This window comes from Clostridium celatum, assembly GCF_021412605.1.
Lineage (GTDB): Bacteria > Bacillota > Clostridia > Clostridiales > Clostridiaceae > Clostridium > Clostridium celatum.
Window position 1 is genome coordinate 1 of the sequence record NZ_JAJKGM010000028.1, and the last position, 49,223, is coordinate 49,223.

Here is a 49,223-nt window from a genome sequence, read left to right on the forward strand (position 1 = left end):
GCGTGTTAAGAGATTCGAACTCCTGGCCCACGCCTTAGAAGGGCGTTGCTCTATCCAGCTGAGCTAAACACGCTTATTAAAATCATTATTAACCGTATTACTACTGATTCCTAATGCTTTAAAATGGAGCGGGTAGTGGGAATCGAACCCACCTTTCCAGCTTGGAAGGCTGGAGTATTACCGATATACGATACCCGCGCATCGACTACGTTGTTTAGTATATTATCTTTAATTTATTTTGTCAACAATATTTTTATATTTTTTATAAAAAAATTTATTATTGGACTATATAATACAGTAAATGGTATAATGTAAATGATTAACTTATATGAGGAGATTTACTATGAAAGAAATAATTATGGCAAATGGCAATATTAAAGCATCTGAAATTGCTCTTGGATGTATGAGAATTGCTGAACTAGATAAAAACAAAGTTAATAACTTAATAAACACTGCTCTTGAATGTGGAATTAACTTCTTTGACCACGCAGATATTTACGGTAAAGGAAAATCTGAAGAAATATTTAGTGAGGCTATCTCTCTAACTCCTAGCCTAAGAGAAAAAATAATTCTTCAATCTAAATGCTCTATTAGACCTGGTTTTTATGATTTTTCAAAAGAGCATATCTTAAATTCAGTAGATAATATTTTAAAGAGATTAAATACGGATTATTTAGATATTTTATTATTACACAGACCAGATACTTTAATGGAACCCGACGAAGTAAGCGAAGCTTTTGAAAAACTTTATAATGACGGTAAAGTTAGAAACTTTGGTGTTAGCAATCATAATGCAATGCAAATTGAATTATTAAATAAGTACTTAAAAAATAAAGTTACCATTAATCAACTTCAATTTAGTATTATGCATACTGGAATTGTTGATTCCGGCTTAAATGTTAATATGAAAATAGATCCTTCTATTGACAGAGATGGCTCTATTTTAGAGTATTGTCGCTTAAAAGATATAAATATTCAAGCTTGGTCACCTTACCAATATGGATTCTTTGAAGGAACATTCTTGGATAATCCTAAATTCCCAGAACTTAATAAAAAACTTGCTGAAATATCTGAAAAGTATAATGTAAGTAAAACTGCTATTGCTACAGCATGGATACTTAGACATCCAGCAAAAATTCAAACAATAGTTGGTACTACTAATGAAGAAAGACTAAGAGATATTTGTACTGCATCAAATATAAACTTAACAAGACAAGAATGGTACGAAATATATCGCTCTGCTGGAAATCAACTACCTTAATTGTTTATTACTATAACAACTTACAATACAAAATTTTCAGGGTACTAAAAACTTTTAGTTTTTCAGTACCCTTTTTTACTTTAGTCATTCTTTTATATTTTAATAAGATATAATTACTCTAGTATTTTTTTCATAACTTCTTGTATATCAATATTATTAATTATGGTATCTTTATTTACATCATATATTTTTATTTCATTCCAATTTTTATCTTCACTATTTTTATTATAGTTTTTACTTACCAAAGCTAAATCTGCAATAGTTATAATACCATCCTTATTCACATCGCAACCATAATCTACTTCATCCTCTTCAAAAGATCTTAATGATTCATTTAAAAAGTTAATAGCATTAGATACTGTTACTATTGTAGAGTTAGTTTTCTCTATTTCTCTTTCTGCTGCTGCTATATCTGCAACTAGAGCTGATTTTAAATGTTCTATATATAAATTATCTTTATTATCTTCTATTGACTTTTTAGCTTTGTTTATTAAATCTAAAAGTTCGTTTTTTAATTCAGTTGGATTTTCTGTTTCTTCATATTTCATATCTACTAAAGCACCACCAGATATACTATTAGAATCAAATACTTTTAATGCCTTCATCATATCTTGTGCTACCCTTAAATGCCCTCTATGATTTAACCTATAATCTTCATTTAAAAATGTTTCTTTAATATGAGGATTACTTTTTTCCAATTCAATCCATGTGTTATAATGATCTACTACAGGTACATTAAATTCCTTAGCAACTTTTAATATAACATTTACATATTCAGTTATATCATTTTCTTGTAATACCGGTGTTTGCAACATTACAAGAGCCCCAATATCTCTAACCTTTTCAATTATTTCCTTTAAATTAGCTTCAAATTCTTTAGGAGTACCTTTTTCACTTCCCCCAATCATAATAGATACTATTTCAGGATCAAATTCTGCTATCCACTTATCAAAGTTAGTGTTTATACTCTCTGAGTCAGCTCCATCAACTCCGGAATTAATAACATATCTTTCTCTATTTATCATTGGGTTTCCTCTTAATTCCCAACGAATTCTCTCTTCAAAATATTCCCCATAGTTTTTATATCCATAAGTAGCACCATTTCCACTAGTCGAATTATCCCCAACTAAAACCCATGAATTTGCTACACCATTTTCAAGCGCTTTATTTCTAATTTCTGCAAAATTATTGCTGCTATCTATTTTAGAACTTATATTATTTATTTCATCACGACTTAAAATATTATCATATATTTCAACATAAGATATAGCACCATTAAAAAACCACTCTCCACCAGTATCATGAACATTTCTACCAATACTTAAATGCGTAGGTAAATTTAAGCTTGAGAAAAATATTTTATTAGTAGTTGAATGAATATTTTCTCCATCAACATAAATATTTATTGTTGATTCATCTACATTCATAACTAAAGTGTGCCATACCCCATCATTATATCCCGATCTAGATGTTGTAAAGCTAGAATTTCCATTGTCCGTTCTTCCATTTAAGAATATAGTTCCATTTGCATTAATACCAATTGCTACTTCTTTACTTGAATCTTTTGAATCTGATAAACTTATTATAGTTTGCGCAGATTGGCTTGATGTTAAATTAAATCTAGTTACAATAGAACCTGTATTCAATGATTTAATTTTATCCATATCATCAGTTCTATCTATGAAATCACTTCCATAAAACTCTCTATTAACCTTGTATGAAACAACAGGTTCTTTATTTTCAATATTTGAATACTCTGGATATTTTTTTCTTGCCGTATCTAATACAGGTTTTGCAGTACCATTTCCAGCCAATGGATAAGATAAATTTTGAGTATAACTATCATCTGTATCTAATTGAAGCTCTCTAAATATAAGCTTAGCAATCTCTAGATGTCCCTTTTCATTGGGATGAATAGCATCTCCTAACCACGCATTTGTAACGCTTTTTCCCAAATCACTCCAATACTTATTATGGTCTATTAAAAATACATCTAACTCATTAGCTACAGCTCTTGCCCCTTCCATAAATATCGGTAATTGCTCTTCTCTAGATCCATTTGTTGTATTTATAGTTTGAATTATTGGAATAGCACCCATTTCTCTAATTTTATTAACTAACGTTTTTAAATTATTTTTATATTCATCAATTGTTATAGTAGCACAATCATTCATACCAAAAGTTAAAAATACAATTTTAGGATTATGTGTTTTTACCCAAGTTTCATAGCTAGCTAATACATGTGTTGTATCAGCACTAGATACGCCCGTATTTATAACAAAATTATCACTTTTTAAATTACCACTAACAGCTTCTCCACGAATTCTCTCATTAAAATGCTCACTATAGCTTCTATACCCTTTTGTATGAAGTGGACCATGTGTTATACTATCTCCCGCAAATAAAATATTGTTACTTTCTTCACCATGTATTATATTCAAAATCTCTCTGTAATCGTTTAAGCTGTATTTACTGCTGTACTCATGGCTAAATTGTTTATTATATACTTCTACATATTCTATTTCGCCATCAAAATATGAGCTTACTTCATTATTTTTAACTATTCTTCCAATATTCATATTGTTTAAATCTTTTACTAAAGATATAAATTTATTAGGATGATTTGTAAATTCAACTAATTTTTCACCATCCATATATAATATTCCACCTAGTTCGCCACCACTTATAACTACTGTATGCCATTTATTATCATCAAAAGTTTTATTTGGTACAGTATATGACATTACATTATTTCCATTTTCTTTTGTTTCTAATCTAATTTGTCCATTTAATAGCTTTATCTCAAAATAGCTATTTGTATCATTCTTATCAGAAATTGAAAATAGTGTCTGTTCTTTATTTTTAGCACTTGTTTTAAATTTAATTGCAATTGTTCCTGAACTTAAGTCCTTTATATTTTCAACTTCATCACTTATATCAATAAATTTATCAATTCCATTAAAACTTTCTCTAACGTTAAACTGTAACAGTGGCTTGTACTGAAGATAAGATTCATATGATTGTGATCTATTACTTTCTTCGATTAACATATTCATAGTATTGTTATTTTCATATGCAATTATATTATTAGCTGGAATTATATTACTTACTAATAGACTTGATACTAGCATATTTATTAAAATCTTTTTCATAATCTTCCCCCATAATCTCGTTAATTAGCCCTTCAAGTTTTTACACTTTAATAACATACTCTTATAATATAGGGTATTGATTTAATCAATACCCTATATTAATTTTATTAATTTATTTTATTCTTTTTTGTAAGAATTCCTCCGAAAAATGCCACTATTGCTCCGAATAATCCTACTGAAACAGCCGGTGCTCCTCCAGTTTTAGGTAAGTTCGTATTACCTACTGAACTATTATTTGTACTACTATTACTAGCTACATTATTATTACTTGAGTTTCCTATGATTGAATTTTCTTTATCTTTAAGATTACTTATAGCAGTTTCTACTTCTTTTTCAGCTTCCTTTATTTGCTCTTTTGTAGCTTCTTCATTTTCAAATACTGCTTTTGCTGCTTTAATTGCATCATCAACTACCTTCCAACTTGCCTTAGTATATTTACTTGAATCTAATTGTTCAGCTTTATTTATTAAATCTTCAAGTTTATCCTTATTTGGTTTTAATCTCAATTGTAAATATCCTTTTAGTAAATTCTTATATGCTCCATCAACCTCTTCTTGACTGGCATTTTCATTAGTTGAGACTTTTTGTGCTACTTCTAATACATCTTGTAAGTTTTGCCATGTTGATAATATATACTCATCTTCCACTAATCCTTCAACTGTTACTATTAAATTATTTAACATATCTTTATTAACAGCTTCTGATACTGCCTCTAACTTGCTGAAGGCATCATATAAAGAATTATATACATTTTCAATATCAGCTTCTAAAGCATTTTCATCATTTATTACACTTTGAACTTCATTACTATTTAATACATCTTGAAGTACATTCCAACTTTCTTTTGTGAAGTCTCTAGCATTTAACTCATTAATTTCTTTAACTAAATTCAATAAATCTGTTTTATTTCCCTTATGCTCTAACATATGAATTGCTTTAGATAATCTCTCAAAAGAACTATTTACTAATTCTTGACTAATATCATTACCTACTTCTAATTGAACCAAAATATCTTTAGCTTCTATAAGTGCTTCACTAAACTCTTTCTTAACTGCAGGCACAACATTTATCATATCTTCTTCAGTTATATCCTCTGCCATTTCAATTGCAATTTCTAAATGCTTAGTAAATATACTTGCTTGCTCACTTCTCTTTAAACCTGCAATAGCTTCTTCTAATAACTCTGTAGCTAAATCTATTTCTTCTTGACTAGCATCAGTTTTGCTTATCACTGATTTTGCCATTTCAAAAGTTTCTATAAATTTACTCCAACTTTCTGATGTATACTCTTTTTCTTCTAACAATTCCCCTTGAGATATTAAAATTTCTAATTTACTAGTATCAATTACTATATTTTCTTCTACGTTAATAGAAATACTACTTCCTAGTATATTCTTATAAACCCCATCACCATCAGCACAACTACCTTCTATTTTTATCTCACTTAATCCTAAAAGTTCTTTAGCTTTTAAATTTATATTAATTATCTCTTCTCCTGATACGATTGGTGAACCTAAAGACGATATAATAACTCTAATATTTCCTGGTTCAATCTCTCTATATGAAACATAAGTCTTTTCACTATTAATAGCCTTTATACTTTCTTCACCTAATTCAAATTTTGTAGCATCATAATTTAAATTGGCATCTATAGCGAAAATGTCTTCTGTTTCTGATATATCACTTAAAGCTAATTTAATATCTAAACTTTTTCCTGATTTAACTGATTCTACTGAATTTAAAGAGAATTTTATTTCTTCTTCTAAAGCTTCTTCTTCAACTATAATAACAGATTCTGTTTCAATGTTATTTGATAAATCCATTACCTTTCCAATAGTATTAATTATTTCTAGTCTACTATTATCCTTTACTGCAATTTTATGGCTTCCTTCTTCTATATCTTCTGGTAAAATTACTGTAACTTTATATTCATTTCCACTAATTCTAGATACTTCTCCTGATATTTCTTTACCATTAATAATAAATGTTAAGCTTCTTTCTCCAATAAGACTAACTGTTTGATCAAAAGTAACTTTTAAGTTAAGTACGTCTCCTGGATTATAACTTTCAATAATATCAAGACTTGTAATTGACTTTATTTCTGCAGTTGGAGCATCAGCTAAAAGATCTGCCTTTAAATAATCAATATTCATTTGAATGAATGACATTTCTTGGTTTGCTGTTCCCTCATAGAATAATCCTATATTTCCATTATCTAATTGACTTAAGCAAGAATATGCATAATATCCTGGCTTAACTAACTGCTTATACTTCCATTCAAAATCCCAGACTGGATTTTCTTCTGTACCAATATTATTTATTAATCCAATTTGTACAGTTCCCTCTGCCCTTGAGCTTGAATTTGGATTTGCAAATATTAATGCTGGTTTTCCATCAATTTCACCTTCATAGTTTATTACGCTTAATTGACAATAAGGCTCTCTTAAATCGTTTTCATATTCTATTATATTTTCCCACGTTTCTCCACCATCTTTACTTGTTGCAACTGCTGGGTTTGCTTTTGATGGATTTCTCATAAACATTTTCAATTCTCCATTTGGCATCTCAACAACTTGAGCTTCTGTCATCTCTTCTCCTGAAGCTCCAGTAAATGTTTCACCTTGGATAGTTACTCCATTAACTATTCTATTGTCATTAACTGATTCTCCTAGTTGCCAAGTGATTCCATGATCATCACTATATATAACAGCACTAGATTGCTTTTGATTCCTATTTAATGAGTATACTGGGAATATTAATCTGCCTGCTTTTTCCCCATTTTTAATTTGATATCCTCTTCCTGGCCCAGTACCAAGGAAACTCATCCATTCTTTTTTAAATTGTCCTGAAATTAGTTTAGGTTTACTCCACGTTACACCATCGTCCTTACTTGAAATAAGAGCTAAATATGAAGTAAGATATGCCTTTAATTCACAGCTTGCTGCAAAGGTATTTCCAATCTTTACATCATCTTTATATAAATTATTTTCAGCATCTACCTTATAGTTAGTAGAATTTCCTTCTGAATCCACAACTAACCCAAATTCTGATCCAATTTCACCAGGTATTGCATAGTATTTACTTCCATCTGTATGAGTTAAATTCATAGCTCTAACAGTTTCACCATTTACCTCTATATCAGAGAAGCCACTACCCCTTTTAGCTTGGAAAGCACCTCCACCTTGTGGGAATGCATCTACCAACATAAAAATCTCACCTGTTTCTTCATCTTGTACTAATGAGCTATCTATTCCTGATGCACTATCTGGATAGTTTAATACTATTTGTCCACTATCCCAAGTCTGTCCATTATCAGTACTTCTTTTTATCCCAATATCTATATTGTTAGGTGAATCATTTCCACCTCCAACTCTTACGTCTATTCCAGCTATTACAGTACCTTCCTTTGTAGTAAATAATGATGGTATTCTAAAATTGTTTGATCCTAATTCTCCTGGAGTAAATACATCTATTGGATCTGTTTTAATAGCTCCTTCTGGTAATGGTAATTCTTCTGTAGATGTTTGGCCTGTTATTTCTTTAAGATATCTATCAGCTAAAGGTTGATCATAAAATTCAAAAAAATCTATTTTCCCTGTAAAATTATATTCATTCGATCCTGTACTTCTATCAGTTGTGCCTAATTTTAGTGTATTAGCATCATCTAAGCTTTCTAAAAAATTAGCTGTAGCTACAGTATTCTCTAATACTTTTTCACCATTTAAATATATAGAATACCCACTATTCTTTTCAGCTTTAAAAGCAATAGTATTTATTCCTTTATTTAAAGTTTTATTTACTACACCAGTAGAAACATTTCCACTTTGCTTCCTTAGTTCATAACCTACTTGTCCACTATTTATATATACATGAAAATGTTCATTTGCCTTATTGTTATTACTTATACTAAATAAGCTTTGTAATCCTGAGTTAGTGGCTTGAAATCTAATAATTGCAGTACCTTCACCTATTCTTAAAACGTTTTCTAATCGATCGGTTAAATCACCACCAACTCCATTATTTATTTGTAAGTTTTCTGATGAAACTAGTTTTAATGGTGCTTCAGTTGCTTCATATATATCTATTTCTGCTATACTTGCATATTTATTATTTGTGTCGCCTATTGTAGAAATCGCTTCTACTCTTATACTATCAGTTGCTACTGGCTCATTTAAAATTATATATTTTGTATCTGAGTCAGATTTCCATGTTCCTTCCGCAATTATAACATCACCAGCATAAATTTTATAATCTTTTATTTTTCCATTATTCCCTGATTGCCTTGGTGTTATATGAATTGATGTTACATTTCTAACCTTTCCTAAGTTTAATGTTACACTTTGTGGATTTTCCGATATATTAAGTCCGTCCCATGGTGTATGCCATAATGTTGTTGTACTACCATCAATAACTTTCTCTGCCTCTTGACCTGATTGTGCTGATGTAGCTGTTGCTATTATTTCTGATTTTGATATTAATTTTTCAGCAATAGGTTCTGATTGATACATTTGCACATATTGGCTCTTGTATTCCTTATCATTAATATCAGCCATAGCCATATTAGTCCCTAAATTAGTAACTAATAATGATGTCACTAAAAGTGCCATTATCTTCTTTTTGTTCATTACTTTTCCCCCTTAAAATATAATTTAAATATTTTTAATAACATCTTATTAAATTATTTACCCATTGCTTAATACATAAAATGTTATTATAAAAACATTTTACCTTTTATTTTCTTTAATTACAATATTTAACTTAAATCTATATGCTTTTTATCATAATAATTGCTAATACTAATAAATTTTATTTTATTTTTCATAGTTTTGCATATATACTATTAATTAAATGAAATTTGATTATCTAAAGATAACTATTAATTAAAGGAGTAAAATTAAAAATGAAAATAAAAGAAAAATCATTGTTTTTTATAATATTCTTGACATTATTTAGCTCTCTTACATTTAATATGGCTCATCCAGTAACGCCCATGTTTATAAATAAGCTTGGATTGCCAACCTTTATGTTTGGATTATTTTTTGCAACTATGTCTATAGGAAATTTTATAGGCTCACCACTTTTTGGATCTCTATCTGATAAAAAAGGAAGACTAAAGTTCTTAATATTAGGTGCTGTTGGATATGGTATAAGTCAGCTTGGTTTTGGATTTAATACAAATCCATTTATAATACTTATATTTAGATTTACAGGTGGATTTTTTGTAGTTAGTTATTTAACAACTTCAATGGCTTATTTAACAGATGTAACTACTAAAGAAAATAGAACTAAATATATTACATACTATGCTGCTGCAAATACAATTGGTGGTGCCTTAGGTTCACTACTTGGTGGTGTAATTGGTAATAATAATTTTAAAATTGCTTTTTTTAGTCAATTTATACTTTGTCTTATTTTAGGAGCTTTAGTATTCTTCCTATTAGAAGAGCCTCATAGAGAAAAATCGCTTAATTCCAAAACTATTAAATATGAAAAAATAAGCTACTCTAAATTTTTAAATAAAAACTTATTAATTATGTTTATAGTTGTTATCGCATTTTACTTTGCGGCTACAAGCTACAACTCAAGTATTAATTACTATATAGAAGATGTACTTAATTTATCTCCCACATTTATAGGTGGATTCTTAGCCTTTACTGGAATATTAGGTTTTACTGTAAATTTAATTTTCACACCATTAATGGCAAAATACTTTAAAGAAATAAATATTTTTAAAGTTATTACTATTTGCCTTAGCATAGCTTTAGGACTTATGGTTTTATCTAACAATGTTATTTTATTCTTAAGTTGTGCAGTTATATTTTCTTCTTTTGCTAGTATTCATATTCCACTTCAACAAAGCATAATAACAAAGCTTTCAAATGGTAATTATGGGTCACTTATGGGCATATTTAATTCCTCTAAAGCAGTAGGGCAAGTAACAGGTTCATTGCTTTCAGGTTTTATCTTTGATTTAGGAAATAAATTACCTTTCCTTTTATCATCAGTAATAATATGTATAGCTTTTATTATATTATTACCAACAAAACCAAATGTACTTACTGATAATAAAGAAATAAAGATAAGCTAAATAAATAGCATCTAGTAAGAAGGTTTAAATTACTAGATGCTATTACCATTAAAAGCTCAAAAAAAACTGCTTATTAAAAATATATTTAATAAGCAGTTTAAACTTAAACAATTTAAATTTTATATCTTACATCATTATTGCTAATTTAAGATACTAATTCGTTTTAATTATAATTTCATCATCCTTACCATCAATTGTAACATGTGAACCATAATTAACTTCTCCTGCAATAATAAGTCTTGCTAATTTATTTTCTAAAGTATTTTGAATATATCTCTTAAGTGGTCTTGCACCATAAACTGGATCATATCCTTCAACCGCTAGTATATGTTTAGCCTCCGGTGTAATTTCTAGAGATATATTTCTATCTTTTAATCTATTGGAAACTTCATTTACAAATATATCAATAATCTTTGTAATTCCACTTTCAGATAATGGCTTAAACATTATAATATCATCTACTCTGTTTAAGAATTCCGGTTTAAATCTCATCTTCATCTCATTCATTACTTGTTCTCTAATTTGTGGATCAATAGTATCTTCTGACGTATTTTCTAAAAGATAGCTACTTCCTATATTAGAAGTCATAATGATTATTGTATTTTTAAAGTCAACTGTCTTACCTTTATTATCTGTAAGTCTACCATCATCTAATATTTGTAAGAACATATTGAATACATCTTCATGTGCTTTTTCAATTTCATCAAATAAAATTACACTGTAAGGTTTTCTTCTAACTGCTTCAGTTAATTGGCCACCTTCTTCATATCCTACATATCCTGGAGGCGCTCCAACTAATCTAGATACAGCATGTTTCTCCATATATTCAGACATATCAATTCTTATAATATTCTCTTCAGAATCAAATAGATTTCTAGCTAATGTTTTTGCAAGTTCTGTTTTACCTACACCTGTTGGCCCTAAGAAAATAAATGAACCTATTGGTCTATTTACATCTTTAAGTCCAGCTCTTGCTCTAAGTATTGCAGAAGTTACAGATGTAATTGCTTCACTTTGACCAATTACTCTCTTTTCCATTTCATCTTCAAGTCTTAATAATTTTTCTCTTTCACCTTCAAGTAAGTTTGATACAGGAATACCAGTCCATCTTGATAAAACTTGTGAAACTTCTTCTTCAGTAACCTCTTCTTTTAATAAAGCACCCTCATAATTTTCTTTAACCTCAACTTCCATTTGAGAAATAGCTGCTTCTAAACTTGGAATTTCCCCATATTGAATTTCAGCAGCTTTATTATAATCATATTCTCTTTGAGCTGCTTCAAGTCTTCCTCTTGCTTCATCAAGCTTACCTTTTAATTCTTTTAATTTTAAGATAGCTCCTTTTTCTCTTTCAAACTTAGCAGTCATTTCATCATTTTTAGCTTTAAGTTCTGAATATTCCTTTTCTAAAGCTTCTAACTTCTTTTTAGATCCTTCATCTTTTTCTCTAGTTAATGCTTCTTTTTCTATTTCAAGTTGCACTATTCTTCTTCTAATTGCATCTAATTCTGCTGGAAGTGAATCTATTTCTGTTCTAATCATAGCTCCAGCTTCATCAATTAAATCAATTGCTTTATCTGGAAGATATCTATCTTGAATATATCTATCAGAAAGCTTAGCTGCTGCAACTATAGCAGAATCATGAATTCTAACTCCATGATGGATTTCAAACCTTTCCTTTAAGCCTCTTAATATTGAAATTGCATCTTCTACTGATGGCTCATCAACAATAACTGGTTGGAATCTTCTTTCTAGAGCTTTATCTTTTTCAATATATTGTCTATACTCATCAAAAGTAGTTGCTCCAATACAGTGTAATTCACCTCTTGCAAGAAGTGGCTTAATAAGATTTCCTGCATCCATTGCACCATCTGTCTTACCTGCACCAACAATAGTATGAATTTCATCTATAAATAATATAATCTTACCTTCACTATTTTGAACTTCCTTTAAAACAGCCTTTAATCTTTCTTCAAATTCACCTCTATATTTAGCCCCTGCTATAAGGGACCCCATATCTAGTGAAAAGATAATTTTATCCTTTAACCCTTCTGGGACATCCCCTCTTACTATTCTTTCAGCTAATCCTTCAACTATAGCAGTTTTACCAACCCCTGGTTCACCAATTAATACTGGATTATTTTTTGTTCTTCTTGAAAGAATTCTGATAGTTCTTCTTATTTCATCATCTCTTCCTATTACAGGATCTAATTTATGCTTTTTAGCTAAATCCACTAAATTAGTACCATATTTAGCTAAAGCATCATAAGTTCCCTCCGGATCTTGAGTATCTACTCTTTGACTACCTCTAACTTCTGATAATACCTTCATGAAACTATCTTTAGTTATATTATATTTTTTTAATATTTGTTTAGTTGGTCCATTTTTATCTACATCTATGATGGCTAACATTAAATGTTCAACACTAATATAGGAATCTCCAAACTTTTTAGCTAAATCATCAGCCTTAACAAGTACTTCATCTACTTGTCTAGTTATATAAACACCTGAACCATTAGCTCCTTCACCAGTAACCTTTGGCATTTTATCTAAGGCATTATTTATATCAATTTTTATCATCTTCACATTAATTCCCATCTTAGTAAAGATATTAGGGATTAATCCATCTTCAGCCTCTACTAATGCAGAAAATAAATGAATTATATCTATTTGTTGATGATTATATTTCACTGCAGTTAAATTAGCATCATTTAGTGCTTGTTGCACTCTAAGTGTCATTCTTTCAACGTTCATTTATTATCACCTCTTAATAGTATTTTTAACTTTAATCTAATTTTAATACAAAAGTCAAAGAAAGTCAAAGTAAATTTTATTATTTATTTAATTTATTATATCGCCAATATATTTTACCACAATTTTACTAATTTTAAAATTCATTAAATTCAGTTATGCTTTGTATTTAAATGTAGTTATTGTTATAATTAATACAAGAAATTTTTAATAGACTTGAGGTGAAAATTTGAGACGAGAATATATAAATTATCCTTCTGATTTACCTATAAAAATAACTTATGCTAAAATAACTAACTATCCAATCCATTGGCATAATTCAATTGAAATTTTATATGTAATAAAAGGATCTTTAAATATTTCTATTGATACTGATTCATTTACAATTAACGAAAAAGAAGTTGAAATAATAAATTCAGATGAATCCCATATGCTCCATAGCGATACTGATACTAGAGTATTAATATTCAATATCGATCCATACTTCTTTGAAAAATATTATAAAGATATAAACAATATATTCTTTTATACTAATTCTAATGATAATGAAGATCAAAGTGGAGATGAATATGATGAACTTAAAACCATCCTTTCTCAAATACTTTGTGAATATGTTCAAAAACTTGAAGATTATGATGAAGAAATTGAAGAGCAGCTTATTACTCTTCTTTATCATTTAATTAACAATTTCCACTACTTAACTCATGAAAAAGAAGAACTTAAAGAAAAAACAGAACAACTAGATAGATATCATAGAATTTCAAAATATATATTTAATAACTATAATAATAATATTACATTGCAAGATATCGCAAAAAAGGAATTTTTAAGCCCTCATTATTTATCTCATGAAATTAAATATGCAACTGGATATAGTTTTACAGATTTAATTAACTTAACTAGAATTGAAGAATCTATAAAGCTATTATTAGATAGTGATTTAAGTATTTCTGATATCTCTGATGAAATTGGATTTTCTCACACTCGATATTATAACAAGAACTTTAAATATTACTATAATTGCACACCCCTTCAGTATAGAAAAAAACATACACTTTCTGAAAAAGAATATGAAGCTTCTAAAATATTAGAAGAGTTACCTTTAAGTGATGCTTTAGATTTTTTATCTTACAGCTTAGAAAATTATAGTAGATTTAATTTTGAAAACAAACTTTGGAAAATTCATATAGATATGGATGAAGAAATTGAAACATTAAAACCTGAATTTAAAAATGCTATTAATTTAGGTGAAGCTTTCGATTTACTTATCGAAGATAACAAAGATATATTAGAAGAAATTCAAGAGGAAATTCATTTTGAATATGGTAGACTTGAAAAAATGTTTCATAGTGATATGGGAGTATTTTTAGATTCTGATTTTTATAATTGGAATAAAGCTAAAGGAGTTTTAGAATTTTTATCTGATATTAATCTAAAACCTCTGATTTTATTAGACAACCTTAATTATTCCGTTGAAAAATATATAAATATTATAACTAGCTTTTTAAATTATTTTGAAGATGTAGACTTAGTTGATACTGATGATTTTCAATTTCAATTTTCATCAGATATATCACAAGATATTAAGGATGAAATTACAAACTTTATATTATCCAACTACAATTTAACTGTTATATCTGAAAATTTTAATGTATCTTCTAATCTTAACCCCATATATGATACAGCTTATATGTTACCATATATTATTCATAATTCTATTTTTAAGAAAAATTCACTTAATTTCTTAAAAGCTTTTGATGTTTTAGAAAAAGCCATAAATATTACAAATGAAGTATTTATTGGTGCTCCAGGGATTGTTAATGATATGGGTATAAGAAAACCTTCATACTATGCTTATTATTTACTTAGTAAACTTAGTGAAAATATAGTATCTTTAGACGATGGTTATATCGTTACTAAATCTTTAGATTACTATGCGATACTTCTATATTCCCATAATGAAGATATTTACAGCTTAGCTTCTTACGAAGATATTTATCAAAAAGGAGCTGTAAAAAAATCTTTCGAAAGAAAATACTCTCTTAATATTGTAAATATTAAAAGTTCAACAAGAATTATAACTTACGAAGTAAATGAATTTATCGGTTCTTCTTATAATTATTGGCTTTCTATGGGATCACCTGATAGATTAAGTAAAGAAGAAAAAGAAATACTTTATAAAGCTTCTTATCCTAAAATTGAATTTAAATATTCTAAAAAAAGTTCCGTACTTAACATAATTACAGAATTAAAAGGTTATGGAGCTAAGCTAATAATACTAAAACCAGCTAAATAATGTACCGAAAACACCTTTTTTAGGTGTTTTCATGCTTTTTTATAGTTATTATACTTTTCAAAAATAAAGTTTATTGTACCTATAACTTAAGCATACCTATGAATATTATAATTATTTATTTAGGCTATAATAATATTATAATCGTATTTGAAAGGAAGTATTTTATGAGAGGCCTATTTTTTAATCCATCATTATTAAATGATACTAAAGCTAAATGGTCATTTTGGATTTGGATGTCTAACCTTTTACATCATAACTAAAACTAATTATATCAATTATTAAGGTTACTAAAATGAGAAAAATTAAATATATAAAAAGATAGAACTAACTTATTGTTAATTCTATCTTTTTCTTTATAATCTTTTTTCTATGTTCATTGCCAAAGTAAAATATTTTATAGATTCCTTATACTCTTTTAAATTATAATAAAGCAATGCCATTTCATTATATCTTTTATATTTTTGATCTTTAGTTGCATCTCTTAATAATAAATCAGTAGCTAAATTCATATACATTTCTGCCTGGAAATATTGTCCTTGCTTTTGATAAATCATACCTTTATAATAATATGCTTTTTCTATTAGTTTATCCTCTTCTAAATCAATAGATAAATTAAGTGCTTCTTCTATTATATTAGATGCTTTTTCAAGCTCCTGGTTTTCATATAAGGTTGCTATACAATTAATTAAAAATTCACAGTATTCATGCTTATTATTTTTAGGAAAAATACTTATTCCTTCTTCTATTTCAGTTAATGCCTTATCATTTTCACCAATCTCAAAATAGCATTTTCCATTTCTCTCCTTAGAATTAGCTAAGGCAATTTTGTTATCTTTTTGATACTCATATGATAACTCTATGTATTTTTCTGCTTCAACCTTATGAAGCAATATATTTATAATAGCAAATTCATGATAAAATTCACCCTTATCTTTATCTCCAGTAAATTCATCTACAAATTTTAATATTTTCTTTAATAACTCATATGCTTTTTCTATATTGTTAATATTCTTATAACAAACTGCTTCATGGAAACATGCATAAATATATTGTTTCTTAGTTCCAATTTCATCTTCTTCAATTATTAGTCTTAGCCTTTTATAGTAATTTATAGCTTCATTATACTCACAAGTTTTATCGAATAATGTGGCCATATCATTATAATAAACTAATATATTATCTTTACAACAAGTATTTTGATATATTTCATAATATTTAGATATTAATATTTGTATATTTTCAATTTTATTTTTCTCTAAATAATATGAGAAGAGAATATGAGTTAAATCAAATGCTAACTGATAAAAATTGTATTTTTTTGCAAACTCCAAATTATAATCTATAACATTTTCTATTTCATCTTCTGGAATAACTTTATTTCTAATCGCATTTAAATTGTTGCTTATTTGTTCATATACATCTTGAACTAAATATTCAAAATCTATATCTAACTTATCAGCTATAAACTTAAGAACATCTTCATCAGCCTTAATTTTACCATTTTCAATACAACTCATTTTCGAAATAGAAATTTTTTCCCCACATAATTCCTTTAATGTAACTCCCTTGTATATTCTGGCTCTTTTTATTTTTTCTCCTGTTGATAATATTTCCATTGGTAACCCCCAGCTATATTAATTATTAAGTATGCCTATTTCTTTAAAAATGTTAACACCTTCATCAAGGTATTTAGCTGCTTCAAAATCTCTTTTAAATTCTATATAAAACTTACCTATCATTATAGCTATTTGAGCCGCCTTATTATATAATCCACTATTTTTTGCCAAGTTAAAAGTATCTATTAGCACATATTCTGCTTCACTGTACATCTCTCTAATAGTATATACTCTATACCAAAGTAAGTTTTTCTCAACTATATGCTCCACATTACTTTCATCAATTAATCTTCCAATATCAAATAATACTTCTTCACACTTATGAAGTTCCTTTATTTTAATATATCCTTCACATATATTAAATAAAGTTTCTACTATATTGCTGTCTTTTCTTCTTAATTGAATTTCCTTAGCTATTTGATAATGCTTAAATGCTTCTTCCACATTATCAAACTCAAAAAATAATTTTCCTAAATTATTTTCTATAGTTGAAATACTTTTTTCTTCCTTTAACTCAGTATAAACCTCTAATGTCTTTTTAGAATATTTTATAGCATTAGCTAAATCACCATTTTTATTATAATCTTGAGCTAATAGCAATAATGCTTTTCCATACTCTTCCTTGTTTTGTAATTGTTCAAATTTTTGTTTGGCAAGAAATGCATAATCCATAGATTTCTTTATATTATCGATTTTAAAATATCCCTCAGCCATTATATAGTATATTTCACCAAGCATAGCATCATTTCCAATATTATTATCTAAATATACTTTTTCAGCCTGTCTTAAATAACTTGTGGCCGAATGGAATGCTTTTAACTCTAAAGTTATCTTACCTAAATTTAAAAATGTATTAACTACTTGCTCACAATTATTATTTTTTATAAAAATTACGTTTGCAGATAAATAATATTGTTGTGCTAAAACCAATTCATCTTTTTCTTTATGTATAGTTGCTCTTAAATATAAGTTTTTTGCTTTTCTATATTCTAAATTATATTTTTCAGCATAAAACATAGCATTTTCTATGTACTTTTCAGCAGTAATATAATCTTCAGTTAATATATATGCTTCTGCCATTTGCTCATAATACATACATATTTTTTCGGCTTGAGTCTCTTCTGATTCCATTAAATATTCTGTCGATGTTTTAAGTGCTCCTGCTAAATACTCTAATAAGTCCATTGAAGGATTTGATCTGCCCGATTCTACCAAACTTATTTGCCCAGGAGTTATTCTATCAGCAGCTAAGTCCTTAAGTGTCATATCTAATTCTTTTCTTCTTCTTTTGATTTTTTCACCTAAAGTTAGTATCTCCATATATTAGTCATCCTTTACCCCAAATATAGTATTAAAAAATTACTTAATTTATTTTATTATACCATAAAAATTTGTAAATAAATATAGATTTTAGTCATTTTTTTCAATCTTATTTAATATAAAGATAAAAAACTGTTACAGATTTCTATAACAGTTTTTATATTGTACTTACTTTATTCTATTTTAAATTTGGAATAATTAGCTAGAAACTTCCTCCAATATAATCTAAAACATTGTCGTAAACATCCCCAGCAGCTCCCATAATTCTTTTACTTGTTTTTCTTATATTTCTTTGTGTTTTTCTATCAAGCTCTGGTAATATCATTACACCAATTGCAACACCAAAAGCAGTACCAATTGCTAAACTTTTAATTACTTTTCCCAAAATAAACACCTCACATTTCTATTTCTAAATGTAGTATGCGTAATTTAAGAAAATTTACTCTAATTTTTGCTTTAAATCTAATAACTTCTAATTATTAACTAATTCCTAATGCTTCTTTTGCTAACTTATCTGCCATATCATTAAATTTATCTCCACTATGACCTTTAATTTTTTTAAATTTAATTTTAATATCTTTCATTCTATTCTGCATAAATTCGTGGTATTCTGAAGTTATTCTATTGTTTCTCTTCCAAGTTCCAAGAGCCCAATATTCAACACCTTGATAGTCATATGCTATAGTAACTTCTTTATATCCTTTATTTATAGCAAACTCCACAGCCATTTTAGCCCCTAAAACCTCTCCACTAACATTTCTAAGTGCCACTGCTTCACTATCAAATCCTTGCCCTTTATCTTCATGAATTATTTTTCCATCTAAAACTGCCACTAATCCAAAAGAATAATTCCCTTTCTCCACAGAAAAGCTTCCATCAACATAAATAAATAATCCTTCTTCATTTTCTTCTACTATATCTGAACCAGTACTTTTTCCTTCTGAATTTAAAGCAATAAAATTAATAGCTTCTTTTTCGCTTGTGAAGCTTTTATATATAGCTCCCTTAAACCCAATTACTTCTTTTTTACATTCATCCCAAGAAGTAAAAATCTTAGGTGCTCCAGATTTTCCTCTATAAACAGCATAATACTTCAAAATCTTCATCCTTTCCTACAAACTAAGCAAATTTTTTAAATACACTTAATTTTTCCAACTTTATTTTATAAAACTTCTTTTGTATCCTATCACTCTAAACAGATAAAACTTCTTCTACAACTCTATAAAGACTATCAATATTTTTTGCTCCTGTAAAGTTAGTTGCATATTCAATTAAATTCTTAACAACTAAAATTATATCATTTTTACCTTGCCAGTTTTCTAAAACTATATTTAAAGGTACATCTGTCATAATAACATTTAAAGCAAAAATTCCTATTGCAATATCATCTATCTTCCCTACAAAAGGCACCTTATCTGGAATAATATCACTTGGTACTGCAATATAAGCTACAGCAGCTGAAATTACAACTTTTGTTTTCATAGATACTCTCTTATCTTTAAGAAGTCTATATATAAGCGCAACTATATCTGGTAATACAAATATATAATCACTATACTTTTTAGCCTTTTCAGGTAATTTGTTTTCTACTATAGCCCTACCACTTGTATATCCATCTGAAGCTTTTTTAATTTCTTCGTTAACATCAGCTTCTTCCTTTTTATTAAAGCTTAATAACTCTACTTCCTTTTTTAGTTCTCCACCTAAAGAAATTTGTAAATTTTTAAGTTCTAGCTGTAATGCCTCATGTGAACAATTAATATCATTAATATCAAAGTCTACATATGGTATATCTTTTAATAAGTACTTATACTGAACTATAACCTTTCCCTTATCATAAGATATTCCTTTATCACTTAAAGATTTAAGCGCATATTTCAATGCTACCTTTCTTAAGAATGAAGCTATTCCTATGTTTAAAATTTTAAATCCAGTTACCATTCCTAATATTAATCCATCCTGCATAGAACTTAACTTTACTCTACACTCAAAATTAATTACTACACCTTTAGTAAATTTTCCTACTATTATTATTTCATCCTTTATTTCTATTTTTTCTAAGCTTAACTCCTTTATTTCAACAAAATCATTATACATACTCATTAAATCTTGTCCAGTTACGCCTATATTTATCTTTGAAATATTCATATTAATTTTCCCTTCCCCCAAGCTATATATTAATTATATTTTCTTTATATATTAAACAAATTTTCTTACTTATTAAAATAATAAATACCTTTATTAACTAATTTGATTTTGAAATCTCACTTAAGTATACTTTATTTTTTACCATTTTTAAAGTTTGTCTTTTTATATATAAAAAAGTAGTATAAAATATAGCCTCTACCTATACTTTATACCACTTTACGAGTTTATATTTTACTTACTATGGTTATTCATAAAAACAAACATTTAAAACACTTTATCTATAACTTATCATATTCATTATATATAATATTAGATATATTAGATATAACTTCATCTGCATTATCTATCCCACAAGTATAAACAACAAGTATATATGGATTATCTTTAACAAATACTATTCCGACATCATGTATATACATTCCATATGTTCCTATCTTATGTGCTACAATCTCTTGTGGTAAATCTTTATCTATTCTTTCATGAAATATTGTTTTTTCCATTGTTTCTATCATATGACTATAATATTCTTCGCCTTTATTATCATATATAAATTTTAATGCTGCAAACATCTGATTAGGAGTTATTATATTATCACTTACACAAATACTTTCATCCAATATCTCTCCTACAGTGTATAATACTGTATACATTCCGCCTAAATATCCAGTTACCATATTAGTTGCAATATTATCTGAATAAATTATTGAATAATCTAGTAGAGTTTGTACATCTAAACAACTAAAATTTTCTGATTGAAGTATTCCTGTACCGCCTTCATAATATACATCACTATAATAAATTACATCATCTAAAGAGCCATATCCTGACTTTATTGTTTCATATGCCGCTATATTCATAAACACTTTATAAGTGCTAGCTCCAACAAATTCCTCATTCTCATTAATCTTAATAACTCTCTCACTATTAATATCATAAAAAACTAGTCCTATTTTATCATCATATTCATTTAAATACTCCACTAATGATTCTTCTATTTTATCTATATTAGGTCCGTCTTTTATTTTCTCTGCATTATTATTTGCTTCTTCTATATCATATTTCAAATTTTCAGCAGTATATTTATATATATGATTTTTATTTTCTATACTATAATCATTTATTTCAATGGCATTCCTACTTGTCACATTAATTGTTTTTTCATCTTTCATAATCAAACAAATTAAAAATATTTCTCCAAATAATGTTATAGTAATTAAGCAAAAACAAATTAATCTCCAGCCATATTTATTTTTTTTCACAACTGCACTCCACTAACTCCCTACTCTTCTCTATATATTTTATTATTTACTTTTCTAATTTAATTACATTCTAAAAAAACTTCATCTTTTATTCACATTTAAAATGTATATTCATATAAAATTATCTTCCCTCATAAGGTATTATGTGTGCATTTTTTACTCCATTTTTATGCTCTTTTATCATAGCTTTTACAGCTTCATCGTAATCACTATAATATCCTATACAAAGTCTCCAATATCTCTTTTGTGTTTTTTTAGGTTCTGTTACTGGAGATAATAATAAAACTTTATCTCTAAAAGCTAATGCTGCCTTCGCTACCATCATACCATATGATTTTGCATCAAATTCATTCATAGCTTCTTTATTTGATAAATATTCACCATAAACTATAATCCCTATGCTTTTTAAATTGTTATATATTTTATACTCATTATTTTTAATTACCCCTAAATCATTAGTTCTAAGATCACTAAAAATTTCATCTCTAACAAGCCTACCTAATCTATAATTTTCCTCATTTTCATTTACTACTAATACCTTTACCCCTCTTTTGCTTTCATCTTTACTAAAACTCATGTGGAAGCTTATGAAATAATCTGCATCTGTATTATTAGCTATATCTATTCTTTCTTCTTTACTTAATGTTTTATCTTCATCTCTTATTAAAATAACCTTTTCACTATTACGTTCTAAATGCTTTTTTGCCTCTAAAGCAGCTTCAAGTACAAATTCAGACTCTTTTATGCCATCTTTTGAAATAGCTCCAAAATCCTTCCCACCATGAGCTGCATCTAATATCCATACTGCCACAGGCATTATCTCCTTATTAAATTAGCTTCATATTCTATTATATTAGATTATTTTTTTATTGTGCTTACAAGTATCTTCAATTATGTTATATTCGTATCTATATACAAATCTATAAATACAAAAAAAGAGGTTAGAAATTTTAGTTTCTTCCCTCTTTTTACTATTTTTAATAGCCCCCTATTTTTATAATATTACTTTGCCCCTATTAATATTATATAAATAATTTCTCTATATATTATTATACTTATTTGCCCTATTTTTAATACTAATCTTTTAATAATACTTACAACTTAACTTTTTTATTAAAATACAGGAACTACAGCCCCGTTGTATTCTTTTTCAATAAATTCTCTAACTTCATCAGAAGTAAGTGCTTCTGTTAAATCTTTAATTTTTTGAGTATTTTCATTACCTTCTTTAACTGCTAAAACATTTCTTCTACCTTGTAAATCATCAGCATCTTTATCTTCTTTACAAATTGTATCATTATTAACATCAAGCCCTGCTTCTAATGCATAGTTACCATTTATAACTGCAATATCAACCTCTTCTAAAACTCTTGGTAATGTTGCTGCCTCAAGAACTTTAAAATTTAAATTTTTAGGATTAGAAGTTATGTCTGCAACTGTTATTAAATCACCATCATTTATTTCAATAAGCCCAGCTGCTGCTAATACTTTTAATGCCCTTGCTTCATTTGAAGTATCATCAGGAATTGCAACTGTTGCTCCATCCTCTACTTCATCTAAAGATTTATACTTATTAGAAAAAGCTCCCATTGGTTCTAAATGAATCTCTGCTGTATAAGTAAGATGAGTATCTTTTTCATCATTGAATGATTCTAAGTATGCAATTGTTTGGAAGTAGTTTGCATCTAACTCACCTTCTTCTACCGCTGTATTTGGAAGAACATAATCATTAAATTCTACTATTTCTACTGTATATCCTTTTTCCTCTAAAAGTGGCTTTGCAACTTCCACTATAGATGCATGTGGTTCTGGAGAAACTCCTATTTTTATTATTTTATCATCACTTGAATTACTTCCTTCATTAGATGTAGCTCCATTACTTCCACATCCTATAAGACCTAATGATAATACTCCTGCTAAAATTCCTGCTAAAATTTTTTTCTTCATTTTAAAATTCCCCCTAAAATTTATTTTTAATATTACTTATTAACTTATTTATTTAAATAACTTTTAATTACTATTTACATATTTTAATTAATACTTCTTACAACTTAAATTTATATTTATTTACTAATAATTTATATATAACATAATTAACTTAATTTCTTATATAAGTAATTACCTAAGCTTTGAAGAGCTTGGACTATTATTATAAGAATAACTACAGTAACAATCATAACTTCCGTGTTAAATCTTTGGAAACCATAACTTATTGCTAATTTACCAATTCCACCTGCTCCAACACTACCTGCCATTGCAGAATAACCAATTATACTAATTACTGTTAATGTTAATCCTGAAATAATTGATGGTACTGCTTCCTTAATCATAACTTTAAATATTATTTGAGTATTTGATGCTCCAAATGATTTTGCAGCTTCTATAACTCCTGGATCAACTTCCTTTAGTGCTCCTTCTATTATCCTTGCCACAAAAGGTGCAGCTGCAATTGTAAGTGGTACTATTGCTGCAGTTTCACCAATAGATGTTCCAACTATAGCTCTAGTAAATGGAATTATAGCTACTATTAAAATTATAAAAGGAAAACTTCTAAGCACATTAATTACTACATCTAAAACTCTATAAATAACCTTATTAGGTTTTAATCCAGAATCACTTGTAACTGTTAATATTATTCCTAATAAAAATCCTAAAACACTTGCAAATAATGTTGAAAAAAACACCATATAAACAGTTTTTCCAAACTCTTCTATTATTATATTAATCATTTTACTATCCATTATAATAACACCTCCAATATAACATCTTTAGATGAAAGATATTTCATAACTTCCTCTCTATCCTTTTCATCTATATTTATAGTCAAGCTACCTAATACCTCATCTCTAAACTTTTCAAGCCTTCCTCCAACTATAGAAAAATCTATATTAAGTTCTCTTGCCATCTTAGTTATAAGAGCATTTTCTGAAGAATTACTTGGGAAAAATAACTTAATATTAACTCCGGTATTTGGTAGTGCATCTTCTTCATCTTCTCCTAAGAATTTTTTAAGCGATACTTCTGGTCTTAAGAATACCTCCTCTGCCTTTCCTTCTGCTACTAATACTCCACCTTGAAGCAATGCAACTCTTTGGCAAATTTGCTTTACAACCTCCATTTGATGGGTAACAACAACTATTGTAATTCCTAATTTTTTATTGATATCGTCTAAAAGTGAAAGTATATCTTTTGTTGTTTTAGGATCTAAAGCTGATGTTGCTTCATCACAAAGAAGAATCTTTGGTTCTAATGCTAATGCTCTAGCTATAGCAACTCTTTGTTTTTGTCCTCCACTAAGCTCTTTTGGTTTACTTTTTGCTTTATCTGAAAGCCCTACAATCTCTAAAAGCTCATTAACACGCTTTTTTATACAAGCCTTATCCTCTCCCCACACTTGTAATGGAAGTGCTACGTTATCATATACAGTTTTTCTATTTAAAAGATTAAATCCTTGAAATATCATTCCTAAATCTTTTCTGAATACTCTCTTTTCTTTTTCAGTTAATTTGTTAACTTCCTTATCCATAACAACTATAGATCCGTCATTATAATCTTCTAAGGCATTTATACATCTTAAAAGTGTTGATTTACCTGCCCCACTATGTCCAATAAGTCCATATATTTCACCTTCATTTATATTTAGTGAAATATCCTTTAAAACCTCTATATCTCCAAAACTCTTTTTTACATTTTGCATTTTAATCATGTTTGTCCACCTCCATTTAGTTAATAATAAAAATCATAAATTTTAAGCTTACTACTTAAATACTATACTTTTTATTAATTTAAGAAAAAATATAAAAAAAACGCACTAGAGAATAAACTCAAGTACGTATAAATACACTTATTAAATTTACCCTCTCATCACTCAGTTAAAAAACTGCAGGAATTAGCACCACATTAATAGTTATTAGTTGATTGTTAAGGTTAAAATTTCTTTAAAATCTCCAAATTTTAAAACACCATTGAAGTTTTACCTTAACTACTAACTTTTAACTGTTAATAGGTTGCTGGGTTTCACAGGGCCAGTCCCTCCACCACTCTTGATAAGATTATCTATTAAATTTTCCAATATTTTCTGCTGTTGATATTAATATATATTACTTGAAGATTTTTGTCAATAACTTCTATATACTTTTTTTATTTTTTATACTAAATATTCTTTCTAATAATCCATAACCTCTTCTTCTATTTTTAAAAGTTCTGCATCAGTATTATCTTCAATAAAATCTAAAATCTTTTCCTTTAAAGCTTGAAGTACATCTCTTGAAGTTCCAACGCTACATATACCTATTACTATACTTTGATGTACATCTTGATGATCAACTTCAGACACTGACACATTAAACTTATTAGTAAGCCTTTTACAAAGGCTCAAGACTATCATTCTTTTTTCTTTTAATGAATGCACCCATTCTGCCCTAAGTTCAATTTTTATTAATAATATTTTCATTTACTTCACCTCTAAACTTTATTTTTACTAAAAAGTAAATTTTAATATCAATGTCTAAAATAATCTTCTTTATATAATATATGATATATCAACTACTTTATTTCTTGATATAATTACCTGTTCTTATAATTTTATCATAACAAACTATACTATATTTATAGTTTATATAACTTACAAAAGAATAAATAATTAAAGGTAAGTAATTATAAAAAAATTAATTCCCTTAAAGAAATAATATAAAATAACATTAAGAGTTAATCCAATTATTAGATTAACTCTTAATTCATTTTATTGTTTTATTAATTCTATATAATCACCTTTAACACTATCCTTCATTATCCAAAATATTTTAAGTTTTACTTCATCTAGTATTGTATCATTTAATTTTAAATATGACTTAACATAATATTCATTGTTTTCTTCATCACTTATACAAGATACCCCACTTTCACTAATTAAACTTTCTCCATTTTCAAGTATAATATTGTCAAAAGAAATACTTTTAACATCCCTTGCTTTTAAAGTAAGATTATTTCCTATAAAACTTACAAATTCAATATTGTAATCGTTAGGTTTAACTCCCTTATTTTTTAAGTCTATTATAATATTTCTATTATCTTTTCTAGCATAATACATTTCATCAAAAACAAAGGTTAAAGATTTAATACTTTCCTTTATTTCACCTTGAAGTTCTATAAAGTTATTTTCAAAACCCTGACTTTCATAAGATGAACTTACTTCATATTCATTTCCTTCATTATCTATAAGTCTAGGATTTTCAAAGGTCATATAATCATATATATCACTATTAAGCTTAAATTCCATAATAGTTCTTGTTTTACTAGTTTTTAAACTTACTACTTCTATATCTCCAATTTCAGTGTTAATAATTGTATTATCTAAGGATATATCCATTAATTCACTATTAAATATTTCTTTTTCAAGCTTTATCGGTACAGAAAAACTTGCTAGATACTCCTTGCTTAAATCATCTTTTCTTCCTTTTTCCTTGTCATAAACATTAAACTCTAAAGTAAATTCTTCATTAAATTCTTCAAAGGCTATCTCTATATATGATTCCTGTTCTCCTTCTTCATTTTTAATACTATATGGTTCTGTATAAAATGTACTCCATGATACACCTCCTGTTTCAGTAACAATACTAATATCAACCCCTAAATTTTTTTCTCCTGATATCTCATATCCTAACCAAAGTCTCTTCCAATCTCCAGCAATAGTATTTACTTTAAGCTTCACTCCATTCTTTTGCTCTTGAAAGTTAATTTCTTTAACCAGCCCCTCTTCTACAGCATTATCAAAGCCTTTATCAAAAGTCACAAGTTCTATCAGTTTATCAAGACCAGGAACTTTGCTCATAGCATAAGCTACATTTGGAAAAATGTTTACTAATACTACAAACAGCAAAAATGTGCATGCTATTCCACTTCCATATTTATAAAATTTCTTTAAATTTCTTTTTCTTCTCCCTTCTTTCAATGTCTTTCTCACCATAAAATCAAGTTCCTCAGGAATTTCTATATTTTCATATCTTAATTTTTCATCATCTAAATAATTCTTACTCATAACTCTCCTCCTTAATTTCTACTCTTAATATTTTTAATGCCTTATGCATTCTATTTTTAACAGTAGAAATAGAAATACCTAAAACCTCTGCAACTTCATCAATTTTATATCCATGAAAATATTTCAAAATTATAACATCCTTAAGCTCCTCTGGAAGAGTATCAATAACTAAACCTATTTCCGATTTTTCATCATCTACAGACTTATCCTTTAAATAATCATTCTCTACAACTACAACTTTAGAATTTTTTCTTATAAAATCTACTGCTGTATTAACTATTATCCTACTAAGATACTTATCTATAGCATTTTCATCCTTTATCTTAGATAAATTAGAGTATCCTTTCAAAATACTTTCCTGCAATATATCCATTGCATCATGATGATTTTTCACATAATAATAAGCCAACCTATAAAATTTTTCTTTATTTTCTTTTACAGAGTCTTCAAATCTCTTTTCTAAACTCCTACCCCTAATTTTAATCATTAATGTATTCTCCCATCTAAAATTATGTAAATAGTACTATTTTATTTAATTCTATTATATAGACGTATGAACAACCTATTTTGTTTAAATGTTTTTTATCGCTATTTAAAATTTTTTAAATTCTTCTATAAACTATAAATCTTAAAAATTAAGCATTATATTTTTTAGGTTTTTCTAATAAAAACACCTCAGAGGAAATTATTTTTCACTTCCCCTGAGGTATTATTAAATTTCACTTAGACTTTCAATTAAATTAATAAAGTCACCTTCATTTTTCTTATCAAGGTATATATCTATTAATGCTTTTGTTGGCATTTTATTATATCCCTTTTTCCCATAAATAAATATATACTCTATTTTTTCTCTAAATATTTCTTCATCACTTTTTAAATCTTTAATTAATTCATTAGTTTCATATATAGCAAGTTCATCTATAATCTTTTCACGTAAAGTCTCATTAAAGTTCTCGGCAAATTCACGCTCTTCTTCATTAAGTCCTTCAATATCATTATTTAATATTTTAAAAATATCCATATTATTTACTCCATATTTCTTATCTCTTCTAAACTGTTTTCTATCCTATTCAATCTTATGCGTAATTCCTCAAAATGCAATCTTTGTTTTTCATCTTGCTCTTTTAATTTATTTGGAATATGTATAGTAATATTATATATCATAAGACCAATTAAAATTATTAATAGTATTTCCATTATACCTCTCCTCTTATTTAATTATCCTTTAAACTAATAATTCTTTTCATTTTTATAATAATCTCTATTAGCGAATTTGATATAAACTTCTTTCTATCAAGTTTATTGTTCTTCTCCATCTCTATATTGCTTCATTTTAATTTTATAATTTCACTTTTCCACACATCTTCATTACCATAATTATATCTTACATTAACTGTATCTTCATCTATCCAATTTATTTCATATGAGTCAGTTGAAAATGGTCTAAATCCATCATCTATATTTATTTCAATATCTAGCGGTTTAATAAATACTCCAAATTTTTTCTCATAAAATGTGCTAATACCACTTAAAAGAAAACTTTTTTCTTCTATAACTAAATCATTAGTTCTTTGTGGAGATTTAAAAGTAAAATATTTATTTCCACTAAATAAAAACATATAAATAAACATACTTATTGCTATAATTAATACCATAGTTATAGTATAAATTAACTTTCCTAATAACATATCTTCTTTTTCACAACAGAAAAATACAATTGGACATATAATAATAATGAGAAATAAAATATAATATAAAAAATTTGGATTAATTCCAAATATAAAAAATTTTATTTTAAAAAAACAACTTAATATAATCACAGTTATAAAGATAATTATTGATATTAACCATATCTTCTTTATTATAAATTTGGACTCTCTCTTCATCTCATTTTCTTCTCTCTCCTTACTCTTTATTATCATTTCTATATTCTAAAATATCACTTCATTAGTACTCTAAAGTATTACATATTTTATATAAAATTAAAAAAATAATAACTTTTGATTTATTATTTTTAAGTACTGAAAGATTTGTCTTAGTTATTCCACCCTTTTTTAGATAGCTCATTTGTTCTAATTTTATCTTTGTCATCATAAATCTAAATTTACTATAATCATCTGGATATTGCCTTTATTATTGTATAAAAGGTCCTAATATTAGTTTTACAAAACTATACTAAGACCTTTATCAAAAACTTTATTTATTATAATTACTAAAGCTATAGATATTATTGGTTTGATTTTCTTCTATTTCCTTAGGTTTTACTTCCTTATTTGGTACTCTACGCTGACTAGAAATATTAAGTAATACTCCCATAGCACATAAATTGAATACAAGTGAAGTACCTCCATAACTTATAAACGGAAGAGGAACTCCCGTAACAGGCATACTTCCTGTTACAACTGCAATATTTATTATCGCTTGTATCCCAACTACAGAAGTAATTCCAATAGCTAATAATCTTCCATATTTATCTTTAGCTTTTGCTGCTACATTTAAACCTTGGAATATTAAAATTAAAAATAATCCAATTACAACTGTACATCCAACTAATCCAAACTCTTCACCTATAATTGAAAATATAAAGTCATTATGTGGTTCTGGCATATATAATGCCTTTTGCTTTGAGTTACCAAGACCAACTCCAAATAACCCACCTGAACCTAATGCATAAAAAGAATGAACTAATTGATATCCATCTCCAGATGCATCTTTAAATGGATTAGTAAAATTCAACACTCTCGCAATTCTATAAGGTTCTATAAGAATAGCTAATACTCCTAAGACTCCCCCCATAGCAAATATATTTGCTATATGTTTTCTTTTCATCCCAGAAACATAAAGCATTATAAATGCAACAAACATTATAACTGCTGTAATACTTAAGTTTCTTCCTACTAATACTAACCCAGCTAAAATCCCTACAAATACTAGATAAAACATAGGCCCTTTCCAAAAACTTTCTTGCATTCTACCTCTTTTTTCAATCATATATGCTAAGAAAAATACAGTTGCATACTTTGCAAGCTCTGATGGTTGGAATGATATTCCAAAAATATCAAGCCAACGTTTAGCTCCATTTACTTCAACTCCAATAAATGGCGTTACAGCTAAACATAAAATTGCTACTACATATAATAAAATTGTCGCCTTTTTATATTTATGATAATCAAATTGCATAATAATTAATAATGCAATTAACCCACCTACAGCCCAAATTATTTCTTTATATAAGAAATGAAATACATTTTCTTGTTCATATAATGCATAATATGAACTAGCTGAAAAAACCATCACAACCCCAATAGCTACAAGTGCTAAAATAGTATAGAATAAACCAAGATTTACTTCACCCATTTTAACCTTCTTCTTTTTTAAATTTTTTTTCTTAACTCTTTTAGATTTACTTACTTTTTTTCTTTGAGTTGTACTCTTATACTTATTCATATTTCACCTCCCACTTGTAGAATTAATATTCTGATTCCTCTTTAAGGATAATTTCTACTTTAGTATCTTTTTTAACTACAGTTCCACTTGGAATACTTTGTTGATATACTGTCCCAATTCCGGATATTGTATAATCCAATCCTAAATTATCTAAAATTGAAGCTGCAAATTCTACTGTAGTTCCCTTTAAATCTGGCATATTTATATTTTTTTGTATTTGCGTAGTATCTTTTGCTGTTAAAGTAATTTTAGCACCTTCTTTAACTGTTGTTCCTGGATAAGGTTCCATAGAAACAACTGTCTTTCCATTACCTTTTACCTCAAACTCTAAATTATTAGCATTTAATATTTCCTTAACCTCATCTAAAGATTTTCCTCTTACTTCCGGTATTATTACATTTCTTGATAACCCAAATCTTTCTTTTGCAAGAGGTGTATCCATATATCGGAATATTTTTGTAAATAATTCTTTCATCAATGGACTAGCAACTTGTCCTCCATAATAAATCCCTGTACTCGGTTCATCAACAGCAATAAACGCTGTAATTTGAGGATTGTCAACTGGTGCTAAAGCAACAATTGATGCAATATACTTATCTGCTGAATATCCTCCAGTATTAAAATCAACCTTTTGTGCTGTACCAGTTTTAGCTCCTACATCATATCCTTGAACAAAAGAACCTGCTGGTCCATCTTGTGTTGCTGTTCTTTCTAAATACCCTCTTAATATAGCTGTGTTTTCCTCTGATAATACATTTTTCTTAATAGTAGGTTTAATTGTTTCTTCTATAATTCTAGTTCCATTTTCATTAACTGAAGTTATTTCTTTAACTATATGAGGTTGTATTAAATCACCACCATTAGCTACAGCATTAAAAGCAGTCATAAGTTGCATTGCATTTACTGTATTAGTTTGTCCAAAAGAAATTGTTCCAAGATCTATTGGCGTTACATCTTCAGCTGCTTTTATTATCCCTTCTGCTTCTCCTGGTAAATCTATTCCTGTTAACTTACCAAAGCCTAATTTATAAATATATTCATTTAATTTTTCAATTCCTAATCTTTCTCCAAGTTCTATAAAACCAACATTACATGAATTCTTTAATATCTCAGGTAATGTTTGATTACCATGTCCTGCAGTATTCCAACATTTTACGTAAGTATCGCCATAGTGAACTCCGCCTGTACAATTGAAAATTTCATTTTCATTAACTAGTCCTTCTTCCATAGCAGCAATCATTGTAATTATTTTAAATGTAGAACCTGGTTCAAACGTATCACTAATTATCTTATTTCTCCACATATTTTGAATTTGATCGCCTTCTGTTTCACCTTCAAAAGTTTCATACCCTTCATATGGTTCATTAGGATCATAATCTGGTTTATTTACCATAGCTAATACTTCTCCATTATTTGGATCCATAATTACTACATATACACCTTTAGCTTTGTGTTCTTCTAGCCCCTTTTGAGCTACTTCTTCTGCTATTTGTTGTAATGTTCCATCTATAGTTAAAACTAAATCTTTCCCATCTACTGCTGGTGTAAGCTTATAAGGTACAAATGGCAATGTATTGCCCCAGTTATCAAATCCCCCAACTTTCATTCCTGGTATACCAGATAATTCATCATCATATTGTAGTTCTATACCTGTTAATCCATTTCCTTCTGAATTAATTCCTCCTAAAGTAGTTGCAAGAAAATTATTATTTGGATAATATCTTTCTATCTCTCTAGAAACCATAAGACCAAATATTTTTAAACTTTTCGCCTTATCAGCAAGTTCTTTACTTATAGCTCTAAGTAGATTTGGATATTGATTAACCTCTCCATTTTCAAGTTTAGCGTTCAATACTTCTAAAACTTTATTTTTATCTATTTCTAATGTATCTGCTATGGTTTTAGAAATATCTTCTTTTGTCAACTGATTTTCTTCTAAATAACTATCAATAGCACTTAAATCAAAATCAATTCTATAAACATTTGCAGATGTTACTAATGTATCACCATTTCTATCTAAAATATCCCCTCTTTTAGCAGTAATACTTAACTCATTCTGCCATTCTGAATTTGCTAAAACCTTATATTCATTACCCCTTACTAAAGTTATCCATGCAACCCTTACTATTAACCCAACTAAAATACCACAAATTATCTTTTCTACTAATCCTAATCTTTTAACAACTGATATCTTTCCATTATTTTTTTTAATCCTCTTTTTTTTCTTCTTTTTCTCCATAATTTGATTCTCCATTCATTTAACCTTAGCTTACATTACATAACTTATATTTTACTACATTTTGATTCATACCAAAAGTATTTTAATGGTAAATAAATTTAATTTTGGTATAATTCTAATATGAAATTTTTATGAAACTAACTTTAAAATTCAATATTTTTTTACATTATATTTACCACTTCATCAAAATACTATTTAATATAGTAAAAAGTGTAATAATAATATATAATAATATATTAACCTTAGTTTTTTCAATAAAAAAAGCCTTATAAAAATAACTCTGCTTAAAACAACTTACAGTTTATTTCTATACGGCTTTTTAATTTGATATTTAATTTACTTTATATATTCAGTTAAAATTTAGATATAACTTATGAGTTTTTAAATTTTTCTTTATCTATTTTATCAAAACTCTTTCCAACTGTTACTGCTGTAACCATTGTTCCGTTAACATTTAACATTGTACGTCCCATATCTAATATAGGGTCAATAGCAATTATTCCACCTGCAAGAGGGAAATATGCTCCCATTCCCATACCTGATATAACTACTGAAACAGCCATTGTTGCACTCCCTGGAAGTCCTGCTATTCCAAGTGAACCTATTACAATAATAACTACAAGCATTCCATAAAAACTTAAATCCTTAGGTGTTCCTGACATATTTGCTAATGTAACTGCCATTAATGCTGGATAAATAGCTGCACATCCATTCATCCCCATATTAGACCCTAGACTTCCAACAAATGATGCTATACCATTTTCAACTCCTACTTTATCTGTTAAAGTTTCGATTGTAACAGGTAAAGTTCCTAAGCTTGAACGTGATGTAAATGCTAATAATAATGGTTCTGCAACATTTTTAGCATATTTAAATGGATTTAATCCATTTAATGCAATTATTATTAAATGAATTACAAATACTACTGCAATACTTACATATAATGCAATTATAAAATCTACAACTTCCCAAATAGCAGCAATACCTCTACTTGCTATAGTATTTGCAAGTAATGCTACTACAGCAAATGGCATTAGTTTAATAACAGTCATTGCTATACTTGTGATAATCTTGTAAGATCCATGTACTAAATCTGTAACTGGTTTTATTACATCTGAATATTTTTTGTTTAATATTTTCATTGAATTTCCTATAAATGCAGCGAAAATTACAACTGCAACTACATTTCCACTAGCCATTGCTTCTATTGGATTTGATGGTAATAAACCTCTTAATGTATCTACAACTGGGGTAATTTCTCTTATTTCACCTGTTCCAGTAACTACTGTTTGAGATACTCCAAGCTTAAATAAATTTCCTATAACTATACCAACAATAGCTGATAAAGCTGTAGTTCCAAGTAAAACAAAAATTGATCTTGTTGTCAATTTCCCTAAGTTTTCACCTGACTTCATGTTTATTATTACTCTTATTATAGAAACAAATATTAGTGGAACTACTAACATTTTTAATAAATCCATGAAACCATAACCTATAAGGCCATACCATTTATTAACTTCTTTTATCCATGTTACATCACCTGGATTATCCGGAAAACCTGCAACTACTTGAACTAATAACCCTAATGCTAATCCTGCTAAAGTTGAAACTATCATTCTAGTTGAAAACTTTACTTTTTTCTTTGCCATTAAATTAATACCAAATAATACAATTGCTAATATGGCAATAAAAAGTATCGTTTTAAAATTTGTTATCATTATAAACTCTGATAGAAATGTACTGTTCATTTTTAAACTCCTCTTATGTTATTTTTTATATAATTATCAACCTAAATTTATTATTTAATTTAGGTTTATTATATTTCTTAATTATTTATTATACTTTAAAATACCTATTTTTCTTATATTAAAAGCTTTCATTATATGTAGTATATGATTTCTTCTTTTTCACTTTTATATTTTTCAACAAATTCTTTCAATGTAATAGAATTAAAATAATTATTAATTTTAGTATTAATTTCACTCCATAGATTGTTATTGATAAAGCTTTCTATATCATTACACTTTTCATCATTAATATCTATTAAAAAGCTTTCGCCCTCTAACGCTCTTAATATTTCACCTATTGTTATTTCTTGTGTGCTTTTCGCTAAAGTATATCCACCTTGTGCACCTTTTCTTCCAATTATTATTGATGCTTTTCTAAGAAGTGAAAATATTTGTTCTAAATATCTTTCTGATATTTCTTGTCTTTCCGATATAGCTTTTAAAGTTACACTTTCATTTTCTGAATTTATAACTAAATCTATCAAAGCTCTTAATCCATATCTTCCTTTTGTTGAAATCTTCATAATTCACCCTACTTTTTCACATTTGTATGATTTTTTAATACAATTTTTCTTTTCCTAGTATTCCTATCGGTAATATATATTATATATTAGGTTTTTTTTTTATTTTTGTCAATAAAAAGTCTAAATACACCTTAATTATTGTGTATTTAGACTTAGTGTATATTTTACAATACCTACTTCATTACCTTCTCTATTTCCTGAGGAGTATATATTATATAGTCTGCTCCTGCTTCCTTAAGCTCTCCTGTACCTCTAAATCCCCATGAAACTCCAACTGCTTTAACATTTGCATTTTTTGCAGTATTTACATCAACATCAGAATCTCCAACATAAATACATTCATCTTTATTAACACCTAAATACTCAATAACTTCATACACAGTTTTAGGATCTGGTTTAACTGGATGGTTAGGTCTTTGTCCATAGGCTATATCAAATGTCTCTCCAAAATATTTCTTTACTACACTTTCTGCAAACTCATGAGGTTTATTCGAAACTACTGCTAGCTTTATGTTGTTTTTCTTTAACTCTTCTAACATATTAACAATCCCTGGATAAGGTTTAGTCATATCCATCATATGCTTTCCATAGTATTCATCAAACAAACCTAAAACTTTATTTATTACTTCCTCACTATTTTTATATTCTGCAGGAACTATACGCTCAATTAATTTATACCTTCCGCTACCAACAAATCTTTTATAATCATTAACATTATGGATTTTAAAACCACAAACTTCAAGAGCATAATTACATGCATTTGCTAAATCCTCTAATGTATCTAACAATGTACCATCTAAATCAAAAATTACTGCTTTAATCATTTTATTCTCCTTGATGTCTCTAAACTAATACTTATTTAATTTTCATTATATTATAATTTATATATATAAGGAAAGATTAAGTTTCTAACGCTACACTATTATATCAAAGTATATCTATATTTTTTCTTTCACCTTTAAAATTATTTATTTTATCTCGTCTTTTTACTAATTCATTATTTATATCTTCAATATCAATTTTTTTATTAACCATAAGAACTAATAAATGATAAGCTAAGTCACAAATTTCATTTACTATTTCGTCTTTATTATTTTCTTTAGCTGCAATTATCACTTCTGTACATTCCTCCCCAACTTTTTTTAATATCTTATCAGTTCCTGTATCTAATAAATATTTAGTATATGACTTATCCTTGCCATTAATTTCTCTATCTTTAATAACTTTATATAAATCATCAAATATCACTTTACTCAATCCTCCTAAAAAAACAACTTTTTTCACCTGTATGACAAGCTGCGCCCCTTTGAATTACTTTTATTAATAATGTATCACTATCACAGTCTACCCATATTTCTTTTACTTCTTGAAAATTGCCTGATGTAGAACCCTTGTTCCATAACTCATTTCTACTTCTACTATAAAACCAAGTCTTTTTTTCATCACATGTTAACTTAAAACTTTCTTCAGACATATATGCTAACATCAAAACCTCGTTAGTTTTATAATCTTGAATTATGGTAGGAATAAGCCCTTTTCCTTTTTCAAAGTCTAAAATAATCCTATTAATATTAGTCATATTAATCCCTTCTATACCCCTTATTTTTGTTGTTTTATCTATAATACATCTTTATATATTCTTATTTATAACTTAAATATTTTATAAATTAAACTTTAAATTTATTTGTTAGTTATTAAAACTTCTAACATTAATGCCATTTTCCTTTAAATATTTTTTAACCTCTTGTATACTTATCTCACCATAATGAAAAAGCGATGCTGCTAATGCTGCATCAGCCATCCCATCTTTAAAAACCTCTAAGAAATCTTCTATTTTACCACATCCACCAGATGCAATTATTGGTACATTGGTTACTTCATTGGCTCTTTTTATAAGTTCAATATCAAAACCATTTTTAGTTCCATCTGCCTCCATAGACGTTAATAATATTTCTCCTGCTCCAAGCTTTGTCGCCTCTTCAATCCATTTTAAGACATTAATTCCTGTATCTATTCTTCCTCCATTAACAAATACATTCCACCCTTTGTTATCTTGCCTACGTTTTGCATCTACAGCAAGTACAATACATTGGTTTCCAAAATAATAAGCTCCTTCCTTTATAAGCCCTTTATTTCTAACTGCTGCTGAATTTAAACTAACCTTATCCGCTCCTGCCCTCAATATTCTTTTTATATCTTCAATATTCCTTAAACCTCCACCAACAGTAAAAGGAATAAATATTTTTTCTGCTACCCTTTCAACAACTTTTTCCATTATTCCTCGATTTTCATGACTAGCTGTTATGTCTAAAAATACTAATTCATCTGCTCCTTGATTATAGTAATATTCACCTAACAACACAGGATCTCCAATTTCCTTTATCCCTACAAAGTTGATTCCTTTAACAACCTTTCCATCTCTTACATCTAAACAAGGAATAATTCTTTTAGTATGCACTTAAGCACCTCCAACTACTTCTATTGCTTTTTTTAAGTTTATATTGCCACTATACAAAGCCTTTCCAATTATAACCCCATAAATATTAATTTCTTTAAGTTTTTTAATATCATGGATATCTCTTACTCCACCAGAAGCAGTTATTTTTATATTTACTTCTTTTTGTAACTCTTTCAACATTTCTATATTAGACCCCATTAATGTTCCATCTTTACTTATATCAGTTACTATTATGTTTTTAATACCTAGAGATTCCATATCTCTTGAAAACTCAATATAATTTATATTACTTTTCTTAATCCAGCCTCTTGTACATAAGTATCCATTTCTACAATCTACTCCTATTGCTATCTTATCTTTAAAATCAGTAATAATTTCTTTAAGAGCATCTTTATTTTCAATAGCCATAGTCCCTAAAATTATCCTACTTACCCCATTATCTACCAAATATTTTACATCATCATAACTTCTAATTCCTCCACCAACTTCTATAGGTATATTTATACTTTTTGCTACATTAATAATTATTTCTTTGTTAATAAGTCTTCCGTCTTTAGCTCCATCTAAATCAACTAAATGTATATACTTAGCCCCTGCTCTCTCAAATCCCCTTGCTATATCTAATACACTTTGTCCAACTATTTCCTTTTTCTCATAATTTCCTTGATAAAGTCTAACAGGCTTTTGCTCTATAATATCTATTGCTGGAATTATAATCATTAAATCATCTCCCCAAAATTTCTAAGTATTTTAAGACCTATTTCTCCACTTTTTTCTGGATGAAATTGTGCTCCATAAATATTATCTTTATTTACTAACCCAGGAATTTTTACTCCGCCATACTCTGAATATGCTACTAAATTTACATCCTCCATATCTCTTGCCATAAAACTATGAACATAATAAACAAAGTTTTCTTCCGAAACTCCATAAAGAATATTATTATAATTGTTAGTCTCCAATCTATTCCATCCTATATGCGGGAGTTTTACATATTTCTTTGGTTCTATCCTTTTTATTTTTCCTTTAATAAAACCTAATCCATTTCTAATTTCGCCTTCATATCCTTCTTCAAAAAGCATCTGCATCCCCAAACATATTCCAAGTAGTGGACATCCATTATTAACTTTATCTTTTATTGCATCTATTAATCTATAATTACAAAGGTTGTCCATAGCCTCATTAAAAGCTCCAACCCCCGGTAATATTAATTTTTCAGCATTCTTTATATCACTTATATCGCTAGAAATTTTACAAGGTAAATTTAATGTACTTAACGCATTATAAACACTCTTTAAATTTCCCATTCCATAATCAATAATAACAATCATCTCCAAATGCCCCCTTACATATTAGCTGTAAATTCAAAATTATATTTTACCTTTAGATGATGGTATATTATTTCCGGATATCTCTATAGCTTCTTTTAATGCCCTTCCAAAAGCTTTAAATATCCCTTCAATCTTATGGTGATCATTTTCTCCATACAGGACTTTAATATGCAATGTTATTCCTGAATTAAATGCTACTGCCTTAAAAAACTCCTTAACCATTTCAGTTGAAAAATTCCCTATAGATTCTCGCCTAAAATCCCCTTCGAAATATAAAAAAGGTCTTCCGCTAATATCTAAAGAGACCATTGTTAAAGCTTCATCCATAGGTATAAAACAAGTAGCATATCTCTTTATCCCACGTTTTTCTCCTAAAGCCTTATTAATAGCTTTTCCCAAGCATATACCAACATCTTCAACTAAATGATGATCACATACTTCTATATCGCCTTTTGCCATTAAATTTATATCAATACCACTATGAAAAGAAAAAAGCATAAGCATATGATTAAAAAAACCAATATTAGTTTCTATTTTATTAGTGCCATTACCATCTAAATTAATTTCCATATTTATATTGGTTTCATTAGTATCTCTTTTTATTTCCCCTATTCTTTTACACATTATTTTCCACCTCATATCCTAATGCCTTCTTAATAACGGTTATGATTAAATCATTTTCCCAACTTTCCCCAATTGAAATTCTAAAAGTATCATCATTAAAATATCTAATCAATATTCCTTGTTCTTCCATCTCAGCCTTAATTTTATCTTTGTATTTACTCTTAGCAAAAATAAAATTTGCCTTTGATGGATAAAAAGTAATTATTTCTTTGTTTCGTAATTCTATTTCTTTTAAATTTTTATATAAACGTTCTCTTTCACTTACAATTTCCTCAACGTTTTTTATCACCTTCTCTGGATGATTAATAATATTACATGCAATATCTTGAGAAAGTTGATTTAAATTATATGGAACTTTATATTTGTTTAATTCTACTACATTATCTTCATTGGAAATTAAAAAACCTACCCTAAGAGCAGCTAATCCCCATGCCTTAGATAAAGTTCGTGTAATAATTAAATTTTTATATTCATTTACATATTTAAGCATTGTTTGTCCGTAAAATTCATAGTAAGCTTCATCTATAAGAATTTTACTTTCTCTAAACACATCTAAAATTTTTAATATTTCAATATTATTTAATGTATGTCCTGTTGGATTATTAGGATTTGAAATAATTATAAGATTAGGATTTATCTCTTTTCCAAATGCTATGAAATCATCTAAAGAAAAACTGCCGTCCTCCCTTGTTTCAAACTTTTTAATAACTCCATTATTTAGAGATACATAAAAATCATACATTGAAAAATCAGGCTTAATTGTCATAACTACACTTTTTCTTTTAACATATACTGCTATTACTAATGATATCATTTCATCTGATCCATTGCCTGCTATAATATTTTCTAATGGCATATCTATTAATCTTCCATACTCTTCTCTAAGCCTCTTAGAGTCACTATCTGGATATCTATTAAACTTAGTGTTTTTGGTACTTTCAAGTGCATTCAACAAATCTTCATTATCTAAATTCTTATAACTCTCATTTCCATTTACTCTTATACCTATCTTATTATTCATAATATTTTTATACGTATTAATTTTCTTCATATTCTAATCTAACCTTTATAGAATTTCCATGAGCTGTTAATCCTTCTTCTTTTGCAAATTTTACAACTTTCTCTCCGCAATTAAGTAAAGCTTCCTTTGAATAATATAAATAGGATGATTTTTTAGTAAATGTATCTAAAGATAGTGGTGATGAAAATCTAGCACTTCTACATGTTGGTAATACATGATTTGTTCCTGCAAAGTAATCTCCCATTGGTTCCGGTGTATATTCTCCCAAAAATATAGAACCTGCATTTTTTATTTTTTCTAAGTATTCTATAGGATTTTTAAGAAGAATTTCTAAATGCTCTGGCGATATTTTGTTTGAAATGTCTATACATTCATCAATATTATTACAAACTATTATCTTCCCATAACTTTGTAAGGATTTTTTTACTATCTCTTTTCTATCTAAATCTTCAACTTTAACTTTCACTTCATTATTTACTTTTTTTGCAAGATTCATAGATGTGGTTATTAAAATTGAAGATGCCATTTCATCATGCTCTGCTTGAGCCATTAAATCTGCTGCTATAAACTTTTCATTTGCAGCTTCATCTGCAATTATTAACACTTCACTTGGACCTGCAATCATATCTATTCCTACTTTTCCATAAACCTGTCTTTTTGCCTCTGCCACATATGCATTACCTGGTCCTACAATAGTACAAACAGCTTCTATAGTTTCAGTTCCATAAGCTAATGCAGCTATAGCTTGTGCTCCACCTACCTTAAATACTTCATCTACTCCTGAAATTTTTGCTGCTGCTAAAATATTCTTATTTACTTCTCCATTTAAACTTGGTGGTGTTACCATTACTATTTTTTTAACTCCTGCTATTTTAGCTGGAATTACATTCATCAATACTGATGATGGATATGCAGCCTTTCCCCCTGGTACATATACACCAACACTCTCTATTGGAATTATTCTTTGTCCCATATATACTCCATTTTCTTTAGTATATATATAATCTAACTTTTTTTGCTTTTCATGATATGCTTTAATATTTTCTTTACTTTCCTTTAATATATCAATAAATTCTTTATCTACAGAATTATATGCTTCTTCTATTTCATCTTCCGTTACTCTTAAATCTTCTAACATTATATTATCAAATTGTTTAGTAAAATTTATTAATGCTCTATCTCCATAATCTTTAACCGTCTCTATAATATTTCTAACTTTATCTTCTATGTTGTTTGACTTTGTATTATTTCTTTCCTCAAGGATTTTTAGTAGATTGTTTTTTTCATATTTTGAATACTCTATTACATCTATCATAAAATTCGCCCCCTTATAGCTATAATAACTATGTTTATTTAATACATCTTCTTATTTTATTTAGGAATCTATTAATTTCATTGCTTTTAAGTTTAAAGCTAGATTTATTTATAATAACTCTTGTACTAATATCACAAATTTCAGCTAAAACTATTAATCCATTCTCTTTTAAAGTAGTACCTGTTTCCATAATATCTACAATAGCATTGCTAATTCCTAGTATAGGTGCTAACTCTACAGAACCTTCTATTTTTATTACTTCAACATCCATACCTCTACTTTGAAAATATTTTTTTGTTACTGTTGGATATTTACTTGCTATTTTTATATGCCCACCATTATTAAATATATTGGAATCTGGAAGTGCTGCTACAATAAATTTACATTTACCTAATCCTAAATCAAGTACCTCATAATAATCCTCTTCCCGCTCTAGCAAGGTATCTTTTCCTACTATAGCTATATCTGCAACACCATGTTCAACATAAGTTACTGTATCATTAGCCTTAACCAAAAAATACTTTATATCTTCTTTAGTATCATTGAACACTAATTTCCGCCCCTTATTTTTCAGCTCATCTATACCAAAGTTTGATTTTTCTAAAATTTTTATTACTTCTTTTTCAATTCTTCCTTTAGTTAATGCTATGCTTATGCTCATACTCCACCTCCTACTTATTTTTATATTTAATATTTACTCTTTTTCCTTCATTTGTTTTTATAATAGCTTCTTTTAACATACTGATAGGATTATTATTATCAATAGTAACTTCAAGATATTTATTTTTATTATTATAATTAATATTAATTAATTCATTTATATCAATTGAAAAACCTATTGCCGGTTTATCTTGTCCAAAATTTTTTAATAACCCATTATATCTACCTCCCCTTAATATAGCCTTTCCAATACCATCTATATACCCTTTAAATATGATTCCTGAATAATAATCAACTCGTGGTACCATACTTAAATCTACAGTTATATACTTTTCATATCCTAACTCTTTTAAGGATAGATATAAATCTTCTAAATATATAATACTCTCAGTCATATTTTTATTAACTGATAATTGTTTCGCTTTTTCTATCATTTCATATCCACCAAAAAGCCAAGGTAATTTATTTAAAAACTCTTTATTTTCTTCACTAATATCAAGTAATTCTAAAGCTTCCTTTAAACTAATTAAACTCTTATTATTTATAAGATTCATTATTACTTTTTTCTCTACTCCATTAATTCCTATTCCACTTAAAGCTGCTTTTGAAATATTAACATTTCCAATTTCTATTTTAAATTTTTTATTACCTATAGCTTTTAATGTTTCAATAGCTGTAACTAAAACTTCTAAATCAATATTTTTTCCATCTAATCCTACAAATTCAATACCACAATCTAAATATTCATTTTTTTTTCCTTCTAAGCTTTCATGAACTCTAAATACTTTTTCTGAATAATAAAGTTTTACAGGTAATGATATATCCCTAAATTTAGTATTAATCATTCTTGCAACTGGTACTGTCATATCTGGCCTTAATACTAAAATTCTTCCTCTATTATCAAAAAACTTATACATTTCTTCTTCTTTTAAGCTTTGTGACTTATGATTAAAAGTTTCATAGTACTCAATAGTTGGTGTTGATATTTCGCTATAACCCCATTTATCAAATATATCTGTTACCTTGTCAACTATTCTCCTTCTTTTTATGCATTCATCAATTGTAAAATCCCTTGTCCCTTCTGGTATTACATTGCTTATTTTAATCACCCCTTTTATTTTATAAACTAGCTTATTGCACTTTATCATACTAAAGTTAATAACAATATACCCTTTATGGATATATTTGTCAATTATTATTTTGATTATTATTATTTTATTTTTTTAATAAATTAGTAATAAAAAACTCTTTTATTTAATAAATATAATTTTTATTAAATAAAACTTTCTCAAAATTCATTTAAGAAAAATAAAAAAAACCATAATATATAAGATTTTTAATCTAAATATATATTATGGCTATTCCTATATAAAATATTAAATTTACTTAATTGCGGAATCCACTTCTTCTACCATTTTCATTGTAGATGTAAATCCACCAGTTGAAGTGTACCAAATTGCAGGATCTAAATAAACAATATTATCATTTTTATATGCATCTGTTTTCTTCATTAATTCATTATCAAATAATTCTTTTGCAGAAGTAGTTCCACCAGCAATAGCAGCTCTATCAACTACAAATAAATATTGAGGATTTTTTTCAACAACATACTCAAATGATGCTTTTTGTCCATGTGTTGAAGATTCGATAGTTGTATCAACTGGAATTACTCCAAACCCATTGTGAATTATCCCAAATCTTGATTCTGCACCATAAACACTAAATGAACCATCATTGGCTAATGCTATAAGACCATTAACATTCTTTTCTGTAACTTTTTTATTTAAAGCTTCTATTGCTTCTGTTATAGTTTCAAGTTCCTCTACAACTGACTTTTCTTCGTTAAATATTTTACCTAAGGTATTCATATTAACTGTAAAAGATTCTAAATAATTTTCATTATCTACTCCTAAATGAATTGTAGGAGCTATTTTATTTAACTCTTCATAATAATCAGCTTGTCTACCTGATATTATTATTAAATCTGGAGATAATTCAAATATTTTTTCCATATCTGGTTCTTTTAAACTTCCTATACTTGAATATTCTTCAGTAGAATATTTAGTTAAATATTCTGGTAATCCACTTTGAACTACCCCTACTATTCCATCTATTCCTAATTTATCTAAAGAATCTAATATACCATAATCAAATACCACTATTCTACTTGGATTTGTAGTAACTGTAGTTTCTCCAAGTTCATGAGAAACAACAATACTTTCTCCTGCTCCTTTATTTTCTGCACCTACAAATTTAGTAACTCCAAATACTCCAAGAACTACTACTAGTAATACTACTATTGATAAAATTGTCTTTTTACTCATTATTATTACACCTCTTTTAAATTTTATTTATATTTAAACTAATCTCTAAATCCACATTTTATTTAATATTGATATTCATTATCAATATATATTCTTAATATAAGCAAATTTAAAAATTTGCTTATATTAACTTCAAAATTAAATTTTATTTATAGATTTATATCATTAATTTTAAAAATACACACAAATATTTCTATTATTAATATTTTCAATATGGAAGTCTATTTCATATATATTTTCTAGTTCTTCCTTTTTTATTGTTTCTTCAGCTTTACCATTTTTAATAAGCTTTCCATCTTTTAAAGCAACTATATTATCTGAATAACATGATGCAAAGTTTATATCATGTATAACTATTACAACTGTTTTATTTAAATCATCACAAAGCTTTCTTAAAATCTTCATTATTTCAACTGAATGTTTCATATCAAGATTGTTAAGTGGTTCATCTAAGAAAATATAATCGCTATTTTGAGCTATTACCATTGCAATATATGCTCTTTGTCTTTGTCCCCCACTTAATTCATCTAAATATCTATTTTCAAACTCTTTAAGTTGCATATAATTAATTGCTTCATCTATATATTTATTATCTTCCTCTTTTAAATTACCTTGAGAATGTGGAAATCTACCAAAACTAACTAACTCTCTAATAGTTAATCTAATATTTATATTGTTAGATTGTCTTAAGATAGCTACCTTTTTTGCCAACTCTTTATTGTCCCATTTTAATATATCAACACCATCAACTAGTACTTCGCCACTATCTCTTTTTAATAGTCTGCTCATAATAGAAAGAAGTGTACTTTTTCCTGCTCCATTTGGTCCTATAAAAGAAGTAATTTTTCCTTCTTCAATATTTAAAGATACATTATCTACAACTTTTTTATTACCATAACTTTTTGTTATATTTTTTACTTCTATCATCTATTTCTCTCCTTCATAACTAAATAAATGAAATAAATTCCTCCAACAAAATTAATTATTATACTCACTGAAACTCCAAAATCCATTAAATGTTCAACAAGTAATTGTCCACCTATAAGTGCTACTATACTAATTAATATTGTTGCTACACCTAAAATATTATGCTTATATGTAGTTATAAGCTGTCTCGCAATATTTACAACAAGTAATCCTAAGAAAGTTATAGGCCCAACTAATGCTGTTGCTACAGATGTTAATACTACTACTATAACTAGCATTTTTTTTACCATTTTATCATAGTCAACACCTAAATTTATTGCTTCATCTCTTCCTAGTGCCATTACATCTAGCACCTTTAAATAATCATAAGCAAAACCTATACAAAGTATTATTATTATACTTGAAATAAATAACAACTCTGTATTTATATTATTAAAACTTGCTTGCATTTTATCTTGTACCACTTGAAACTCTACCGGATCAATAAGAACCTGCATAAATGTAGTTAAACTTTCAAACAATGTTCCACAAACTACACCAACTAATAATAGTGTAAATATATTTTTGCTACCTTTTTTAAATATAAACTTATAAATTAAGCTTGAAAATATAAGCATAGCTACTATTGTTATAATAAAATTTATATTACCATTACTTATTATTACAGAAGAAGATCCTAATAAGAATACTACTGATGTTTGTAATAATACATATAATGAGTCTATTCCTAAAATACTTGGCGTTAATATTCTATTATTTGTTACAGTTTGAAATATTAATGATGAAAACCCTATAGCTCCACCTGTTAATATCATTGCATATATTTTAGGTATTCTTCTATACATTGCATATCTTATATTGGCACTATTTACATTAATTAATAAGAATGTTCCTATTAATACTAAAGCTAATAATGACAATATAATTATGCTTCTTTTATCTTTAGTCCTCATCCTTATTCCCCCTTAATATCATATAAAGGAATATAACACTTCCTATTACTCCAACAGTTAATCCTATTGACATTTCAAATGGAAATATTATTATTCTTCCAAATATATCGCATATTAGTAAGAATATTGGCCCAAGTAGTGCTGTGTGGTATAAAGTTCTTTTTAAATTATCTCCACTATATATGCTTACTATATTAGGAATTATAAGTCCTAAAAATGGAATATTTCCTACTGTGATAAGTGTTACAGCACATATTAAAGAAACTATAGCTAGTCCAACATTAACAACTACATTATAATTTACACCTAAATTTACAGCGAAATCTTCTCCCATTCCTACTATAGTAAACTTATTAGCATATAAAAATGCTATAATTACCATTGGTATACTTAAATAAAGTAATTCATAGCTTCCTTTCATAATTAATGACATATCTCCTTCCATCCAAGAAGAAATATTTTGAACTAAATCATATTTATAAGCAAAAAATGTAGTAATAGATCCTACTATTTTCCCAAGCATCATACCTATTAACGGAACAAAAACTATATTTTTAATTTTTATCATTTTTATCATTTTCATAAACAAAACAGTACCTAACGCAGCACAAACAAATGATACAATCATTTTTTGCATAATAGTTGCCGATGGAATTACCATTATACAGAATAGTATTCCAAGCTTTGCAAAATCAGCTGTTGCTGCTGTTGTTGGTGATACGAACTTATTTTTACTTATTTGTTGCATTATAAGTCCACTAATACTAAGTCCTACTCCTGCTACTAATATAGCAATTAATCTTGGTATTCTACTTACTAATATTATATGAATCTTATCTATATCAAAATTTAATATATCTTTTATACTTACATTAGATACACCTATAAAAATAGATATAACTGATAAAATAAGCAACAAAAGAAATAGATATCTTTTTTTCATCTCTTCCTCCGTAATTATCTTTTTAATACATACAGTAAATTATTTTTTTATTTGATAGCAATTATCATTTTCATTAGTATGTTATCACCATTTTCTTCTTCTGTCTATGCTAAATTTCATTTTTTTCATATTTTTTCAAAAAAATTAAAATTGAAACATAATATTTATAGTTCATCAATCCATTGTAAACATTTTACTTGTTATATTAATGGAAATCTTTAAATAATTTAATGTAATTTTATTTCTATTTATCTATAAAAAAGAACTTTTGTTAAGAGCTAATTATATAACCATTGTTATATATAAAAATTATATTTTGGCTTGTTTGCCTACTTTTTAATAGATTATTTAAATCTTTTTTACATAACATAATAGTGTAAAGTAAATATATACTTTATAAAAAAATATATTAGGAGGGACTGATATGTCACAAAAACTAGTTCCAGAAGCAAAAAACGGATTATCAAAATTTAAAACTGAAGTAGCAAGTGAAATGGGTGTTCCTTTCACTGATTACAATGGAAATCTTACTTCTAAACAATGCGGAAGTGTTGGTGGAGAAATGGTTAAAAGAATGGTAGAACAATACGAAAGAGGAATTTAATTAAACTCTTAAGTTTATAAATTAATTTAAAAATAAGAAGCTCATATTTATAAGAGCTTCTTATTTTTCAGACTGCTGACAAAGTGTCAGTAGTCTTTAATTTTATACAAATATGTAATATAATTTAAAATATATTAA

Annotated in this window: 42 protein-coding genes, 2 tRNA genes and 1 riboswitch; of the genes, 4 read left to right on the forward strand and 40 right to left on the reverse strand. The window is 27.3% G+C overall.

From position 1 onward, the window contains the following. Together LPC13_RS11570 and LPC13_RS11575 are read right to left on the reverse strand one after the other, a co-directional pair. Nucleotides 1-73 (reverse strand) — tRNA-Arg (locus tag LPC13_RS11570). Between the two features lie 51 nt (nucleotides 74-124). Further along, a tRNA-Gly gene (locus LPC13_RS11575) sits at nucleotides 125-198 on the reverse strand. Between the two features lie 145 nt (nucleotides 199-343). Between LPC13_RS11575 and LPC13_RS11580 the strand changes: the two genes are divergently transcribed. Beyond that, complete coding sequence (locus tag LPC13_RS11580; protein ID WP_005214624.1) at nucleotides 344-1,261, forward strand: aldo/keto reductase; 918 nt, start codon at nucleotides 344-346, stop codon at nucleotides 1,259-1,261. Between the two features lie 113 nt (nucleotides 1,262-1,374). On the opposite strand, the gene LPC13_RS11585 is transcribed toward LPC13_RS11580, so the two are convergent. Together LPC13_RS11585 and LPC13_RS11590 are read right to left on the reverse strand one after the other, a co-directional pair. After that, entirely contained in the window at nucleotides 1,375-4,413 is a 3,039-nt protein-coding gene (locus tag LPC13_RS11585) for a GDSL-type esterase/lipase family protein (RefSeq protein ID WP_234088820.1), read from the reverse strand. A 107-nt stretch (nucleotides 4,414-4,520) separates the two neighbouring features. Continuing rightward, nucleotides 4,521-9,038, reverse strand: coding sequence for a sialidase domain-containing protein (locus LPC13_RS11590; RefSeq protein ID WP_005214619.1), 4,518 nt, complete (start codon nucleotides 9,036-9,038; stop codon nucleotides 4,521-4,523). A gap of 275 nt (nucleotides 9,039-9,313) precedes the next feature. Here LPC13_RS11590 and LPC13_RS11595 point away from each other — a divergent pair, with 275 nt between their 5' ends. Beyond that, complete coding sequence (locus tag LPC13_RS11595; protein WP_005214617.1) at nucleotides 9,314-10,501, forward strand: MFS transporter; 1,188 nt, start codon at nucleotides 9,314-9,316, stop codon at nucleotides 10,499-10,501. A 153-nt stretch (nucleotides 10,502-10,654) separates the two neighbouring features. Here LPC13_RS11595 and clpB read toward each other — a convergent pair whose 3' ends face one another. Then, nucleotides 10,655-13,255 (reverse strand): ATP-dependent chaperone ClpB, encoded by a 2,601-nt coding sequence (gene clpB, locus LPC13_RS11600; RefSeq protein ID WP_005214615.1) that lies wholly within the window; start codon nucleotides 13,253-13,255, stop codon nucleotides 10,655-10,657. Nucleotides 13,256-13,481: 226 nt separating this feature from the next. Here clpB and LPC13_RS11605 point away from each other — a divergent pair, with 226 nt between their 5' ends. Next, nucleotides 13,482-15,548 carry an AraC family transcriptional regulator gene (locus tag LPC13_RS11605; protein WP_005214613.1) on the forward strand — a complete coding sequence of 689 codons (2,067 nt, stop codon included), beginning with the start codon at nucleotides 13,482-13,484 and terminating at the stop codon, nucleotides 15,546-15,548. 353 nt (nucleotides 15,549-15,901) lie between these two features. On the opposite strand, the gene LPC13_RS11610 is transcribed toward LPC13_RS11605, so the two are convergent. From LPC13_RS11610 to LPC13_RS11785, 35 genes are all read right to left on the reverse strand, one after another. Further along, nucleotides 15,902-17,164 carry a helix-turn-helix transcriptional regulator gene (locus LPC13_RS11610; protein ID WP_005214610.1) on the reverse strand — a complete coding sequence of 421 codons (1,263 nt, stop codon included), beginning with the start codon at nucleotides 17,162-17,164 and terminating at the stop codon, nucleotides 15,902-15,904. An 18-nt stretch (nucleotides 17,165-17,182) separates the two neighbouring features. Further along, nucleotides 17,183-18,484: a tetratricopeptide repeat protein gene (locus LPC13_RS11615; protein WP_195244346.1), complete on the reverse strand. Its 1,302-nt coding sequence runs from the start codon at nucleotides 18,482-18,484 to the stop codon at nucleotides 17,183-17,185. Nucleotides 18,485-18,686: 202 nt separating this feature from the next. Next, nucleotides 18,687-18,878 (reverse strand): YtxH domain-containing protein, encoded by a 192-nt coding sequence (locus LPC13_RS11620; protein ID WP_005214604.1) that lies wholly within the window; start codon nucleotides 18,876-18,878, stop codon nucleotides 18,687-18,689. An 85-nt stretch (nucleotides 18,879-18,963) separates the two neighbouring features. Further along, entirely contained in the window at nucleotides 18,964-19,590 is a 627-nt protein-coding gene (locus LPC13_RS11625; protein ID WP_005214602.1) for a ribonuclease H1 domain-containing protein, read from the reverse strand. A gap of 85 nt (nucleotides 19,591-19,675) precedes the next feature. Further along, nucleotides 19,676-20,632 carry a YkvA family protein gene (locus LPC13_RS11630; protein WP_040419816.1) on the reverse strand — a complete coding sequence of 319 codons (957 nt, stop codon included), beginning with the start codon at nucleotides 20,630-20,632 and terminating at the stop codon, nucleotides 19,676-19,678. A gap of 278 nt (nucleotides 20,633-20,910) precedes the next feature. Beyond that, nucleotides 20,911-21,891, reverse strand: a complete 981-nt coding sequence (locus LPC13_RS11635) for a serine hydrolase (RefSeq protein ID WP_051040715.1) — start codon at nucleotides 21,889-21,891, stop codon at nucleotides 20,911-20,913. Between the two features lie 121 nt (nucleotides 21,892-22,012). Next, complete coding sequence (locus tag LPC13_RS11640; protein ID WP_040419815.1) at nucleotides 22,013-22,702, reverse strand: N-acetylmuramoyl-L-alanine amidase; 690 nt, start codon at nucleotides 22,700-22,702, stop codon at nucleotides 22,013-22,015. Between the two features lie 302 nt (nucleotides 22,703-23,004). Next, complete coding sequence (locus tag LPC13_RS11645) at nucleotides 23,005-23,838, reverse strand: MetQ/NlpA family ABC transporter substrate-binding protein (protein ID WP_005214597.1); 834 nt, start codon at nucleotides 23,836-23,838, stop codon at nucleotides 23,005-23,007. 146 nt (nucleotides 23,839-23,984) lie between these two features. Next, entirely contained in the window at nucleotides 23,985-24,632 is a 648-nt protein-coding gene (locus LPC13_RS11650; RefSeq protein ID WP_005214595.1) for a methionine ABC transporter permease, read from the reverse strand. Continuing rightward, nucleotides 24,632-25,597, reverse strand: a complete 966-nt coding sequence (locus LPC13_RS11655; protein ID WP_005214593.1) for a methionine ABC transporter ATP-binding protein — start codon at nucleotides 25,595-25,597, stop codon at nucleotides 24,632-24,634. The genes LPC13_RS11650 and LPC13_RS11655 overlap by 1 nt, the downstream gene beginning before the upstream one ends. 152 nt (nucleotides 25,598-25,749) lie before the next feature. Further along, nucleotides 25,750-25,944, reverse strand: a riboswitch (SAM riboswitch). Nucleotides 25,945-26,056: 112 nt separating this feature from the next. Next, a complete protein-coding gene (locus tag LPC13_RS11660) occupies nucleotides 26,057-26,344 on the reverse strand; it encodes a DUF503 domain-containing protein (RefSeq protein WP_005214591.1) in 288 nt (95 codons plus the stop codon). A gap of 288 nt (nucleotides 26,345-26,632) precedes the next feature. After that, complete coding sequence (locus tag LPC13_RS11665; protein WP_005214589.1) at nucleotides 26,633-27,928, reverse strand: DUF4179 domain-containing protein; 1,296 nt, start codon at nucleotides 27,926-27,928, stop codon at nucleotides 26,633-26,635. Then, complete coding sequence (locus LPC13_RS11670) at nucleotides 27,921-28,415, reverse strand: RNA polymerase sigma factor (protein ID WP_234088821.1); 495 nt, start codon at nucleotides 28,413-28,415, stop codon at nucleotides 27,921-27,923. The genes LPC13_RS11665 and LPC13_RS11670 overlap by 8 nt, the downstream gene beginning before the upstream one ends. Before the next feature lie 225 nt (nucleotides 28,416-28,640). Next, the gene (locus LPC13_RS11675) at nucleotides 28,641-28,949 is read right to left on the reverse strand and encodes a hypothetical protein (protein ID WP_005214585.1); all 309 of its coding nucleotides are present in this window, start codon (nucleotides 28,947-28,949) and stop codon (nucleotides 28,641-28,643) included. A gap of 5 nt (nucleotides 28,950-28,954) precedes the next feature. After that, entirely contained in the window at nucleotides 28,955-29,125 is a 171-nt protein-coding gene (locus tag LPC13_RS11680; RefSeq protein ID WP_005214583.1) for a hypothetical protein, read from the reverse strand. Between the two features lie 131 nt (nucleotides 29,126-29,256). Beyond that, nucleotides 29,257-29,616 carry a hypothetical protein gene (locus tag LPC13_RS11685; protein WP_147576266.1) on the reverse strand — a complete coding sequence of 120 codons (360 nt, stop codon included), beginning with the start codon at nucleotides 29,614-29,616 and terminating at the stop codon, nucleotides 29,257-29,259. 508 nt (nucleotides 29,617-30,124) lie between these two features. Next, on the reverse strand, nucleotides 30,125-31,375 hold the full coding sequence (gene ftsW / locus LPC13_RS11695; protein ID WP_407080855.1) for a putative lipid II flippase FtsW: 1,251 nt from the start codon (nucleotides 31,373-31,375) through the stop codon (nucleotides 30,125-30,127). 22 nt (nucleotides 31,376-31,397) lie between these two features. Next, nucleotides 31,398-33,614 carry a stage V sporulation protein D gene (locus LPC13_RS11700; RefSeq protein WP_234088822.1) on the reverse strand — a complete coding sequence of 739 codons (2,217 nt, stop codon included), beginning with the start codon at nucleotides 33,612-33,614 and terminating at the stop codon, nucleotides 31,398-31,400. Between the two features lie 371 nt (nucleotides 33,615-33,985). Then, the gene (locus LPC13_RS11705; RefSeq protein ID WP_005214571.1) at nucleotides 33,986-35,362 is read right to left on the reverse strand and encodes a cation:dicarboxylate symporter family transporter; all 1,377 of its coding nucleotides are present in this window, start codon (nucleotides 35,360-35,362) and stop codon (nucleotides 33,986-33,988) included. Between the two features lie 131 nt (nucleotides 35,363-35,493). Next, nucleotides 35,494-35,925: an RrF2 family transcriptional regulator gene (locus tag LPC13_RS11710; RefSeq protein WP_005214570.1), complete on the reverse strand. Its 432-nt coding sequence runs from the start codon at nucleotides 35,923-35,925 to the stop codon at nucleotides 35,494-35,496. A 173-nt stretch (nucleotides 35,926-36,098) separates the two neighbouring features. After that, the gene (locus LPC13_RS11715; RefSeq protein ID WP_005214568.1) at nucleotides 36,099-36,749 is read right to left on the reverse strand and encodes an HAD family hydrolase; all 651 of its coding nucleotides are present in this window, start codon (nucleotides 36,747-36,749) and stop codon (nucleotides 36,099-36,101) included. Between the two features lie 103 nt (nucleotides 36,750-36,852). After that, entirely contained in the window at nucleotides 36,853-37,173 is a 321-nt protein-coding gene (gene hisE, locus LPC13_RS11720) for a phosphoribosyl-ATP diphosphatase (RefSeq protein ID WP_040419813.1), read from the reverse strand. Nucleotide 37,174: 1 nt separating this feature from the next. Then, on the reverse strand, nucleotides 37,175-37,504 hold the full coding sequence (hisI, locus tag LPC13_RS11725; protein WP_005214564.1) for a phosphoribosyl-AMP cyclohydrolase: 330 nt from the start codon (nucleotides 37,502-37,504) through the stop codon (nucleotides 37,175-37,177). Between the two features lie 108 nt (nucleotides 37,505-37,612). After that, a complete protein-coding gene (gene hisF / locus LPC13_RS11730) occupies nucleotides 37,613-38,383 on the reverse strand; it encodes an imidazole glycerol phosphate synthase subunit HisF (RefSeq protein ID WP_005214562.1) in 771 nt (256 codons plus the stop codon). Then, nucleotides 38,384-39,103 (reverse strand): 1-(5-phosphoribosyl)-5-[(5-phosphoribosylamino)methylideneamino]imidazole-4-carboxamide isomerase, encoded by a 720-nt coding sequence (hisA, locus tag LPC13_RS11735; protein WP_005214560.1) that lies wholly within the window; start codon nucleotides 39,101-39,103, stop codon nucleotides 38,384-38,386. After that, nucleotides 39,103-39,714 carry an imidazole glycerol phosphate synthase subunit HisH gene (hisH, locus tag LPC13_RS11740; RefSeq protein ID WP_005214558.1) on the reverse strand — a complete coding sequence of 204 codons (612 nt, stop codon included), beginning with the start codon at nucleotides 39,712-39,714 and terminating at the stop codon, nucleotides 39,103-39,105. The genes hisA and hisH overlap by 1 nt, the downstream gene beginning before the upstream one ends. A gap of 39 nt (nucleotides 39,715-39,753) precedes the next feature. Next, nucleotides 39,754-40,338 carry an imidazoleglycerol-phosphate dehydratase HisB gene (gene hisB / locus LPC13_RS11745; protein WP_040419810.1) on the reverse strand — a complete coding sequence of 195 codons (585 nt, stop codon included), beginning with the start codon at nucleotides 40,336-40,338 and terminating at the stop codon, nucleotides 39,754-39,756. Then, entirely contained in the window at nucleotides 40,331-41,359 is a 1,029-nt protein-coding gene (locus tag LPC13_RS11750) for a pyridoxal phosphate-dependent aminotransferase (protein ID WP_234088823.1), read from the reverse strand. The genes hisB and LPC13_RS11750 overlap by 8 nt, the downstream gene beginning before the upstream one ends. Nucleotides 41,360-41,375: 16 nt before the next feature. Further along, nucleotides 41,376-42,674 carry a histidinol dehydrogenase gene (hisD, locus tag LPC13_RS11755; RefSeq protein ID WP_005214553.1) on the reverse strand — a complete coding sequence of 433 codons (1,299 nt, stop codon included), beginning with the start codon at nucleotides 42,672-42,674 and terminating at the stop codon, nucleotides 41,376-41,378. 34 nt (nucleotides 42,675-42,708) lie between these two features. Then, entirely contained in the window at nucleotides 42,709-43,335 is a 627-nt protein-coding gene (hisG, locus tag LPC13_RS11760; protein ID WP_005214551.1) for an ATP phosphoribosyltransferase, read from the reverse strand. A gap of 10 nt (nucleotides 43,336-43,345) precedes the next feature. Then, complete coding sequence (hisZ, locus tag LPC13_RS11765; protein ID WP_234088824.1) at nucleotides 43,346-44,482, reverse strand: ATP phosphoribosyltransferase regulatory subunit; 1,137 nt, start codon at nucleotides 44,480-44,482, stop codon at nucleotides 43,346-43,348. Nucleotides 44,483-44,716: 234 nt separating this feature from the next. Continuing rightward, the gene (locus LPC13_RS11770) at nucleotides 44,717-45,658 is read right to left on the reverse strand and encodes a siderophore ABC transporter substrate-binding protein (RefSeq protein ID WP_005214547.1); all 942 of its coding nucleotides are present in this window, start codon (nucleotides 45,656-45,658) and stop codon (nucleotides 44,717-44,719) included. Nucleotides 45,659-45,829: 171 nt separating this feature from the next. After that, the gene (locus LPC13_RS11775) at nucleotides 45,830-46,585 is read right to left on the reverse strand and encodes an iron ABC transporter ATP-binding protein (RefSeq protein ID WP_005214546.1); all 756 of its coding nucleotides are present in this window, start codon (nucleotides 46,583-46,585) and stop codon (nucleotides 45,830-45,832) included. After that, entirely contained in the window at nucleotides 46,582-47,538 is a 957-nt protein-coding gene (locus LPC13_RS11780; protein WP_005214545.1) for an iron chelate uptake ABC transporter family permease subunit, read from the reverse strand. The genes LPC13_RS11775 and LPC13_RS11780 overlap by 4 nt, the downstream gene beginning before the upstream one ends. Further along, nucleotides 47,528-48,481 (reverse strand): ABC transporter permease, encoded by a 954-nt coding sequence (locus LPC13_RS11785; protein ID WP_005214544.1) that lies wholly within the window; start codon nucleotides 48,479-48,481, stop codon nucleotides 47,528-47,530. The genes LPC13_RS11780 and LPC13_RS11785 overlap by 11 nt, the downstream gene beginning before the upstream one ends. A gap of 424 nt (nucleotides 48,482-48,905) precedes the next feature. On the opposite strand from LPC13_RS11785, the gene LPC13_RS11790 reads away from it, so the two are divergent. Next, nucleotides 48,906-49,085, forward strand: a complete 180-nt coding sequence (locus LPC13_RS11790; RefSeq protein ID WP_005214543.1) for an alpha/beta-type small acid-soluble spore protein — start codon at nucleotides 48,906-48,908, stop codon at nucleotides 49,083-49,085. Nucleotides 49,086-49,223 lie beyond the last annotated feature (138 nt).

Bases quoted from the DNA above. Each gene is read 5' to 3' on its own strand.
- LPC13_RS11580 (WP_005214624.1), top strand. From the start codon at position 344: ATGAAAGAAATAATTATGGCAAATGGCAATATTAAAGCATCTGAAATT.
- LPC13_RS11585 (WP_234088820.1), bottom strand. From the start codon at position 4,413: ATGAAAAAGATTTTAATAAATATGCTAGTATCAAGTCTATTAGTAAGT.
- LPC13_RS11590 (WP_005214619.1), bottom strand. From the start codon at position 9,038: ATGAACAAAAAGAAGATAATGGCACTTTTAGTGACATCATTATTAGTT.
- LPC13_RS11595 (WP_005214617.1), top strand. From the start codon at position 9,314: ATGAAAATAAAAGAAAAATCATTGTTTTTTATAATATTCTTGACATTA.
- clpB (WP_005214615.1), bottom strand. From the start codon at position 13,255: ATGAACGTTGAAAGAATGACACTTAGAGTGCAACAAGCACTAAATGAT.
- LPC13_RS11610 (WP_005214610.1), bottom strand. From the start codon at position 17,164: ATGGAAATATTATCAACAGGAGAAAAAATAAAAAGAGCCAGAATATAC.
- LPC13_RS11615 (WP_195244346.1), bottom strand. From the start codon at position 18,484: ATGGAGATACTAACTTTAGGTGAAAAAATCAAAAGAAGAAGAAAAGAA.
- LPC13_RS11625 (WP_005214602.1), bottom strand. From the start codon at position 19,590: ATGAAGATTTTGAAGTATTATGCTGTTTATAGAGGAAAATCTGGAGCA.
- LPC13_RS11630 (WP_040419816.1), bottom strand. From the start codon at position 20,632: ATGAATATTTCAAAGATAAATATAGGCGTAACTGGACAAGATTTAATG.
- LPC13_RS11645 (WP_005214597.1), bottom strand. From the start codon at position 23,838: ATGAAGAAAAAAATTTTAGCAGGAATTTTAGCAGGAGTATTATCATTA.
- LPC13_RS11650 (WP_005214595.1), bottom strand. From the start codon at position 24,632: ATGGATAGTAAAATGATTAATATAATAATAGAAGAGTTTGGAAAAACT.
- LPC13_RS11655 (WP_005214593.1), bottom strand. From the start codon at position 25,597: ATGATTAAAATGCAAAATGTAAAAAAGAGTTTTGGAGATATAGAGGTT.
- LPC13_RS11660 (WP_005214591.1), bottom strand. From the start codon at position 26,344: ATGAAAATATTATTAATAAAAATTGAACTTAGGGCAGAATGGGTGCAT.
- LPC13_RS11665 (WP_005214589.1), bottom strand. From the start codon at position 27,928: ATGAGTAAGAATTATTTAGATGATGAAAAATTAAGATATGAAAATATA.
- LPC13_RS11670 (WP_234088821.1), bottom strand. From the start codon at position 28,415: ATGATTAAAATTAGGGGTAGGAGTTTAGAAAAGAGATTTGAAGACTCT.
- LPC13_RS11675 (WP_005214585.1), bottom strand. From the start codon at position 28,949: ATGGATATTTTTAAAATATTAAATAATGATATTGAAGGACTTAATGAA.
- LPC13_RS11680 (WP_005214583.1), bottom strand. From the start codon at position 29,125: ATGGAAATACTATTAATAATTTTAATTGGTCTTATGATATATAATATT.
- LPC13_RS11685 (WP_147576266.1), bottom strand. From the start codon at position 29,616: ATGTTATTAGGAAAGTTAATTTATACTATAACTATGGTATTAATTATA.
- ftsW (WP_407080855.1), bottom strand. From the start codon at position 31,375: ATGAATAAGTATAAGAGTACAACTCAAAGAAAAAAAGTAAGTAAATCT.
- LPC13_RS11700 (WP_234088822.1), bottom strand. From the start codon at position 33,614: ATGGAGAAAAAGAAGAAAAAAAAGAGGATTAAAAAAAATAATGGAAAG.
- LPC13_RS11705 (WP_005214571.1), bottom strand. From the start codon at position 35,362: ATGAACAGTACATTTCTATCAGAGTTTATAATGATAACAAATTTTAAA.
- LPC13_RS11710 (WP_005214570.1), bottom strand. From the start codon at position 35,925: ATGAAGATTTCAACAAAAGGAAGATATGGATTAAGAGCTTTGATAGAT.
- LPC13_RS11715 (WP_005214568.1), bottom strand. From the start codon at position 36,749: ATGATTAAAGCAGTAATTTTTGATTTAGATGGTACATTGTTAGATACA.
- hisI (WP_005214564.1), bottom strand. From the start codon at position 37,504: ATGACTAATATTAATAGGATTATTTTAGACTTTGAAAAAGGAAAAGGG.
- hisA (WP_005214560.1), bottom strand. From the start codon at position 39,103: ATGATTATAATTCCAGCAATAGATATTATAGAGCAAAAGCCTGTTAGA.
- hisH (WP_005214558.1), bottom strand. From the start codon at position 39,714: ATGATTGTTATTATTGATTATGGAATGGGAAATTTAAAGAGTGTTTAT.
- hisB (WP_040419810.1), bottom strand. From the start codon at position 40,338: ATGTGTAAAAGAATAGGGGAAATAAAAAGAGATACTAATGAAACCAAT.
- LPC13_RS11750 (WP_234088823.1), bottom strand. From the start codon at position 41,359: ATGAATAATAAGATAGGTATAAGAGTAAATGGAAATGAGAGTTATAAG.
- hisD (WP_005214553.1), bottom strand. From the start codon at position 42,674: ATGATAGATGTAATAGAGTATTCAAAATATGAAAAAAACAATCTACTA.
- hisG (WP_005214551.1), bottom strand. From the start codon at position 43,335: ATGAGCATAAGCATAGCATTAACTAAAGGAAGAATTGAAAAAGAAGTA.
- hisZ (WP_234088824.1), bottom strand. From the start codon at position 44,482: ATGATAAAGTGCAATAAGCTAGTTTATAAAATAAAAGGGGTGATTAAA.
- LPC13_RS11770 (WP_005214547.1), bottom strand. From the start codon at position 45,658: ATGAGTAAAAAGACAATTTTATCAATAGTAGTATTACTAGTAGTAGTT.
- LPC13_RS11775 (WP_005214546.1), bottom strand. From the start codon at position 46,585: ATGATAGAAGTAAAAAATATAACAAAAAGTTATGGTAATAAAAAAGTT.
- LPC13_RS11780 (WP_005214545.1), bottom strand. From the start codon at position 47,538: ATGAGGACTAAAGATAAAAGAAGCATAATTATATTGTCATTATTAGCT.
- LPC13_RS11785 (WP_005214544.1), bottom strand. From the start codon at position 48,481: ATGAAAAAAAGATATCTATTTCTTTTGTTGCTTATTTTATCAGTTATA.
- LPC13_RS11790 (WP_005214543.1), top strand. From the start codon at position 48,906: ATGTCACAAAAACTAGTTCCAGAAGCAAAAAACGGATTATCAAAATTT.